This is a genomic window from Vulcanisaeta sp. JCM 14467 (genome assembly GCF_001316245.1).
Classification (GTDB): Archaea; Thermoproteota; Thermoprotei; order Thermoproteales; family Thermocladiaceae; genus Vulcanisaeta.
Genome location: NZ_BBDM01000003.1, coordinates 110,368 through 165,987, shown reverse-complemented (window position 1 = coordinate 165,987; position 55,620 = coordinate 110,368). Strand labels below are relative to the sequence as shown.

The following is a 55,620-nucleotide window of genomic DNA, read 5'->3' as shown; positions in this document are numbered from 1 at the left end:
ATTGAGTATGCCATTAAAAATTCACGAGCTAGGCCGACCTATAGATTGCTCAAGGCATTTGAATCCTCCGTGGAGGAGCCTCCCCTACAATTGGCTGATTATGTTGCGTATGTGGTGAGGAGGGTGTTTAAGGGGCAGCTTCGGCATGGTGCGTTTAACTTCGGGAGGGCGTTCCAATTGTTTGAGGGTAGGGTTAGGAGGTGTCCGGGTAAGGATACGTACCATGGTTGTGGGCTTAAGGTGTGGGAGTTAAGGTGAGCATTATTTATTACGCATCTTCCCCGTTAATTCGCTCCTAGGGTTTACATACGCCGTGGGTTGTTTAGTTTTTATTCCCTGTTTATTTCTTAGTTTAATGCTTGTTGAGGCTTCTGGTGAGGATGTTCCCTACGCCTTTAGGAGGTTTGTTGGTGAGGCTTCTAGGTTGCTTGCTGAGTTTGAGGGTTTGGTTGGTATGCCCGTGTTGCCTATCATCATGTCCCCGTATAGGTTTATTGATCGTGGGGTTGTCGATGCGGTTTACTCGGCCGTTAGGGGCTTAAGTTTTAAGGACCTCGCCGTGGTCCTTAACTCAGCTGATGGCGACGTTGATGAGGCCTACCTACTGGCTAGGTATTTGCAGGGCGTCGTTAGTGGTAGGCTCATAATCTACGTGCTTAGGCTTGCGAAGAGTGCGGCTTCGCTCGTGGCCCTCTCGGGTGATGAGCTTGTCATGACGCCAATAGCCGAACTCGGCCCCAATAGACCCAGCGATTTACTATGCTAGGGCTAGGAGGTTTGTGCCGATACAGTCGATCATCGAGTCCTTTAATAAGGTTCTTGAGATGTTGAGGAGAGGTGAGTTGCCTGATAGGGTTATTTCTGAGTTGTTGGATAGGCTCCCCATTGTTGAGATTGGTGATTATGCTAGGGCTCTTGAGCATAATGTTGATTTGTTGGTTAGGGTTTTGACGGCTAGGATGTTTAGGGGTGATGTTGATAGGGCTAGGGAGGTTGCGAGGAGGTTTACTGGGTTTAAGCAGCATAGTGCTGCGATAACGGTTAATGACCTAACGGAGATGGGAGTCAAGGTCAGGGTTGCTGGGGGTCGTGAGGAGGAGGTTTTGTGGAGGCTTTATGAGTTGTTTGTGGTGGATGTTGTTAGGACTGAGGAGTTGTTGTCTCCGCCGGATGCTGGCTAGGAGATAAACATTAGGCTTGGTAGGGGAGTATTAATAGCCAGGGTACCAATACCAAAGGAAACCGAGGAAGGTGAGTGATTTTAATAATGACCGTGAACCAGCACCTAAATCCCTAGTGAGCCCCTGATTATATTCAGTAGCTCGTTGATCCTTGCCTCATTCCCAAGCATTAATTCGTCAATTACCGTGGCCCCAGCCTTCATTAAATCGTCCTTAACGTCGTCATTGACGCTATCGTGGGTAACCACGGTGATCCTCGGTCTATCCCTGAGTAGGCACTTATACATGCATACCTGCTTGATTGCCACGCTCAACGTCTCGTACTCGCTCAGTACACCCCTGCCGCGGGTCTTCGAGATTCTGAGCTTCGTCTCTATTATGAGTGGTATTTTTTCGAAGTACTGCCAGGTAAGGGGCATCCTAAATGGCGCGTAACATTCAAGCTCGACCTTTTCACCGCAATTAGTCATCATTAGCATGATGTCGGGTGCCGTATGAACCCTACTCCAACTAACACCGCATTTACTCAGGCACTCGGGGATCCACTTTGGTATGCATGGGTTTTTCTCAATATCGACTATCTTAGCTACGTGCGTGACTATATCCGCCTGGTAAAGAATGTGCACGCACTTATTGCCGAAGCTAAATGTTATGACCGGTAGGTAGAGCCATCGTTCATAAATACTAGCCTTATCATTAAGCGGTTTACCACCGGCATCGCATAAGGCCCTAATCACTTTCGATAATACCCAAAGCTCGTAGGACTTAGTGATTCTTTGGTGAAATGCGTTGAGTCTGGAGTTCTCGAATGGGAATATCATTGCGTGCAGGTACTCGAGGGCGGGATTCTCAACTATTGAGCCTGCGACATCACCTTTAATAGACCACTTGAGACCACATTGGTTTAGGTTGTTTCTGAATTCATCAATGAGCTTGAGCACCATGTCGAGGTAGAGTTTGTCGTAGGCGCCCTCATTACCGAAGTACCTGAACTTAAGCTTCCCATCCCAAACATATTTTACGAGATCATTCTCGTTTATGTTGACAGGCTCTATTACCTTATTAAGCTCATTACTCTCGGTAATTCCCTCACGGACCTTAAATAACGTTATTATTGGTTCGCTATGTCTCCTTGTAAATGATACTTCGAAGCCGATCTTGCCGGCTATGACGTTGGCGGGTACTTCCCAGCAAACCTCATTATCATGTGCCTTAACAACCCTTGAGCCTGGTAGTTGTGATACGTGGAGCACTTCGTCATTAATTATGAAGTAAACGAATCTTGAAGACCTGCCTAAAGTACAGCCCCTCCCACGGACGCCCTTAACGCGGCTGTCTTCAACGATTACCTCGCATCTCCCTGTACCATAGGTCTCGCAGACGGTAATGACGGGTAAGGACATTAAAGTAGGATTATTTTGGGCTTTTAAATTTTATATATGATATGTGGGTTTCAAAATGAATTAAACTTGATTATATCTGTTTCTTTCATTTCTTATTTTTATTTAGTTCCGCATTAATCGTGAATTAAATTAAAGGTCGTAAATTTAGGCGTAGGTTAATCATGGTATGCTAAATATAATGGCTGAATCGTGCTTATTGGTTTTTAAGGGCTTTTGCCCCTTATTGTTGTTCTATGTCTGTCGTGGTTGACTTTGTTCAGGAGTGTAGGCGCGCGGTGGTTAGTGGTGGTTCCCTAAGTGTTAGGGAGTTGTTGGGTGAGGTTAGGGCTGGTGATGCTACTCACGTGTTTGTTAATGGCATGTTGGTTAGGGATTTTGGCGTGAATTTGCGTGCTGGTGATAGGGTGGTTGTTGTTAGGGAGTCAATACCTGGCAGGTGTAGTGTTTGTGGTAAGAGTGCCTTTGTCAGGATTCCGTATGCCAGGCTGACGCTTTGTAGGGAGCACTTCCTTGAGTTTGTTAGGAGGAGGGTTGGTAAGGTCGTTGAGGAGTACAGTCTCATTAGGAGTGGCGATACGGTCATGGCGTCGGTGTCGGGTGGTAAGGATAGTACCGCGATGCTCCACATACTGTCGGAGCTCAGGAAGAGTCTTAAATTCGACTTGGTGGCGCTGCATATTGATCAGGGATTGCCGGGCTATTCTGAGCTGGCTAGGCTTGCAGTTGAGGAGTTGTCGAAGATGAGTGGGGTTCCCCTGGTCATGATTACGTATAGGGAGTTATTCAACATGAACTTCCCAGACCTGGTTCGCCGTAATAGGTTCGGTAGGCCTCCGTGCTCGATATGCGGCTTAACACGTAGGTACATCTACAATGCAGCTGCGGTTGAGCTTAGGGCTTCCTCAGTGGCCACTGGTCATCATGCGGATGACCTAGCGGCGTATGCATTGAAGGCCTTGCTTATTCATGATTATGGCTCGTTAGTTAAGCTTGTGCCGAGGACGGAGACCATGGAGAGTGGTGTGGCCCATATAAGGCCTTTGTACGAGACCTACGAGAGGGAGACACTGCTATACTCAATAGCCGCGGAGTTGCCCTTCGTTGCCCAGCCCTGCCCTTACAAGCCGAGGAATGTGCTGGAGGATAGATTGAAGGACATGCTTAATGAGCTTGAGAGGAAGCACCCAGGTATTAAGTTGGGCTTCCTGAAGGGCATTGTTAAGAATATTGACTCCTTCAGGACTATGGCTAGGGCAAGTGGTTCAGGGATTGGCGAGGTTCATTTATGTAAGGTATGTGGGTTGCCAGCGAGTGGAGATGTTTGTGCCTTTGATAGGTTCACGCAACGTGTCCTTGGGTCGGCATTGGGCCCGCATACCAGGGAGGTCGTTAGGGTGAGGATAAGAGGCCTGGGCACAGGCTTTTAATAGTAATGCGCATAGCGTCACTGCGTGAGGATACTCGACATTACGCGCGATGATGTGCCTAAGGACCCATTGATACTCGTGCCCATCGGGTCAATCGAGCAACACGGACCCCACCTACCCTGGGTACGGACTCCATAATCGCCAATTACATTGCCAGTGAGGTTGAACGTAGAATGCCGGACAGGGTCCTGCTTTACCCATTAATTGCCGTTGGGGCTTCAATGGAGCACGTGGGCTTCATAGGCACGACGTGGGTTCGCTTTGAGAGCCTAGTTCATTACCTCCTTGACTTCGTCGAGAGTGTATCTGCGTGGAATCCAGTTGGCGTTGTGTTTGTTAATGGTCATGGCGGTAACGTGGATGCCCTGAACATGGTTGTTAAGGAGTGGAATTACTCAAGGACTAGGCCCAGGGTTTATCATTACTACGTATATAATAGGAGGGTTGTTAATTACATAACGAGTTACTTCCCATCCTTTGGGCATGCCGATGCTGTTGAGACCTCGTTGATCGCTGCAATAAGTAGGGACCTCGTTAGATGGGATAGGATTATCGACGTGGATGTTAGGGGCGATATTAATGTCTTTAGGACTATGGAGGTCAGTGGAACTGGTATTGTTGGTTCGTTACGTAGGGACTTGGTAAAGCCTGAGGTTGGTTCTGAAATACTCAAGTTCATCATTAATGACTTGCTTAAGCAGGTTCGTGATGTTTATGGAATTGAAATTGGCAGTGAAGGTAGTAATGCGTGAATGTGGTGTAATCATTATACCCAGCAATACATTTCTAACATCCACATATTAAATATGGCTTAATCAGCGGAGTAATTGATGACGGGGTTAATCGAGAAGTTCCTGAAGATATTCGCTAGGAGGGGTAGGTCAATAATACTGGCTTATGACCACGGCATTGAGCATGGACCAACGGACTTCCTGGACAACCCAGACTCGGCTGATCCAGGGTACATACTTAAGCTTGCACGTGAGGCTGGATTTGATGGTGTGGTCTTCCAGAGGGGTATTGCGGAGAAGTACTATGATGGTAGTGTGCCGCTTATTGTTAAGTTGAATGGTAAGACGAACCTATACAATGGCGAGCCGATATCGGTGGCTAACTGCACTGTTGAGGAGGCCGTTAGCCTAGGCGCCTCTGCCGTGGGCTACACAATATACCCGGGCAGTGGCTATGAGTGGAAGATGTTTGAGGAGCTCGCAAGGATTAAGAGGGATGCTGTTAGGTTTGATATACCGTTGATTGTTTGGTCGTACCCGAGGGGTGGTAAGGTGACGAATGAGACCGCGCCAGAAATAGTGGCTTACGCCGCCAGGGTTGCCCTCGAGCTTGGTGCCGACGCCATGAAGATCAAGTATACTGGCGACCCAAAAACCTTCGCCTGGGCCGTAAAGGTGGCCGGCAAGGTCCCTGTACTAATGTCTGGTGGTCCTAAGACTAAGACTGAGGAGGAGTTCCTGAGGCAGGTGGAGGGTGTCCTCGAGGCCGGGGCCATTGGTATTGCAGTTGGTAGGAATGTGTGGCAGAGGAGGGATGCCCTAAAGTTCGCTAGGGTGCTTGCGGAGATGGTTTATGAGGGTAAGAAGGTGACGGAGGTCCTGGGTGAGGTTAGATGAGGATTGGGATTCTCACAGGTGGCGGCGACGCGCCTGGGCTTAACATAGCCGTGTATACACTGACCAAGCTGCTGGAGAGGAGGCATGAGGTTTATGCGATATTTCATGGTTGGAGGGGTATCCTGGATAGGGAGGTTAGGAGGGTTACGTCTAAGGACTTAATAGACCTCGCATTCACGGGTGGTACATTCATTAGGACCTCGAGGACTAACCCATTTAAGGATGAGGCCAGGGCCGAGGCCTTCGCCAGGAATCTCAGGGAGCTTGGCCTAGACGTTATCGTGGCTATCGGCGGTGATGATACTCTGAGCGCGGCTGCCCAGACGCAGGCTAGGGGCTTGGCTAATGTGTTGGTGTTCCGAAGACAATAGATAATGATGTGTATGGCACGGACTATACCATCGGCTTTGACACGGCTGTGAATGAGGCAATTAGGGTTACCGAGTCCTTTAAGACTACATTGATCTCCCACGAGAGAGTTGGGGTTGTGGAGGTCATGGGTAGGGAGGCTGGTTGGATCGCCCTATTCACCGGGTTAGCCACCATGGCGGATTTCGTGTTAATACCGGAGAAGCCCGTTGATTGGAACGTAGTCGCTAACAGGGTTAGGGAGATTTACAGGGATAGGAGGTGGGCCTTGGTCATCGTCTCCGAGGGTATTAAGGAGTATGGTGGTCCTAAGGATGAGTTCGGCCACTCGAGACTTGGTGGTGTTGGTAATGAGCTTGCCCAGTACATAGAGAAGGTCACGGGATTCGAGACTAGGGCCGTAATACCAGGCCACATAATCAGGGGTGCATCGCCGACTGCTTTTGATAGGGTTCTCGCAGTTAGGTTCGCCACGGAGGCCTTCAACGCGATTGAGGAGGGTGACTTTGGTAAGATGACGGCGTATAGGGTGGTGACATAATTAGGGTTCCAATAACTGAGGTCTTGGGCAAGAATAGGCTTGTTAATGGTTATTGGATGAGGCTTTACGAGACATACTGGGGTTAAGACTACATTACCATTAAATTTTTCAATTACTTTAACTTAGGCACACTGCCTCTTTCTCATTATGTACGTCCTTAGGTACTCCGCGTGGCTCCAAACCAGTGGTGTTACTGACGTGGGTAATCCCCTGAATGGGTCAACCTGCTCGGGCAGTAGATTCGTGGGTGTCTTAACCCTATTAACCCATGACATGAGCTCCCTGGCCCTTTGGCAATCACCCTTAGCCATGTAGTACTGGGCGACCCAGAGCGTGGTTATTATCCACGGGTTGCCGGGTATCCCGCTGTAATCCCCTGGAACCCTCTGGTAGTAGTCATTCTCATAGCGGGCGATACCACCTATCGTCCTCACCCAGAGCTTGCTCATGATGACTTTGACGCTGCTCTCGAGCATTGGTTCGTAAACGTCAAACACGTTGAAGAGGAATACGCCCATTATGCTTGAGTCCACGGTCTTATCCGTATTCACCACCTTACCGTCATCGATGCTGACCGACCTATAGAACACGCCCCTCTCCCTATCGAATAGGTAGTTCCTAATTGCCTCACGAACCTCCACAGCGGCCTCCTCCCACCTACTGGCGTTTTCATACTCACCAAGCATCTTAGCCAGGTTACTTGCGGCGATTAGCCTGCGTACACTGAGGCAGCCGTGTACGTGTGGACGCCGAGTCTCTCCTCCATAGGTCGTAGGACTCAAGGGGTAGTTTCAACTTCTCATCCCGGAAGTTCACCATGAAGTTTGCGGCCCTCGTTATCACATCATAAACCTCCCTAAGTAAATCGTAATCCCTAATCCTCTGAAAGTAATGCCAGAAGGCATAGATCACCGTGCCGTCTCATCCTCCTGAATATTCAGCGACTTCCTACTCCTCGCCGTCCACGGGTGCCAGGTGGAGCCCCAGGTACCACTTGGGTTATACTTCTGGAACAGGAAACCCTCACCACCAAAGAGCTTGAACACTAGGGAGTAGAAGCGCTTGGTGAAGGTGTAGTAACCAGCCATGTCCAGGGCCATGGCCGCGAAGGCAGCATCCCTCGGCCATAGGTAGCCGTATGTGTCCAGGTTGAACTTAATGATTGACGTGTCCAGGGAGGCTGGTATTGAACCGTTAACACCAACGTGGCCGAGCAATACAACGATGCTTTGGGCAGCTAGCTCATCATCGCCGTACTCGGAGGCCACGTTGCTCCAGTAATTCACTGACCTGCGGAAGTAGGTCTCCACGTTATTCTTATCCCTAAGCTCTATTATCAACCTCATAACCCTCTCATAACTATCGCCAGCCACTATGAAGTAGTAGAACTCGGGGCTTGCTATGGAGACTGCAGAAGCCACGGAGCCCTGGGCAATCGGGTTCTTACTAAGTACGCCGTCCTCACAGTCAGGGAGAACCACGTTGAGGTCCCTCCTACCCGTGGTATACTCATATATTGGGTTTGTGGATGCTATCCCGAACCACGTGGTCCCCTTGTAATGAAACACCGCGTCTAGTGATGGGTCGTAGAATGCCGTATCGCCTGCCTCGTAATCATTCAGTTTAAAGTCGTGATAGAAGATAACCCTGACGAAGCCAGGCCCCTTAATCGACACGTGCCTAACAAGTATGGGCTGCGGTATTAGCACGGTGTCCTCCATGCGTATGTCAAGTCCATCCCACTGGGCGTGGAGCTCGGCTTTCGAACCACTTAATTTAATCTCCTTATTGCCGATGCTCTCCAGCCACGTGAACCTACCATCATGCCAGATACCAATCTTGAACTTACCGCCGAAGGAGTGATGGTGATGCTGACCAAGTAATGGGTAGTAAATGTCCCTTATGTAGTAATTCTCGTCATATAACACCGCAAATGAGCCGTTGCTGAGGAATACTGTCCTCATATACATGCAGAAATAGGTTGGGGAAATAATAAGTATTATCCACGGGCCTGATTTAATTAAAAATTAGTTAAGCCTGAACATAAGTCTAAATACTTATTTAAGGCATTATTAGACCTGGAAATTAGTGGTGGTGCATGGACCACGTTAGGGTGCCTGTGAGGCTCATTAATGGCGATAGGGTGGTTACTGTTGACGCGTTAGTGGATACTGGTTCCACCATAATGGTTATTACGAGGTATGTTGCTAATGCACTGGGCTTAAACCTTGGTAAGGTGAGTGTGGAGTTGGTTGATGGTAGTGGTCGAGTCGTTGATTATATAGCTGTCGAGGTGGAGTTGATGGGCAGGAGGCGCCGGTGATTGCGGCGATTGTTGAGGGCGGGAGGTCCTCATAGGTGTTGAGGTACTTGAGAGACTTGGTCTCGCCATTGACCTGGTCAGTGGTAGGCTTTATGAGACGAGGAGGTTTGTAACGAGGATTTAGTGTTGAGAACCGTGTTAATAATTGGTTGTCAATTCTTGGATTTGGAGAGTCGCCGCAGGTATAGAATCACGGCGACTCTGCCTGCCCAAAATAATTTTACTGCATTAGTTTGTCCCTGTCGATGTACCAATACGTCTTATTACCGACATCACTAACCACAACGCCTAGTTTACTGAGTTCATTCCTGATTTCGTCGGCGACATCAAACATTTTCTTAGCCCTTAATTGGGACCTTACCTTAATTAACGTACTTATTAGCGAGACCAGTGTTGGTGGTAGTCTTGTCCTGTTTAGGATGCCGAGTATGTTGGCTAGGTCGCTGAATGCGGTTAGTGCATTGGTTAGGGCGTTTCTTGAGTAGTGTTGTGTGTTGTAGATTACTGTGGATGTTATGTACCTGGCGAAGTCCATTAGTGTTGCTACGGCACCACTAGTGTTGATGTCATTATTTAGTGAGTTCTCGAAGGAACTTACAAACTCATTAACCCTACTTAATAACTCGGCGTCCTTATCACCCGTGTCAGAGGCTTCGTTTATGGCTTCCGTCAGCATGTCATGTGCTGCGTATATACTCATTAGTGAGTTCCTGACCTGGTCTAGGGCGTCTGGGTCGAAGTCCATGGGCTTCCTGTACTGGGTCATGGAGTAGTAAAGCCTAAGTACCTCACCGTCGTATTTCCTGAGTACGTCCATTATCGGTATTATGTTGCCGAGGGACTTACTCATCTTCTGCCCCTTGATTGTGACCAGGCCCACGTGTATCCAGTACCTAGCGAAGTAGTCAATGCCGAAGTAGACCCTGGCAATGGCAATCTCATTCTCGTGATGCGGGAATATTAAGTCCTGCCCACCACCATGTATGTCGAAGGGTACGCCGAGGTACTTACTAGACATTACGACACACTCCAGGTGCCAGCCGGGCCTGCCAGGGCTCCATGGGCTATTCCACCAGGGTTCACCCTCACTCCAGGACTTCCATAGGGCGAAGTCCAGTGGGTTCCTCTTACCTGGCTCTGGTTCTACCCTGGCACCTGCTATTAAATCCTCAATCTTCTGTCCCGAAAACTCGCCGTACCTAGCACTTTGGTTATGTCGAAGTACACGGAGCCATCTGGGCTTACGTAGGCAGGTTCTTACTTACCAATTCCTGGATCCACTTCAGCATGTCGTTTATGTTCTCAGTGACCCTGGGGTAAGCGTAGGCCTTCTTAATATATAGCTTATCCATTGCGTCGAAGAACTCCTTAATGTATCTGCTGGGTACCTCATACCACTTATTGATAAGGTCACTACCAAACTCCTGCCGGGCCCTGTTAATTATCTTATCATCAATGTCTGTGAAGTTAGTCACAAACCTAACCTCGACACCCAGGTACTCGAGGTACCTTCTGAATATGTCGTAGAACACGAAGGTCCTGGCATGCCCGACATGCATTGAATCGTACGGCGTTAAACCACACACGTATATCCTGCCAGGCCGGGCCGAAGTAATGTTATTCTCTCAAGACTCTTTGTGGCGGTGTTGTAGGCTATTATTGGTAATTCCTTCGAATTTGCGTACATGCCCTTGCTGGGCAAATGATGATCACCAGGCACAGTTATTACAAGGATTAATAAACATAACTTGGTAAGGAAAAATTATTTTTACCTAAATAAAGTAATGACTAATGCAAATGAGCGCTGAGGAGTTAACAGTGCTACTAATGCTTAAGAGGTACGGAAGAATGTAGGTACTCACTAAGCGCCGTTTCTGGCATGGGGGAGGGTGTCGTGAGGCGTGTACTCAATGAGCTTAGGAGTCAGGGGGCTATCAGGGTCATGAAGGGTGGAGCCGAGTTAACGAGCAGGGGTGAGGAGCTGCTTAACAATTTACTGCGCGGATTGGGTATTGATGAGATAAGGGAGGTTACGAAATTCTCCCAGGTATTTAAGTGCGAATGTAAGAGGTGCTACGTATCGGTGATAAGCCGCAGTATTAATGAGGATTCCATTGTAAGGCTTAGGGATATTGCCATAAAGAATGGCTCTGATGCAGTGTTATTCCTCAAATTCGTGTGCCCACAAAATAGGTTCCTAATACTTAAGCTCAATAGTTACCTTGATGAGTTATCACAGGAGGCTGCCGAGGAATTGAGTAAACTAGGTAGTATTTCATGTAATAAGTATACGATTATCCTATGCGGAGGTGAGAATTATCAATTGATAAGGTCGTTAATAAACGTAGTAATTAGCATTTAAGGCTTTCAAGCTATGTAGTGACCGTTATCCTCTGAGGCTCGTACTGCTTAATAAGGTTCTCAATGGCATTTATCAACTCCTGCTCATAATCAATGAACTTCTTATACTCCTCATTCCTAACCTCCATCCTAAGCCTAGCCAACCTCTTAACAATGTCCAACTCCCTAAGCGCCGAGGCAGGTACTCCGTGGTTAATAGCCTCAAGACCCTTCCTGTAGAATGTTATGATAAGCCTAAGCAACCAGTACTGCTTGAGTGGTAGAGACCTAACATCGACTGGGTGATACGCATCCTGCTTCAGGAAGCCCTCCCTAATCAGGAATGCCGCGTTTAGTAGGTGCTTCTCCTGCTCACTAAGTGCCTCTGTGCCGAGTATCCTCACGACCTCCTGAAGCTCAGCCTCCCTGGTCAATATCCTGACTGCCTCATCCCTAAGATCCCTCCAGTCAGGGGCCACATTCTTCTGATACCACTCAGCCACAGTGTCAACATACCTACTGAAGCCCATCAACCAATTAATGGCTGGGTAATGCCTCGAGTAAGCAAGCTTTGCATCCAACGGCCAGAAGGCGCCTATGAACCTCAGGGTGTGGCTTGTTACGGGCTCCGTGAAGTCACCACCAGGTGGCGATACCGATGCCGCAATGGTGACCGAGCCAAGCCTATTGCCCTTACCCAGTGTCACAACCCTACCAGCTCTCGTAAAACTCAGCCAACCTAGTCGGTAGGTACGCTGGGAATCCCTCCTCACTGGGCATCTCACCAATACGCAATGCAACCTCCCTCATGGCCTCAGCCACCTGCTCGTTGAGTCTGCCATTAGGAATGAGTCATATCCCTGGTCCCTGAAGTACTCGGCTATTGTGACGCCCATGTAGATGCTGGCCTCCCTGGCGGCTACGGGCATGTTTGAGGTATTGACTATGATCGTGGTCCTCTCCATCAAGGGCCTACCGGTGTTTGGATCAACGAGCTTAAGCAATCCCTGCAGGGCATCTGCAGCCTCATTACCACGCTCACCACAGAGCACTGGGAATACCAACCTAGCCTCGCTGTACATCGCTAATGTCCTTATAGTGACTGTCTTACCACTGCCGAATGGTCCAGGTATTGCGGCAGCGCCTCCAATGGCTATTGGGAATAATGTATCAATTGTCCTAATGCCAGTTATTAATGGCTCAACTGGAGGCAGCTTCTCCCTGAATGGCCTCGGTCTCCTCACGGGCCATTTATGCCACATCTTAACCTTCACAGTGCCCTCCTTAGTCTCCACCTCGGCGATAACATCATCAATCGTGTACTCACCCTCAGGGGCTATGTACTTAACGACGCCGCCAGTCCTATAAATCGGTGGGTAGAGTATCCTATGCTCAACAAGCGGCGTCTCCGGCACAACGCCCAGTATATCGCCAACCTCAACCTCATCACCAACCTTAACCTTGGGTATCCACTTCCACTTCCTCTTGAAGTCCAGCGGTGGTGCCTTCTCATAATTAATGCCCCTTGCAACGAAGGGCCTCTTCGTTAGATCAAATATTAGTGGTAATGGCCTCTGAACACCATCATAAACCCTATTGAGTATACCAGGACCTAACCACGCACTTAACGGTTCACCAGTCCTAATAACGGGCTCTCCAGCCTTAAGCCGGTGGTCTCCTCATAAACCTGAATAAACGCCATGTCACCCTGAATCCTGACAACCTCACCAAATAGGCCGAGCTCACCAACGAAGACCAACTCATAAAGTAGTGCACCAGGTAGTTCGGCTTTAACCACTGGTCCACTTATGTAGACAATCCTACCCTTGCCTGATGACACGGCATGCGCTAGATTCTACATATTTAAAATTAATTCTACATTACCAATGGTTTCAACCGGATGATGCCAAATTAGCCAGCAAAGTCTTTATTTGATGCTCCATGAGCCTGAGCCTGGAATCAAGTGTTGCATCAACCCTAATCGACCCATCGGCCGAGGCAACTATCGCACCTAGTATGTCCTCATCCATGGTATTTATGGTTGCATTGAGCCCAAGTTCCGTTGATATCTCCCTGGCTAAATCCTCATCGACCTTACTCACGGTTATTACTAATTCCCGTGAGCCTATTATCGACATTGCCCATACTATTGAATTCTTGAGGAACTTCTTATAATCGTCTGTGCCCCTCATGGAGCTAATTCTCTCCTTAATCCTCCTAACAACCTCGGCATATGCATCCTCGAGTATTTTCAACCTCTCCCTCTTCCCCTTCATCATCTCATCATAAAGCCTGTACTCCCTCTCCATATTCAACTCCTTATCAACATTCTCAAGGGTGCTCGAGTACTTATCGATGACTGCCTTAACACCGTCAAGGAGCTCGGCCTCAGCCTAAGCCTAACGTTGTTACTCCACTCATTAATCTCATTCTGAAGCCGTGTAATGATGCCATTAATTAGTCGTTCGGTAAGTTCCTGCTCAGACACGTGTCAGGGTTATTTTACGAATTTAAAAATTTTCCTTTCCCTCCCTTAAGAATTAGTTTACGCCCGTTAACCAGGTATGTGCAGTTATTAATGTTTACATAGAACCAGCAATCCTCCTTAATAATAACCTTAATGGACCCCGTTAAGGTTAAAACCTTAACGGTCTTAGCAGTCTCCTCAATGACTATGCCACTGACGCCGCTTAAGGACTTATTCCTGCAATTAACGGTTTCTATAAACTTGAATAACAATGGCTTACTCATTCACTTGCCTTAATGGTCTTCCTCGCCTCCTCATTCATTATGGTTAATATCCTGGCAATAGCCTTCTAATGGCCCTAACCCTGCCAGGGTTGTCCAGGGTACCACGCTCCCTCTGGGTCTGCAACTTAAGTAGCTCGCTCCTCAGGTCATTGAATAGCTTCGCCCTATCCTCAGGCTTCATATTCCTAATGGTCTTCGCATTAAGTCTCTGTCTGCTCGCCACCTTCACCACCCTCTACCTGCTGTGTCTGGGCCTCGGCAGTGACCTCCCTGCTTGGTGGCTTTATCTGGAACTGATCACTAAACCTAATTGGTGGTGTTATCCTAACCTCAATACCGTATATGCCAGGCTTAAGCAGTACCTGTCCCACAAACCTCTGAACTTTAGTCTTTGCATCAAATCCATTCTTATAAATGACACCGTACACGTACTTCTCAAACCTAGCCCTCTCACTGGTTAGCTTGCCACTAATCGTGATCTCAGCGCCCTTTGCACCTCCATCCATTATCTGCCTAATGGCTATCATACCAGCCTCCTGAACTTAACACCCTTTGTCATTGCCCACGCAATCCTATTCGCAATGATCTTTGGATTAAGCTCTGGGTTCTGTATTGGGGTCACGTCAATTATTGGGTTCTCAACCTCAAGCTTCTTGCTGAGTAGCTCCGTTAATTCCTTAACGATTACACCCTTCCTACCAATTATCCTATTTGGTCTCTCGGCATAGATTATTATCCTAGTACCGAGCGGTGTCTTGAGCACGTCAGAATCAACATAGCCCTGCTTAGCCAGTTTGTAGTTTAGGAATTCCTTAATCATCCACTCCTTAATCTTGTCCTGCAGTATCTTCTTATATACGGGAATCCTACGCTGCGCTTGGCTCATTCAGATAAACCAACAACCCTATGCCTATTTAAGATTTTTGTCACCCATTCATGTCTATACAGGCTCAAACCCAACAATATCCGTTATGGACCCCCTCCTCTCACTCTCCGGCTTGAACACGGGCCTTACCTTAAGCCCAACCCTGACGTTACCTGGCTCAACATTGATTATGTAATGCACGAGACCACCAGTGACGCCGGGAAACTCTATGAAGCCTATGATCACCGGCTTTGGTAATTTATTGCCGTATGAATCCTCATAAACCACGGTATAAGTCCTGAGAATACCCACGGGCGCTATCTCCACCAACTCCTTAATCTCCGCGAAGTCATACTGGCAGAAGGCTTGGGAGGCATTAATAACCTGCCACACACAGGCACTTACCGGCGAGTAGTTTACCGGCCTGAGTCCCTCGAGGAACTTTGTGCCTATTGGACCTGCGGTGTACCTATAGCCCTGCTCAATTGTGTGAAGCCAGTGCCTAATGTCCCTATTCACGTTTATCTTCTCGAAGGACATGCTCATCACCTCACCGGCTCAAAGCACTCAATATCAAGTACTGACCCAGTCCTTTGATTAGCTGGCTTCCACCGGGCCTTAACTCTCATACCAAATACTTTCATTGACTTGACATCCTCAGGATCAACGCATAGGTAATGCATTATCCCAGGGAACCTATGCTCACTGAATTCTTTACCTGGCACGTCAAGCTTAATCACACCAACAACCTTAGGCTCTTTGAGGGGTTCCCTCGTACCACTTATGTAGCTAATCACGGCCGTGATTACCGTACCCTCATCCTTAACCTCAACCCAGCCATCAACTGGTTTGAAGCAGTATGGGCAGTACATCTTTGGTGGGACAAAGACCTGCCCACACCTACTGCAGTATGTGCCGTAAATCTTACCATTTCTTAAACCCTCAAGGAACTTTGAATAAGCCGTGCCGGCGGTTACGTTGTACTGAAACGGCCTTGTCCACTCCTCATGTGGGTAGTTCTTAATATCGCTCTCTTTAATTGGTGTACCTCCTACCATAGCCTAAGTAATTAATAGGCTGTATTTAAGAATCACCCTACTACAAAGTCCTTATAAACAACTATGATGTTAGTAATACGGTGATGATGAGGCATTTGTCTGATCAGTGATTGACGCCGGAAATGCTGATCAATGACCTAGGAGGATCCTTCTTACATAATTAATGGCGTCATTTCGAACATTAACAACCCTAATGGGCAACTCGCTAACTCCAACCTTCTTAATCATCACGATAGTCGCCATAACGCCAGCAATCATGCTGGCATTACCGCCAATCCCAGCCTTAACCCTAGGTACTAGCGTTGATAATTCCTGATCAAGTTCCACAGTATCTGTATCATTAAGAAAATCATTGCTTCTTAAGTAGTTAATGAACCATGAGTACACATTATCAAGTATTAACTCCCTCTTAATGCCATACTTAGTGCCTAAGTCATTGGCAATACCGTAAGGATCCAGCAGGAACACAATACTATTTATTGGTAATCCCCTCTTAATTACGTTGATTATGCATGAGACCTTACTACTCATTTCCCTAGTCATGTCCACGGTAGTTGGGTAACAACGCAGGAATAACTCGGAGTATGCATTATCAATTTCACTTGACGAGCCGGCCACATAACCCACGGTGCCTAGGTCCCACCTAGCATTGCAAGGCCTATGACCCTAGCCACCACATTGGTTAGGTGTTAGAACTTAAAAAGTGAGAGGGTTAGAGTTTCACGACTATGAGCGCTGTGGCTAAGGCATTGACTAAGGTGGTTGTCTGCCCACTATGCGATTACATGGGTGGGGACGTTAATAAGGTAGTTGATGCAATAGCCAAGGCCATACCAAGGCCCAAGTTAAAATGCCCAAAGTGTGGAGCTGAGGTTGATGCTAATTCCTTCGTTACACACATGCGTAAGCACGGCAGGGTTGGTGGTAAAACAATAACATGCGATATATGTGGCGCGAAGCTGAATGGCGAGGGCGCATTCCTTAGGCACATTAAGGAGCACTTAATAGTTTCGGTTAGGCGTAATGGGATGGACGTTTATTACTGCCTAGTGTGTGGTCAGGAATTCATCACGAAGAATTCGGCAATCACACATCTGCTTAAGAAGCATAGTTTTGAGTGATTGTGCGTGAGCTTACTTTGGGATTTTATAATCACGTTATTAATTATTTGGCCCCCATACGTTGCCAACGCAACGCCTGTTGTGGCTGGTAAATTGTTTAGGCGTAGGACGCCTATAGATTTTGGTAGGAATTTCATTGATGGGAGGAGGATCTTTGGTGATGGTAAGACGTACGAGGGCTTCATTACGGGGTTACTTGCCGGTTTTGTGATTGGTGAGTTGACGTACATTATCGTGACTAAAACCGTGAACATAGCCCTGGAATTACCAGCGCCATTAACCGTGTTCATAATGTGTCTCGCAGCGTTATTAGGCGACCTAACCGGGGCATTCATCAAGAGGAGACTTGGGCTACCCCGCGGTGCGCCGGCGCCGTTACTTGACCAGCTTGACTTCCTACTTGCTGCATTACTGGCCCTGTGGCTGGTTCAACCAGGTGTTTTAAGGGTTATTTACGTGATCATTGCTGTATTGATTACACCACCGATACACCTGGCAACGAACACCGTGGCTTATTTGCTTGGGCTTAAGAGGGAGCCGTGGTGATTATGTAATTAACTTTATAAATTCATTATAGTGCCTAGTGACGTGCGTGCAGTAGTCCTTGGTGATGAGCACACGGTATACACCTTTAGGTTGCTTGGATTTGAGGGCAGGGTGGTTGGTGAGAGCGAGAATGTATTATCGATAATTAAGGAGCTTAGTATTGAGGAGGGCGTCGGCGTGATATTAATAACGAGCAACCTAGTGGACAGTGTTAGGGAGGACTTCGAAAAGATGAGGATGAAGATGAGGAAGCCACTGCTCATTGAAATACCGTCACTCAAGGAAATAAAGCTTAAGGAGGTGAATTACCTGGCAATTTTAAGGAGCGTCCTTGGAATTTAATAAATCGACTTGAGCAGTGCAAATAGTAAATACGCAACTATCGTGATTGCCATAGCCACAAGGACAATGACCTAAACCTCCCCATGTAATTGGCATTCCTTAGGAGCCTTACGCAAATATATGTGAGTAACCCATCAGTCATGGCGACACCCATTGAAAGGGCTAATCCATAGACTTCCCTAATTGCAAGAATTATTATTAGTGGTGATATGAGGACTGCGGCCAGCGTAAATACTACCGCAGTTATTAATGCGGTCTTAACACCATAAACATTAGCCACAGTCCTAACGCCAGCCCTTACATCGCCAGCAACGTCAATAGCACCCTTAACCAGCTCCCTACCCATCGTGGCGAGGAAGGACACGGTAAAGAGGAGGTAAGGTAAGTTGAGTGTTGGTGGTGTTGAGGAGGTGGCGTACAATCCATATAGGAATGTTAGTGATGACGTTATGGCCACAAACACATTATTCACTATTACGACTCTCTTCAACCCATAGTTATATGAGAAGCCGAGTACTATCGCCGTAATCAGTATTAAAATGCTCCAAACCATTAGGTAGTGAAGCACCACACCAAGTATGTTGAGCGCCACGGCGATAATTACGGATATCAATGATAACGCCCAAGCCTCACTAATCGACGCCTCACCACGCACCAGGGGCGCATCCGGCCTGTTTATCCTATCCTCCTCAATGTTATAGATATCATTAGTTGCGAAGAGGAAGATCTCGGTGAGTAGCGATGAGAGGAAGAGGAGTACCATGGCTATTGCATTCCTGCCGCCAGCGGTCACGTATGATGCAATGACTATTAGGCTTGTTAATACTCCATGCTCAATCCTAGAAAGCCTGATAAATGCCCTCAGGTCCACGGGACGCGCTAGTGAGACCCATTATTAAGTTAGACCGTATTTAGGTTTTAAAATGAGGGTGAGTAAACATAGGGTATTCCAAACATTTCTGCAACGTCCTTATCGAGTGCTGCGACATCCTCAGTACTGACCTCCTTAATATCGTACTTACCCAATGCCGACACTAACATCTGCATCTCCTCCTTAACAGCCTCTATGTAATTCGCCACACCCTTCTCGCCCTTAACCATGGCCGCTATTAGGAATGGCCTAGCCATATATGCACCACTGGCTCCAAGGGCCATGGCCTTAACCACGTGGGAACCATTGTAGAGCCTGCCAGCGAGTAGTAATGACGTGTCCGTTATGCCCAGCTTCCTAGCGTCGTGAATCTTCTTAAGGGCAACCAATGTTGGGTATCCCAGGTCCTTCATGGCCACTGACGGCGCCATGCCCGTGCCACCCTCCTTACCATCAATAACCACTGCATGAGCGCCCTCCTCATGAGCTATGCTAATGACCCTATCAACGTCCCTGTAGGACCTAGCTTAATCCAAATCCTCGCCCTTGGGTATGCGGTCTTCATGAACCTAATCATGCCCCTTAGTATGTCCTCCGTGTACGTGCCTGGCACTGAATACCTCGTTATGAACTTATCCTTAACCTTCTCAGGGTCGATCTCGAAGTGGTACTTAGCCTTCAGCCTAATGGCTTCCTCCCTCGGTATCTTAATCACGCCACCAAGCCCAGGCTTAGCCCCCTGGCCCATCTTAATCTCGAAGCCAATAAGCCCCTCCTCGATGTACGGCTCCACATCCTTATCACTATACACCTTATTCCAGAGCTCGTCATACGCATCCTCCACGTTCTGCTGTATGATGACCCCACCATACTTATCAACATTGGTCAGGTAGGCCATGAGTCTCTCCTTAAAGCTTGGGTGACCCCTCGTGTACCTCCTTGAGTAACCCCTAACCGTGGCCGCATTCTCGCCTATGCCCATGATTATACCGGCTTTAGCGGCTGCCCTGGCTATTTCAAGGCTAAACTTGCTGGCTATTGCCGTGGAGCCCATTGAACCAACGATGATGGGCATCGAAACCTTAAAACCACCAAGCTGGCCCTCCAGGTTCACGTCCATGAACGTGGGTTCCGAAGAAGCTCAGCCATCTTCTCAAGCCTCCTTGGCGTGAAGGCTGGCGGCAGTAGTATCACTGAGTTATCAAGGTCTTGAAGCGTGGGAAGCCCCTCCTATCGTATATTCCCGAGCCAAGTACTGCAGAGCCGTAGGTCGCCACCTCACCAAATGGGTAAACCGCATCACGACCCCTGAGAGCCTTAAGCGCTATTTCATCAAATGGGTAATCATCAATGAACTCCCTGAGACCCCTAACCAAAGCCCAATACGCCCTAAACCTAACGAGTAATTTCGCGAAATCAAGAATCATCGACCACACAGTGAATATGTGCTTAAATACTTGTCCGTCAATATAACAAGCACATCCATGCACATATAGTTAAAGCAACATTACATCCTTCTGCGGAATACGGTATTCAATGACATTGTATATACGCATATTATTGGCAAAATTAATTGGATTAAAATGATTAAATCCTTTAAAGTAACTAAGCATTCAGTGTTATGGCATTAACTATTGAGGAGATTAAGCAGCAGGGTGCTAAATTAAGGAAGGTTCTTGGTTTAATGACGTGGCCCGTAGGTATTAGGTTCTGTGTTAAGGGCGAGGATTGCCGCGTCGCGGATTTCAAGAGGCCGTATAGGGACCTTGGGATTAGGGTTGCCTTCTGCCAGGCCATTAACATAGCCAGGACCTATGGTTGGAAGTTGGCAATTGGAATTGAGGATTCATACTGCATGATCGGCGCAGAGGCCCTCGGATTGACGGGGGAAGACCCTGGACTACATAGATAGGGATATTCCACAATGGCACACGTCAGATAAGGAAGCAATGAATAGGATAGTGGAGGTACTTCACTCAAGGTTTCTCGAACCAGGCTCGGTAAACCTCGTACTGATATCGCCACTGGATAGAATTGATTTCGAACCTCACGTGGTAGTAATCTACGGCTTACCAGCCCAAATAGCAACTATAGCCAAAGCCTTTATTTGGCATGGCGTTATGCCCAGCGAGATTACTTACATAGGCCTGGCCTCATGTACCTTAATACCATACTCACATAAGACTGGCAAGGTTCAGGTAAATATTCCCGGAACTGGGGAGCTCATACTTGGGAGGACGGAGAGCCATGAAATAAGTATTATAATCCCGGCCAAATACCTCGACCTAATTATTCCAGGTATAAATGCCGTGAGAAGGATTCACCCATATCCATTGGCCAAGTTCTCCCTTTACGAGCCAAGGGTTCCCAAGTGGTATGAGGAGTTGACATTTGACTATTATAAAAATACTATTGGTTAGGTATTTCATAATTAATAATTATAAATGCTTCAATAAATCTTATGTTAATGTTTATTGCGGTAATGCTTAAAAAGTAATTTTGTAAGTATTTATTTATGGCGGTGAATCAAAAGTTCTATTCCTTAGATAGAATAAGGCGAATGGCTATTGAGCTTCTGAGAATCCAGCCAGGTTCTGGGCTGACAAGGCTGAGTACCTGACCTGGTTCGAGAAGCCGAAGTCCATATTTGAGGGTAGGGCTCCCGACGTTTATTGGTTTAGGGGTGGCTACCTAAACATTAGTTATAATGCGGTTGATAGGCACATACCGGTAGGGCGAATAGGGTTGCGTTTTACTACGAGAGTGAGAGAGGTGATAGTAGGGTCGTTAGTTATTGGGACCTTTACAGGGAAGTGAATAGGACTGCTTACGTACTCAAGGAGCTAGGCGTCAAGAAGGGTGATACGGTCTCAATGATGATGCCCAACATACCCGAGGCTGTTTACTTCGGTCTTGCAGTGCATAGCTGGGCGCCACCCTGGTTATTCATTATGCTGGATTGAGTGAGGAAACCCTCGCCTATAGGCTTCAGGATTGCGGTTCAAAGGTGTTCATAGTAGCCTCCAAGGGGTTCAGGGCTGGTGATGAGGTTAGGATGAAGGACTTGGTGGATAGGACACTTGAGAAATATCAGACGCCCGTGGAGAAGGTCCTGGTTGTTTCAAGGGGCTTTTCAGACCTCAACCTAAAGCAGGGTAGGGACCTCGTGTATGAGGATATTGCACCAAAGGGTAAGGTCTATGTCGAGCCAGTCCCTGTCGAGGCCAATGAGCCGGCGACCATATACTATACGTCGGGCACCACGGGTAGGCCTAAGGGCCTATGGCAGAGTAATGGTGGTTACCCAGTAGGCCTTAACTGGACCTTTAGGGCTATTTTCAACCCACAGGATACTGATGTTTGGTGGACTATAAGCGAGTTGGGGTGGCCCGTGTGGCCCATGGCCAACCTATACACAATACCCGTGATGGGGTTGACCGGGCTATTGTTTGAGGGCTTCGTGGGTTATAAGAGAGATTTATTCGCAAGGATAATCGAGAAGTACAGGGTCTCCCTGATCTGGAGTAGTACGACCACGCTATACACAATAAGGAGTATTGGTGAGGATGCGTTGAAGGGTGATTTATCGAGCCTCAGGATGATACTGAACACCGGTGAAACACTGAATCCGGGGGTTGCCGAGTGGTACATACAGCAGTTGCCAAACACGGTGATTGCCGATGCCTATTGGATGACTGAGCACCTAATACCGATTGCCGCCACGCCCTATGGCCTTGGTGAGATACCGTTTAAGCCTGGTTCGGCCGGTATTCAATTCCCAGGCAGTAAGTGCTCGTGGTTGATGATGATGGTAACCCACTACCGCCAGGGCAAAGGGGCTACATAGTCATTGCCATTCCAAACCCCGCAATGGCTAAGATGTGGAATGACCCGAATTATGAGAGACTCGTGAAGACTTACTGGAGTAGGTTCCCAGGCTACTTCTATACTGGTGATTATGGGTTCTACGACTCAGACGGTTACTTATACGTACTGGGCAGGGCTGACGACATACTGAGCATTGCTGGTGAGAGATTCGGGACCATGGATATAGAGGGTGTCCTAGCCAGGCATAAGGCAGTTGCTGAGGCGGCGGTGGTTGGTGCACCAGCACCTGGCGGTGGTGAAAGGGTTTTAGCATTTGTAGTGCTGAAGTCTGGAGAGACACCCTCTGAGGTGTTGATTAATGATATTAAGGAATTTGCCAGGGCATCAGGTACTAGGTTGATGATGTGATCATAGTGAGGAGGTTACCAAAGACTAAGTCGGGCAAGATAATGAGGAGGTTACTAAGGGCGTTGGTAAGGAATGAGCCTTATGGCGACATATCCACGCTTGACGACGTCAGGACACTTGATGACATAAAGGCTGCCCTAATCGAACGTGGCTACATAAAGCAGTGATGGGCATGGTTTCAGAATTGAATTATCCGTATCAAAACCCCATAGACGCATTACTTGATTATTCACGGAGCCGCCCAAACGATGTATTCCTCATCGATGAGCAGGGCATCTCGTTAACATATGGCGACTTATACGACAAGGCTACTAGGCTTGCAGGTTCACTTAGCAGACTTGGTGTTGGTCATGGGGATAGGGTTGCCATAGTCATGAGCAATAGCGTGGAGGCTGTGATATCGTTATTTGCCGTCTGGATGCTTGGCGCCGCCACAGTCATCATAGATCCACTGACGATATCCGAGGATCTTGATTATCAATTAGGTGATTCATCGCCTAAGGTAGTTATTGCGGATAGATCCGTAATTGAGAGAGAATCCGCAGTTTTATCAAAGTATAGGGTCATTGGCGTTAATGCAGTTGGGCAGGGAATAATGAGCTTCCAAGACCTACTAAGCAGTGGTCCTTAACGGGCTTTAAACCAACCGAAGCTAGGAGTGATGATGTTGGCTTGATTTATTATTACGCAGGTATTGCAGGTAGAACGATGCAGGTCTGGCACACATATTTCAGTCTCTACTCCGGGCCATACGCATTTGGCGAGGCTATTGGCTTAACCCAAGCGATTCAGTGCTTGTGGCCGCCCAGCTGGCCCACATACTTGGTCTCACCGAGCTCATGTCAGGATTTGTGAGGGGTGCTAAAGCAGTCATTACTAGGCACTTTGATGCGATGGGTACGCCGGAATTGATACGTAAGTATGGTATAACCGTGTTCGCGGGTGTACCGCTAATGTTCGACCAAATACTCAATAATAAGGATCTCGACCCTAGCACATTGTCATCACTTAGGTTGGCCCTTTCGGCGGCAGCGCCACTACCGCCATCAACACAACTCGGGTTTTATCAAAGGTTCGGTATACCACTTGTTCAGTTCTACGGATTAACCGAGGCATACGTGCTAACGGTACAGCCGGTTAAGTACAGGGACGTAACGGGCACGGTGGGCTCAGCAATACCCGGCGCGGAATTGAAAATCGTGGACCCGAATGACCCATCTAAGGAACTCGGCGTGGGTATGTCGGTGAATTGGCGGCAAGGGCTCCCTGGACCATGAAGGGCTACTCAGACCCAGAGGACACGAGGAGGGCCTATTACAATGGCTGGTTATTGACTGGTGACTTAATGGTGATGGACGAAAGGGGCCTACTGTACTTCAGGGGTGTTAAGAAGAGGATGATTAAGTATAAGGGTTATCCAATATTCCCAAGGGATTTGGAAATAATTTTAATGAGACATCCAGCCGTTAAGGAGGCCTACGTAACTGGTGAGCAGGCTGAGGACCCAAGCATTGGTCAATTACCCGTTGCCTATGTAGTGTTGCATGATGAGTATAGGGGTAAGGCGTCTGATAGGGAATTAATGGATTTCGTCAATTCCCGGGTGGCGTTTTATAAGAAGCTTAGGAAGGTGTATTTCGTGGATACATTACCTATTAAGTAGTTCTGCGTTAAATTGCTATTTAAAATAGAAAAATTATTGGCTTCCAGATAATCGTACCTATATCATCGGGAACCCTATAACCAGGCAATTTACTGAGGGCATTCTTGAATTCATCGCTCCTCAGCATGTTTAGAAATGCCTTAACGCTGTCCTTCTCAAGTCTATCAATTGGTACTGCAAAGTCGTAACTCTCCCAACCAAGTGGTATGAAGTCGAGCCCGTACATTGCAGCCGCAGCCCTAATACCAACACCAGTATCTGCCTTACCCTGGGCCACCGCGGCAGCTACAGCCGTGTGTGTCTTGACCTCGTAGTAGTAGCCATTAACCTTCCTTACTAACTCCTCGAACTTAACGCCCATTTTAGCCGCTATCTCCTTCAGCTTTAGGTCCAATAGGAACCTGGTCCCTGCACCCTTATTCCTATTGACAATCCTTACGTCACTCCTGAGCAGGTCCTCAATACTCCTAATGTTCTTTGGGTTTCCCCTGGGCACTATGAGGCCCTGCTCCCTGAAGTAGCCCCTAATGAGGACTGCGTTGTTGACACTGTACTTAATCATGTACGGAATGTTGTACTGTCCAGTCTCCTCATCAACCAGGTGCAGACCAGCCACATCAGCCTCGCCACGCTTAACAGCGTAGAGCCCACCCATTGAGCCGACATTAATCACCCTAGCCCTGACGAAACCGGGGAGCATTGGTATTAGTACGTCAAGCCCCAGGTCATGACTACCAATTATGTATAGGTTAGCTGGCATGTACTGATGTGTGAATAGTGCTACCTCAACCTCATCACCACTATCCAGGTACTCCACGGTCTCTGGAATCGCTATGTAACCATCAGCGAAGGCAAGCGTACTTATGGCACCGGACTCAGCAGGTAATGGGTAGGCCACTACTCCGTGGCCCGTGTCAACCAGGCTCACTGTATAACGCCCTCCTACCCTTAGCCCCATCAGCCCTAATGGCAAGTCTCGCTTGATCTTAACCTCATCAACACCTGTGCACAGCATTTTCGCCAGTATTGGCTTGACTATTATGTTGAATATCATCAATGCCGAACTTGGGTAGCCCGGCAGCCCAATGACGAGCTTACCATCCCTTGAAACAGCCACAACGGTGGGCTTTCCCGGCTTCACCTTAAGGCCATGAATTATTATGCCCGGAGGACCAATTTCGTCGAGAACCCTGTACGTCAGGTCCGCAAGCCCCGCCGAGGTCCCACCTGATAGTAGTACCAGGTCGCCCATGCTTAATGCCCTATTCACGGCACTTCTCATTTCATTAATATCATCCCTGACGATACCCATGATGATGGGCTCGGCACCCATTGACCTAGCGGCGTGGGCTATCGTGTATGTGTTTATGTCGTAAATCTTGCCACGACCCAATTCCCTACCTGGACTTACCAATTCATTACCCGTGGATATAATCGCAACCCTAGGTCTCCTAAACACCTCGACCTTATCAATACCCACAGCCGCGAGCAAACCAACCTCTCTCTCCCTAATCACCGTGCACCTCCTGAGTATTAACTCGCCCATCATTACGTCAGAGCCTACGGACATTACGTTCTCGCCAGGCGTGACTGAGCGATATATCACTAATTCATCACCACTGCGTTTCGTGTATTCGACCATGACCACGGCATTGGCGCCAGGCGGCATTGGGGCTCCAGTTGCTATCTCAACGGCCTCGCCAGAATTAACCTGCGGCAATTCCTCGGCCCCAGTCTCCACATTACCAATGACCTTTAATCTAATTGGGTTTAACTCATCAGCGCCGAATGTATCCTCAGCCCTCACGGCGAAGCATCCATTGTAGCTCTATCAAATGGTGGTACATCAATCCTCGAGTATATGTCCCTAGCTAATACCCTGCCATAACTATCCTCGATACTTACCGTTTCCGTACCCAATGGCTCAACCTTAACCGTGCTGAATATCTTATTCAACGCCTCCTCGGGCGTTAGCAATTCATGAAATATGACCCTTTTACCCGCCTCGGACATCGTACGTAATTAGACGCAGTACCTTAAATAAATTAATAGGTCGTTAAAGCCAATTTACTATGCAGTAATTGCATTGTGAGATTAGTATTTAAGTCCAGTTTTTACCTACCGTAATGATGAGGAGGTTGGTGAAGACATGGTTAGTGCTCATGCTGGCATTCTCGGCAGTGGGTTTGTTTGCATCATCAGTGGTAATATACACGTATTACTACCTACATGAATTACCGCCATTCTGTACGTCATTTAAATCACCGTTTCCGGGGGTGACCATTGATTGTGAAAGGGTACTCTCGAGTAGGTACTCAGACATAGGTGGCGTACCGCTGGACCTACTGGCCGCGATTTGGTTTATTGCTAACATAATCCTCGTCTTAATATACGACCTAGGCCCTCAAAGACCGGCCTCGCTGGCACTTAATACGTTATTTTATTGGAGGTTCATAGGCATTGCCGTGGTCCCGTACTTAATATTTGTTGAGACGTACCTACTCCATGCGTTGTGTATGTATTGTACGATAATGCATGTAATGATAGTAATAGACTTCGTGGTAATAACGGTATTCTTCATTAAAGTAAGGAAGTTATCCGGCACGACTATTCATTAGTATGCTAGGCAGGGCTGTTAATAATTCCTTAATGCTTTTGAAGGAGTATGTGGGCCTTATATTCGATAGGTCAATACCCCACACATCCAATACGTAACTCAATCTCTTCTCCCAATCACCAATAAACACGGTCATCAACAAACTTCGCCGGGTAGTAAACATCGAAGAGTGGATTATCACCAATCATTACCTGGGCGCCATCAAAGAACTCGCGGCAATTCTTGGGGCAGCCGATGATGTCTGGCGTCCTGATACTATCGATGAACTTCGAGAAGCCCAACTCCTCAATGACCACTGACTGATACTTATACAACCCATTTGTGGCTATGACGACCCTATGCCCCAAATCCCTAATCACCCTAAGTAGCTCGAAGGCCCCATCGAAGGGTTTAAAACCACGTACGTATTTAACCAAGGTCTCATTCACGTCTATGTTCATGGGCACGCCAAACCTATGAGCAACCTCAGTGAATATGTAGTCCCAGTCGAAGGCCCTCACGGTGAAACCCTTCAGTAACTCCCTGTTCAGGTTCTTGGCTGCCCTATATATGGTGACCCAGTCAACGTTTACCTTACTGGCTATTTGCATGCTAATATCCTGGAATACCGGGTCCCACGCCTCGAGGGGTAGTAGTGTGCCGTCCAGGTCAATTAAAATAAGCATGGATCCTTGGTAGTTACCAGTCTTTAAGAATCATATCCCTTGGTTTCATACTGTTTCACAGTAATTGAACGTATTTTTCAGGAGGATTCCTTATTAGGTAAAATAGTTTATAGAATAACAATGTATACGAGGAATAAGGAAGTAATAGACATGAGGGTAATAACCCTGGTTGTAACGTTAATACTAGTACTGGTGTTGACCGTGACAATGACCGCAAACCCACTGCTGGCTCAAACAACTAACTCCACAACTAGCGTTAATGCGACGACCTCAGTCAATGCAACGACTACAACAGCCAGCAATGTAACAATGACTAATGCAACCACATGCCCACCTGGACTACTAACGGCAGTACAGGCCAACCTGTACATAGACGACATGTGGTTAATGAGAATCGGCACAAACATGAGTGGGGTCAACGCCACGTCGCTCATAGCCATTAATGCCACGGGCCTTAATGAGACGGAAATAAATGGCACATTCACGGGATTCAACATAACAGGCTTTAACCTGACGCCTACAACTCTCCAGAACATTACCAATTACCTCGTAAGTAAGGGTGAGTGCTTGCTAGCCCTTCAGTTCCTGGTACACCTTAGGCACCAGTTAGTCCATGCTTATATACTTGAGAAACACGCTGAGATCTGGAATAAAACACTAACCTTCAGACTAATGCTGCTCAACGAAACAATAACAAGACTCGAACAACAGGGATTACTAAACAGCACACAGGCAAGCGAAATATACAGTCTACTGAGACAGCTAAAGCAGGCATTAGTCAGTGGTAACTACTCCGAGGCAGAGACACTACTTAGTGAATATAAGTCATTATTAAGTAATATAACTAGTCAGTACTATGAGGAGCAGAAGATTGGCTTTGCGAATAGGGTTGATCATGAGCTTGAGCACTACGTAAAGCAGATAATAAAGGGCTCAACAACACTCAATGAAACCCTAACGCAACTGGCAATGCTCGACCACGAATTAGGCATGCTCACGAACATCACGGGGCTCAACATAACGAGTGTTAAGGAGTTGCACGAAATGTTTAAGGAATTGATGGCAATATACCCATTAATACAGGGTAATGAGACTGCACAGGAGCAGTTATTGGCGATGCTTAAGCATGGTAAGGGATTCAGTGATTGGCTTAATGAAACGCAACAGTTTGGTCAGGAGGCGAAGGGCTGGCAAGTACACGGAAAGGGTCAGGGCAAGGGACAGGGAGGACAACAGCATGGGAAGGGGCAGCATAATCAGGGAAATGGAGGACAACAGGGCTCGCAGGGAGGGCGGGGCAAGGGTGCAGGTTAATGAGGACGTCTTGATCATGGCTTCTGTTAAATTTTTAATTAATTTCGTTAATATTTCTGTTTTCATTCTATCTCTCTTTTTAATTAATACGCGAATCAATAAATTTTTTAAATCAATAAGCACTAATTGAAATTAATGGTGTTAACAGCAATAATCACCATATTAATATACCTATTGGGTAATGGCTCATTGGTAAGTATAAACGTAACCACTATGCAAAGCACGGCTTTATTAAACATTACATTACCCGTAAAGCCCCTGGAGCCGACAGGACCAATAGTTGTGCAAAATTCGAGTGGTTCGGCAATACCTGCAATACTCATAGGGAATCACTTAATAATACCTGTCTTTGGTAATGGCTCATTCATAATCAAGTACATACCCTACGTAGCTCAAACACCCAGTGGCTACCTGGTCATTAATGTCTCATCGCCATACACCGTAAACCTCTTCGTAGGCAATAACGTGCTAATAACGGAATTACCAATAAGTTCAATAGTGAACTTCACTAAGGTAAGTAATGGCATAATACTACAAATTGCGCCTGGCAATTACTCAATAGGTTTCATGCCGGAACTATCAGTGACCACCGTAACGAATAAAACCACAACCATGCCAACAAGCGTGAGCAACACCAGCACCACAACCGCAATCACAAATACATCAACTACCTCAGAAATAACGAAGACCTCACCCAACCTGGGATTAACGCCTTACTACGTGGTTTTCATCGTTATTGCAGCCGTAGCCGCAATACTCGCTTACTCATTTGTGACTAGGCATAGAGGTGCTGAGGCTAGCCCGGTAATTGTTGAGGGGTTGAACCCAACCGATAGGGAGGTCCTTAAGGCATTGATTGATATGGGTGGTGAGGCTTATCAGGCAGATCTCCAGAGGAGACTGAACATACCCAAGGCAACGCTTTGGAGGGCGATCAGGAGGTTGGAGAATTCTGGTTATGTCCAGGTCATTAAGGAGGGTAGGGTTAACAAGATTAAACTAGTCAAGAAGCCCAAGCTTGATTAATCCTCCCTGAGAATCAGCACTCCATGATCATTCCTAGACCTGAGGCTGTCCAACGCCTCGGTTGCGAGCTTCATGGCGGTTCTGCCACTATGTGCAATACCAACACCTATCCTCGCATTTATCAGGTTGGCCAATGGCCTGAGGTCTGCCTCATTAATCGTGGGCTTTACTATCGACACTATATTATCACCACCCAAATAAAGCGTGATGCCACCGTACGGCGCTAGGTAAAGCCTTACCTGGTTAACCACGCCCCAAACATACTCATACAATTGATAACTGGATGTCCACTCAGTACTGGTTGTCGAGTCGATAAGGTCTATGTGGGCAATAGCCGCATAACCATCATCACCACCCCCAATCAATGACTCGCCAGGGGAAGCCTTCATCACGAGCCTGAAGGCCTCCCTCTCGGCAATCCTTGGGTTGATATCCGCGTATGTACCGCCAGATAGGGGTACCGGGCTGTATTCACTCAGTTTCTTAATTATTCTCGTTAATTCATAATTATTCAAGCCATTGGTTATTGCGAATAGGTAATCATACCTAAGCGGGTGAGCCCAGGCATTAAGTCTTGAAAACACATTAATCAATTCACCATGTAATTGGGCTTGAACGCGTTGGATTATGTGCTCCCTATCTGGACCGAGCGTCTCAGTCCATTCTCTATAACCAATTAGCCTAATTATTGTTACCTGAACCAAAGGTTTAACACCGAGTGCGGGCTTAAACCTTTAGTTTAAAAACATAACCCCTTAAATGAGCGGGAATGCTTAAAATAATGTGATTGAATAGTGAATTAATGAGCCTTAAAGTCATTACATTCGACGTCTACAACACGCTGATCAACTACGGTAAGGAGTTAATAGAGGAGATAGCCATGAACATAACCAAGTACCTCAAGTCACGGGATATTGAGGTTCATTTTGACCATGTTTACGAGATCTACACAGGCCTTGATAGGGAGATCAGGCTTAGGAGAGTTGTTGAGATGGCCTATGTACCACCCATGGATAACGTGAGGACATTCCTGGAGAGACTAACCCGTAAGTATGGGATTGAGCTTAATGAGAGAATGGTAATGGACGTGGCTAACATAATAGCGAATACACTACTCGAGTCGAACAACGTGAGACCCAGTGAGGACGCCCAGTACGTGTTAATGGAGATGAAGAGTGATGGATTCATGATTGGGGTTATTTCAAACGTAATATTCTGGAGCAGCACAGTTTCCAGGAGATTACTTGATAAGTTCGGCTTGAGTAAGTTCATTGATGTCCAGGTTTACGCCGACGAGGTTGGTAGGGCCAAGCCTCACCCAGCCATTTTCGAGCGAGCATACTCACTGCTAACCCACGGTGCCGAGCCCGACATCGCCATACACGTTGGTGATGGATTCAAGGAGGACCTACTCGGCGCAATACTCGATGATATAATCGGCGTCTACATAGATAGGGCGGGGACACTAATCAGTGGTGGGAGCCCAGCAGAGCTAATTAGGTGTAGGGCGTATGCAGTTAAGAGGCTCAAGGAGGTATTGTTGGTGCCCCACCTGGTGTCTGGTTGTTCATAATACCTGATGAAGAAAATAATTTAATTAGTGAAGTCAGGGTGAGAGGGCGTGGTAATACCGTTTAAGTGTATGCCGAACTGTGGCTACTGTTGCACAATATCGCCAGTTACCGTGTTCCCACACGAGGTGATAATCCTCACCAGACTAGCCGAGGAACTGGATGTTAGGGACCTAACGTTTAAGCCAGGCTACGTAATAACCGACGTAAAGAACGGCGTCAGGGTCGCCCTATCATACCTAATGCAACTAAACAGCGAGGGCATATGCCCATTCCTGAACAAGGACGACAAAACCTGCAAAGTACACTCACTCTACAAGCCACTAACCTGCAGGTCATTCCCATACCTACCCAGGGTGATCAGGTACGTGATAGACCCAGAGCTAAAACTCGTCGACTTCACGGTGGAATTCGTGGTATCAACCCTATGCCCAGTCATTAGGAACAACTACACGCAGGACGAGCTGGAGGCAATGATAAACAACGTAAACATAGCCATCAAGGTAATGCCCAAGGAAGTGGCGGCTGCCGAGGAGGCAATAAGGGCCAGGAAACTATACGCCAACACACTAACCGCACTATGGAGGGCAGGGTACATAGAGCTAAGGAGTAGCGAGGGAAACAACACAAACTGGCCAATAATAAACGCCTTCGAATACATAAGGCAATTCATACCCCACATAACCCTAGACCAATTCACACCAAACATAACACAGGTACTAAGGAAGACAAACCCATAACCAACACCCACCATTGAAACCCCAACACATAGCGAATATTAGACAATAAGCACCCACAGCCATACCACTTTCAACAATCCATTGAAAATCCTCCAGCCAATGCAACCCATCGAGTTCACGGCAGTCTTCGAGGAAATCCTTTCAATATTCTATTGAAATCCTCTCCACTACTGTGGCATAACAGGTGGTGTAAGACGAAACTGACTTTCAATATTCTATTGAAATCCTCGAGCAAGGCGTGATACTCGGCTTCAGTAATGCCCAGTACTCCTTTCAATATTCTATTGAAATCCTCGGACGGCAGAGCGCGAGGTGGGTTCGTCCATCGTTGTTTATAGGCTTTCAATATTCTATTGAAATCCTCATAGGATAAAGGTACCACGTGAGGTCAGGGATTACGTTAAGGCCCTTTCAATATTCTATTGAAATCCTCACATAGACAGGTGTAATCTACAGGGCAACTGGGTGCAGTGACTTTCAATATTCTATTGAAATCCTCTTTGGCACGATATCACACTTGGTAACGCACCAAAACCAAAACTTTCAATATTCTATTGAAATCCTCGTAGGTACTGGAATGCGGTACAGAGGCTTAATACAGGCCTTTCAATATTCTATTGAAATCCTCCCATTTAAAAGAAAGCTTGGTGTGGCTCCTGTATGACCACTAACTTTCAATATTCTATTGAAATCCTCATTTCGCTCGCACCAACTCACTCAGTAGTAGTGTTGATTTGGTCTTTCAATATTCTATTGAAATCCTCATTTGAAGAGGGTTTTTCAATACCAATCATGATTTGTGAAACTTTCAATATTCTATTGAAATCCTCCGTCAATATTGTTGATTACATTAATTACGTGGTTCATGTTCTTTCAATATTCTATTGAAATCCTCGCTAAGAATGTGTGGGCATTGAACCCTGCCCCACTAACCAGGTACTTTCAATATTCTATTGAAATCCTCTGTTTCGCTACTTTATCTAGGGTTTTATAAATTTTTCTCTTTCGTATTTAGGCGCCATTGGAACATCTTTCTACTCCTAATCTTTACGAGCCGTGTTTGTTCTTACGATCTGCATTAGAAATTGAATTCTTGTTCCAACGGTATTTCAACCTCTCAAAACCGTGCCTGTTCTAATGATGCTTTATCCATTGTAAAATGGAGAGAGCACGATACCGTGCACACTAAATATCCTTCAATGCATGGTTTCGATCATGCTTAATTCGTTGTTCATGCATGTGCTTAATCCCTTAATTAGGTGCGTGGGAGTGGGCATTGGTGGGGAAGTAATCGTTTAGGTTGTGAGGCACTTATTGCCATTGATTGGTCGTGTTCGTGGTTGAGTGGGTTCTTGGTGTGTTTGTGCTGTATGTGTTGGGTGGCTGCTGTGGTTGTTATTCGATATCGGTTTAGAGAAAGATTTATATTTGGGGCGTGAACCACTGAGTTGATCGTTATGGAAACGGCTATTAAGGCCATAAACCTGACGAAGCGTTATGGGAACTTCACGGCCGTTGACCACATAAACTTCGAGGTCTATTACGGGGAGGTCTTCGCATTCCTTGGTCCAAACGGTGCGGGTAAGACCACAACAATCAAGATGCTAACCACAGTGACGAGACCAACAGAGGGTACGGCGATAGTTGGTGGTTACGATGTGATTAAGCAACCGGCTAAGGTTAGGGAGATAATCGGCGTTACTCCTCAGGAATATACTAGTGATGAGGATTTGACGGGTTGGGAGAATCTAATGCTTGTTGCTGCTTTATATGGAATACCGAAGAAGGAGGCCAAGGAGAGAGCTGCTGAGTTGCTTGATCTGGTGGAGTTGTCATACGCTGCCGATAGGAAGGTTGAGACATACTCTGGCGGTATGAGGAGGAGGTTGGAGATCGCAATGGGCCTAATAAATAGGCCTATCATCCTCTTCCTTGACGAGCCAACTCTCGGCCTTGATGCTCAGACAAGGGCGGCCATTTGGGATTACGTGTATAGGCTTAGGAAGCAGTATGGCACGACAATATTCATGACAACGCATTACCTGGAAGAGGCGGATAGGTATGCGGAGAGGATTGCCATTATTGACCACGGTAAAATACTCGCCATTGGTACGCCTAAGGAACTTAAGGAGAAGGTTGGTGGTGATGTAATAACTATTGAGGTTAGTGGCGATGTTAACCTGGCTAGGAAGGTGATTGAGGGTATTGAGGGTGTTACTGGGGTTTCTGTGGATGGTAATACAATAACCTTTAAGGTGAGGAATGGTAATACGGCAGCACCAATAATCCTTGAGGCCCTTAATAAGCTTAGTATTAGGGCTACGAGTATAACAATTAAGGAACCAACGATGGATGAAGTTTTCCTGGAGTTCACGGGTAGGAGGCTTAGGGATGAGGAGGGTAGTTCCGAGGATTTCATGAGGTTTATGAGGACGATTGCGAGGGCCAGGAGGTGATGGGAATGAGCACCAGACTACACCCACTTCATGGGCTTTGGTCCTTAACGAATAGGGAGTTGGCCAAGTGGTATAAGGTGCCCGTCATACTCATAATCTCGCTAATACAGCCGATCGTTTGGCTTGCCTTCTTTGGGAAGTCCATGAACTTCGCAACCATGTTTACGAATGGACTTAACATTCCTGGGTTGAACATACCTAAGCAGGTCATTGATGAGGTAGCGGCTGAGGTCCTCAAGGCGAACTTCGGCACTACTGACTACTTCTCATTCCTAGCTGTGGGGATGCTCTCCTTCATAACCCTGTTCACGTCATTGCAGAGTGGTATGAGTATTGTGTGGGATAGGAGACTCGGTGTCCTGAGCAAGTTACTAACTACGCCTGTGCCCAGGGGCAACATTATAATGGCCAAGGTGCTGAACTCCATGATTAGGTCCCTGGTTCAGTCAACCATAGTGTTGATAATAGCGATAATGCTTGGTATGAAGCTGAACCCAAGCCTAAACCCACTGGACGTACTAGGCGCCTACGCCGCACTTGCCCTGATGTCCATGGGCTTCGCATCCCTATTCGTAACCCTGGCCCTAAGGTCAACATCATGGGAGAGCCAAATGGCGATAATGAACCTACTAAACATGCCACTAATGTTCGCAAGTAACTCCTTCTACCCAGTCAAGTCAATGCCCTGGTGGTTAAAGCCTATCGCGCTCATTAACCCATTAACATACGTTAACGATATTAATAGGCAATTATTACTTGGCATAACGGGGCAGAGCCTAGTGCTTGATTATGCATATTTAATAGCCTTCGCGGTTATATTCTCAGCCATAGGAGTAGTACTTTCGTGGAGGTACTTGTCCGAGGCATGATTTAAACAGGGAACGCAAAACTCACAACACGCCCATTCCTTTTGAGGTCACTTCGTTATTAATCCCAATCTGGCTTACTATCAATGAAATAATATGTAATCTTTACCTCGAGTACGTCCCCATGTACTCGGCGGTCCCGATTATACTATTCTTGATTATCCTCAGTACTTCGTCCTTCGACGCCCTCTGTTTAATGTTGGGTACCGCATTCAATGCGTATAATCTAAAGAAGTACCTATGAGGCTTGTGCCCCCTTGGTGGGCATGGTCCGCCATAGCCAACCCTACCGAAGTCGTTTATACCCTGAACCCCGATGCCCTCAACGACGGGCGTCTTTGGCACGTTCTCGGGGAGTTCGGTCCTATCTGGCGGAATGTTGTATAGTACCCAGTGTGTGAATACGCCTATTGGTGCGTCTGGATCCTCCATTATTAGGACTAGGGACTTTGTGCCAGCCGGCGTGTTTGACCATTGGAGCGGTGGGCTTATGTCGACATCATCGCACGTGTACTTCCTGGGTATTCTCTCACCGTACTTAAAGGCGGGGCTTGTGAGTGTGAATGACATACTGAGTATTAACCTATACCAAAGTTATTAAGTGTTATGTTAGTCCTCATTTAATGCGTTAAATAGCGCATTAATTTAATAGGGCTTAATTATATAGTTTATTGATGGTTAAGGTAAATCTACGTAGTCAGGAGAGGTACGGCGGTGTCTTAAATGCCCCGCATAGGGCTTTCCTCAGGTCCATAGGCTTCTCTGACGAGGACATTGGTAAGCCCTTGGTAGCCGTGGTCGCTGCGTGGAGTGAGGCTGGCCCGTGCAATATACACACGCTTCAGTTGGCGGTCCACGTTAAGGAGGGTGTGCGTAGGCTGGCGGTTCACCACTAACTGTGCCCACGATAGTCGTTAATGATAATATTGGCATGGGTACTGAGGGCATGAGGTATAGCCTAGTGAGTAGGGAGGTCATTGCGGACACTATAGAGGCGCAGATTAATGCCCACGCATTCGACGGCTTTGTTGGTATTGGTGGTTGTGATAAGACGACGCCGGGAATACTAATGGCAATGGCAAGGCTAAACATACCCGCCGTGTACCTGTACGGCGGAACTGCGGAGCCTGGCTTTTACGGTAATCTAAAGCTCACTATCGAGGATGTTCATGAGGCAGTGGGCGCGTACCTGGCGGGTAAGATCACCGAGGATGAGCTCTACGAAATAGAGAGGAGGGCCCACCCAACCTATGGAACATGCGCCGGCATGTTTACGGCGAATACCATGGCGGCCATGGCAGAGGCGTTGGGTATGGCCCTGCCAGGGAGCGCCTCGCCACCAGCCACGTCGGCCAGGAGGGTCATGTATGCCGTGGAGAGCGGCGTCGCATTAATGAATGCCATGGAGCTCGGTATAAAGCCTAGGGATGTCATGACATACGAGGCCTTCGAGAACGCAATAACGGTACTAATGGCGATGGGCGGCTCAACAAACGCCATACTACACCTACTGGCCATTGCATATGAGGCTGGCGTTAAGTTGATGCTGGATGACTTTGATAGGATATCGAGGAGGACACCGTACATTGCGAGTTTAAGGCCTGGTGGTGACTACGTGATGGCTGACCTTGACGTAGTTGGTGGGGTTCCACTGGTCATGCTTAAGCTCCTGAAGGCTGGGTTGCTTAATGGTAAGGTACTCACAATAACAGGTAAGACGCTGGAGGAGAACCTGAGAGATTATAAGTTCCCCAATGTACCGCATGAACACATCGTTAGGGATGTTAGTAATCCAATAAAGCCCTGGGGTGGTATCAGGATACTCAGGGGTTCATTAGCCCCTGAGGGTGCGGTCATTAAGGTTGCGGCTACGGAATTAATGAGGCTTGAGGGTAGGGCAAGGCCATTCAATAGTGAGGAGGAGGCGTTCCAGGCGATTAGGAGGGGTGAGATTAAGCCGGGTGATGTTGCGGTGATTAGGTACGAGGGTCCCAAGGGTGGTCCAGGAATGCCAGAGATGCTTAGGGTAACTGCGGCAATAGTTGGGGCTGGGCTGGGTAAGGATGTTGCGTTGGTAACGGATGGTAGGTTCAGCGGTGCGACGCGAGGGTTCATGGTTGGTCATGTAGCCCCTGAGGCAGCCGTAGGCGGGCCAATAGCGGTTGTTGAGGATGGGGATAGGATACTAATCGATGTAGAGAATGGACGACTTGACCTACTCGTGCCTGAGGAGGAGATTAAGAGGAGGTTGAAGAATTGGCAGCCACCGCCACCGAGGTACACGAGAGGCTTACTGGCTAAGTACGCGTCGTTAGTCACGTCTGCATCCATGGGCGCCGTGACACTACCAAGGCCTTAATGCCGCATTAATTGCTTGATCACATTCTCAATACCCTCATTCTTAATCACCCAGTGATTGAACCTTATTATTACCTTAATCACGTCATCACCATCATCAAGTCTGGCAATGCCGTTGTAGGCAAGTTGCTTATTGAACCTTAGGTATAGCTTACCGTCCTCAAACCTACTATTGATGGTAACAAGCACTATCTCCCTATCAAGTTGATCTATGATGCCGAATATGTACTTAGCGATCTCCAGGGCCTCATCACCCTTAAATTGCACCTTCACGGTGCTAATATCATTGCCAAAGTGTCCCTGACCCTCACTCTTCATTATATTAGCGCCGTCCCTATACTGCGGAGGTATTAAATTGAGTAGTGCCCTCACGACCTTGAGCTCGCTCTCGGTTGCGTGAATGTGCGTGACTATTTCGACATGGCTTACCAGGTTCATTGCACGGTTATTGCGGCTTACCCCTTAATATTCCTTAGTTAGGACTATCTTGGGCACCTTGCAGTGAACTGAATTCCTTAATTCCTTTAGCTCATCACTGCTTATGCCGTCTGTCCAGGCCTCCGTGACCATGTACATATCCTCATCCTTAACACCCCTAATCATCGCACACATGTGTAGTGCGCAGACCCTAACGTAAACATACTTAGCGTGGAGAACCTCCTTAAGCTCATTGGCAAGCCTAACAGTGAACCTCTCCTGAAGCATGGGCCTTGCGGCAAGCCACTTAACGTACCTAGCCACCTTGCTCAACCCAGGCACCTCACTATTCAATGGTTCGTAGACTACGGTGACCGTACCCATAACAGGCAATAGGTGATGCTCACACAGCGACACAAACTCAATGTCATTGATCGATATACGCCCAACGTACTTATTACCCTCCATTGGGAAGAACTTAATCGAGGGTGGAGACTCCCTTAAGCCGTATGTCAACTCAAGTAGTGCGTTTAGGAACCTACGAGGCGTCTCCCTTAATCCTGGCCTACCTGGGTCATCGCCGAGAAACTCTATGATCTTGCTTATGTACCTCTCCATCTCGCCTAATTCATCGTGAGTACTACGCACATAGCAAGGCGAATATACCTCTATTTAAGGAAAACACCCATGCTTATTGAAATTAGAAATAATCTCCCTAGTGAAACCTCCTTACTAATATAAATATCAACGCTATCAATACGGCAATGCTAATAATTAATGGGTAATAAATGCCATAATTCGTAATTACAACACCAACCACCCTGTGGCTCGCTGATTCATTACCCTGGATCGACGTCGTGTTTATTAACTGTAATAGGTATTGGGTGTTCACGATCGATGGCATGTTGATCACGAATGTCTCCTCCACAGTCACGTCAATACTAACATTAGTACTATTGATACTTAGGTAGTTTAGGTATTGCCTGGCTAAGGCCGTTAACACGGCCTTCTTAACCTCATCACTCATGATTGTACTCTCAATCTCGCCTTCATACCCACTTACCTGGGTCATGAAGGATAACGCCTTTGTTTGGTATGATGATAGGTTTATGTACGTAATTAGTAATTGATTGGTTAGACTGAGTAGTTCATTGTGAAGGATGTAGAGGTTCCTCGATATATTGATTATTAATGTCTCACTCTCGTTAGCAGCAGCTATTGCATAGTTAAGGCCTTGGGTAGCTTGATTAACCTGGTTCTGCGTTGTCGTAAGTTCGTTCTGGACTGTGCCGAGACCATTATATATTTGGGAAAGCGTTGTTAATGCATTCTCGATTTGATTTATTAACGTTATTGCATTATTTATTTCATTAATTAACGTGGTATTAGTAGTTGAATGCTCTATTTGGGTTAGGTCTTGCTTCAACGCGTTCAGGGAGTTAAGGTACTCCTGCTCATTACTCACTATTGGGCTAAGTAAACTCCTTAGTTGAGATACCACATTGGCCTCAGTACCAAGTACCTGACCACCCGCCGTGAGTGCTATCTTAAGCTCGATTAATTGCGCCTGGAGTAAGCTCTCGACCATTAGTGTTGAATTTATTATGTATGCTGATGCACCGAGTACCTGGGCAGTCTCATTGAGCAGGTTTATCAATTGTAGGAACTGCGCCGTGTAATTATTTGTGGTTCCGGAAGCACTCATTAGGGAGCCTGTGAAGTTCCTTAATTGATTGAGGGTATTGTTAAGGCTGTTAATGGCTTCATTTAGGGAATTAATTGATTCATTCAAGTCAATGCTCGCTTGGACAGTTATTGGATTAATCCTGACACTCTGCCATGGGCCATATTCTCAACAATCATGCCCAGCGATAATGAGGAAGAGTTTTCCGTATTGAATATCCAGTAATCAATTTCATAACCCAGTATGCTCTGGCTCAGTGTTGGTGTAATGTTATATTCATAGGATAGGCCGGACTGCCTTGTTAGTGCTATTGTTGTCATTATTGGGAATGGTAGGGAATTCGTGACATTCACTGAAAAATCCACCTTAGTACCGATGCCGCCATTAATTATCGTCGAATTTATGCCTGAACCATTAACGAGTATTTCGTAATTCACGGATGCCATTGGCAGTAGTGTGTAGACTGGCTGGAACCTCAGGGTGAGGACCTCTTGGGAGTATGGCTGTAGCGTGATTATCCAGGTTACCGTATTACCACTTATTAAGGCCGTTGATGGTGATACGAATACTATGTTTGAGTATGGCGGTACGGTCATTGATATATTGAGCGGGACTGGGTATGGTTCATTATTGTAGAGCGTTAATGCATATTCAACGTAGTAATTGGTGACTTGGTTATTTGGGCTTAGTTGGGTGACGTAATTGACCGTGAAGTACGCACTCACTGATTCACTGGCGTATGCTGTGGTCCCCATTAACGATAATGCCACGACCGTCAATATCGCCAGTGCCGCATACTTAATGTTCATCATAATGCGGATAGTTCACTTACTAATTAAACCTAATTCACTATGTAGACCCAATAAAACTATTTATTAGATCCCTCTTCCTCTCTACCTCACTTAAGTCCTGACCAAGCCTCCTCAACCTCCTCTCCTCAAGATCCAGTATCCTGAGGTAGGACTTAATGACAGCCGTCTTATCAACCCTCAACTTACTAAACTCCTCCTTAATCCTAACGAGGTCACTCTCACTCATTACCCTACCACCCCTGAGGTATATTATCCTACTACCGATTGACGCCACCTCCATATTGTGCGTCGCAATCACGAAGGTAACACCCATAGCACTATTCAACAACTTAATTAAGTCGAGTATTAGGTATGAGCTGGCTAGGTCTATGGAGCCCGTGGCTCATCCATTATTATGAATGACGGGTCATTAGCCAATGCCCTAGCAATGGCAACCCTCTGCTGCTGGCCACCGCTTAACTGACTCGGCCTATTATTGGCAAACTCACCAATGCCAACCAGCTCCAGGAGGAGTCTCGCCTTTTCCCTAGCCTCATCCTTCGTATACCTACCTGTCAAGAGCATTGGGAGCATCACATTCTCGAGCGCCGTTAATTGGGAGATCAGGTTATACTGCTGAAACACGAAGCCAAGCCTCTCAAGCCTAAACCTGGTTAGGTATTTCTCATCTGCGTCGGTAACGTCGACACCATCAATAATGACCCTACCACTGGTTGGCTTATCAAGCGTGCCCATTATATTCATTAACGTGGTCTTACCACTGCCGCTAGGTCCCATGACAATTGCAATCTCCCCCCTCCTTATCGATAGGTTCACGTTGATTAGCGCATCAACATAAACACTGCTGCTTAGGTAATACCTCTTGCTAATGTTAACAAGCTTAACAACCTCCTCATTACCCTTCACGTAGAATGGTATTTAATATGGGTTAAAATCCCTTATTGCGGATGATATCGAGGAAGGCACTGTCGATTGTGATAATCACGATTTGGTTAATTGCAATGATATACCTAGCCCAGCACTCATTAAATATATTTAACGTGCTGACGTACGACGAGTCACAGCTAATGCCGAGCAATATAGAACCCATTGTTGTTGATAACCTTGTCAATAAGTATATAGGAACCTCCAATGAGACCACGTTAGTAGTTGTAATTAAGTTAAGTGGTAATGAAACGATAAACATTAAGGATAGGCTAAACTATGTAAATAATATCGTCAAGAACATGGACTCACCCAATATAACAATCACCGACCTCCTGACAACCTATAACACTGTTTATACTATTTATAATGAAACCATAAGCAACATCACAGCAGAAATAATTAATAATGAGACAGGCACCGTATGGAACCTTTATTGGTCATTGAATAACGAGTGCTCATCAATAATACAACTAAACAAGGAGTATTACTCCATGGTCTATAATGTAAGTGACGAGGTTAGTGGCGAATTCAATGCAACTGTGGATTATGCCCAATTACTTTATTACGAAATCGAAAATTACTACTTAAGGAATTACCCAAACGCATCATTAAATACACTATTTAGCTTAACGACGAGGGATTACGAAATCAAATACGGTCAATATGACCAATTCATCAATGAATTAGCTAATGAAACCCTTACCCAATTAATAAGTAAGTTGGTAACAATCCATCACCAATAACTCTGGCGTCAATTAATATGACGGGGATTTTATTAACGAATTATGAAGAGTTAATACAGCAGGAGTACCCGGGAATGAGCATAAGCAACATAAGTGGTTATGTGTATAACCTGTTAATCAATAATGGCGTTAACGAAACCAATCTGAGGATCGCGGTTTTACTCGGACCAAACACAAACATAAAAATCCTAAAATTCCTACTAGTGCAGGAATACTTAAACAGTACACCGCAAATATTAGCGCCATACATTTACCAAATGGCATGTAATGGCAATTCATCCGTCGTAAACACCGTACTAAGTAACTTAAGAAGTAGCGTCACAAACGTATTAATTCAGGAACACCCACCACCAAGCATTCTCGACTTACCCGACAACCTAACCCAGGAGTTCCTAAATGGCACGTACACAGTGGCCTTCATATCATTACCAAGCAATTACGAGGATGAGGTTTACGACCTATTAATACGCAAGGATTGGGTATACCCAGTGAGCACGGATGTTATCCTGTACGAACTCGATAAAATAGTCACAAGCGACGTGAACATAATCGATAAGACCACCGCCGTGCTCGTGTTCGTGACAATGATAGCCATGTTGGGGACCTTGGTGGGCCCTATCATGTCATTGACAATACTCGGCCTAACATACGCATCATCACTTGGGCTCCTCTATGTCTGGGCAATACACTTCAAGCTTTACTACCTCACCGTGTACATGGTTGCCCCAATAATCTTTGGCATAGGCGTTGACTATAGCATGCTAATGCTCAGTAGGTATCTCGAGGAGAGGATTAAGGGGCATGACAGGGATGAGACATTAAGCATTGTTTTATCGCGCGTTAGACCAACAATCCTAGCGAGCGCGTCAGTTGTTGGGCTTGGGCTTGGTAGTTTTGCAGTCTCTAGGTATGGCTATATCCAGGACATTGGAATAGGTTTTATAATCGCCGTATCCCTTACCATACTCGCAACTGCGGTGGTACTGCCTGAAATAATGAGGATACTTGGCGATGGCGTGTTATGGCCCATGGGCTTGAGGGCTAAGTCTGTTGAGTTAAGGACAGCCTTCCTCTCGAGAATGGCTAGGTTTGCGGTTAATAGGCCGAAAACCATCATTGCCATATTCCTAGCAATAACGGCACTAGCCCTCGCATACCTACTACTGAATATAAGCATAACCACGGATCCAGTCCAGGTAATGCCAAACACACCTGCTAAGGTTGGGCTTACGTTGTTAATTAATTATTTCAGGAATTACGACTACTCAACGGCATACCTGGTGGTTTACGGCAATGAGACGGCCGCGATAGCGTTGCTCAACGCTGTTAAGGGCCAGGACTACGTAATCAACGCAGCCCTCGCATATAATGGCTCAGGTCTATACATAATAAAGGCTCTTGTGAACCAACAATCACTATCGGATAAGTTGATACCGATTTACATAAGTCTCAGGGAGATAGCCAATGAGATAGCTAGGGAGTACGGTGTTAAGGTACTCATTGGTGGTTCACCATCGTATAAGTACTACTTCGTGCTTGGTTTTGAGCGTGAGTACTACGGCTTCATACTATACTTAATGATAGCAATAAACATTGTCATACTCTCGGTATACATGAGGTCGGTGATGATACCACTGAGGCTCGTGGCAACCGTCCTCATGAGCATTACCTGGTCTCTAGCATTAACAATATTCGTGTTCCAGGGATTGATGGGGATAAAGACCTATTGGTTAATGCCCGTGATCCTGATATCACTATTATTAAGCGTGGGTACGGACTACGACCTATTTATAGTTAGTAGGTTTAGGGAGGAGGTCATTAATGGGTTTAGTGATAAGGAGGCCATTGTCAGGGCTGTGGAGTTCACGGGACCCGTAGTCACTGGCGCAGCGCTGGTGCTCGCCATGGCCTTCGCATCGCTGGCCCTATCGAGCATTTACATACTAAAGCAGGTGGCGCTTGCCGTGGCATCCTCAGTCATTATAGACTCATTCATCGTTAGACCCCTGCTTGTGCCAGCAATAATAGTGCTCCTCGGCAAATGGAATTGGTGGCCATTTAGCAATAGAGTAATTAAGCGCCCAGTCGCTGATTAATTGCATGGGTGGGGTTTACAGGGTTTATCTGCTGGTACGTAAGATTCAATGACGGGAGTAGATATAGGATACCGCTCAACATGATAATGAATGGCCTCGGAGGAATATATTCGTAATTAGGGTGCCGCAGGATGAGGTTGATTACGCAGCCGAGGAACTCATTAGGAAAGGGTTTAAGCCAACTATACTTGCCGTGAATAAGGGCGAGAGGTATAGCCTCGCCATGAGGGTTGAGCCACCCTGGGAAATACATACCAGGATATTTCCCGATGGCACAATAGAGTCGGAGGTCGAGGTTAGTAGGGATTACCTGCAGCACCTCATTGGGCCTAGGTTCAACGTGATTTATGAAGTTTATGATTTATTAAGGGGTCTTTCTAATGGTAGGAGGGTTTGCGTGAAACCATTGAATCGCTGCATTAGTGATGTAATTGAGAACATAGGGATTGAATTGAGAGCGCCTAAAGTCTTAATTCCCTGGAAGCCTATTGCGGTTATAATTTCACCAATGGTATTGATGCCAATTATAGGTAGATTTTCTGTTTCTCACTTTTTACCCCTGAATAATCATTAATTTTCACAATTAAGTTATGAAGTACTTTATTTAGAATTAATGCACAAATAACATCTTATCAATTAATTAAATATTTATATACTTCAATTTAATAAATATTATAATGGATAATCAAACGCCAAACCTAATAGTTGGCGCACCAGGTGCTGCAGATGTTAAGGAGATTGTTAGGTACATAGCCCGAATAATAACGACTGCTCTAGACGTAAAGCCAAGCGATTGCCTACTGAAGAATTATGGAACAATAACCCTAAACGCCTTACAGCAAACACTTAAGTTATTCCCCGAATTATCAGCTGAGATAAATGCATTGGCGAGCAAATTTACTCAAATACAGGAGGCCAGTAGGAACTCGTTGGGGTAAAGGACCCGGGACAGTACGCAGATGCTGTACTGACGATATTCACCACGTATAATGTTGACCCAGGAATATACGGAATTTTTGCAGCACTTCAGGCAATGGAAGCCGTGAAAATGTGCGGTGAATCTGATGCGAAATTCTTCCTGGTGAGGACACTATTGGCTAGTTCACTTCCGAATAATCTATATAGATTACTACTTGATTACCTCAGCCTAGATCATAACTTCCCAATAAACCTACTAAAGGCTTTACTAGAGACAACGCATTGATAAGGATCTAAATAAGTCAGTCAATGATCACGTTAAAAGCCATGGTTCATGATCACGTACCATCTAATAGACTTGATCGTACTCCTTTCTACTACTAAATGCTTTAATACCCCCTTTAGCACCATCGCCCTAATGAGCAACACTGGAGCCAGTACTGACGTTAAGGAGGAAGTGAAGAAGACAGCCCAATTAATCATAGTGAGCTTTAACATAAAACCAAGTGATTGCATGTTAAGGAATTATGACACAATAACGAAGAACGCAGTAACATGCTAATCAAGTTATTCCCTGAATTATCAAACGACATAAACGCATTAGTGAATAAATTCGCCGAGATCCAGGAAAATGTTAAAAAGCTCATAGGCTTGACGGACGTTAGCCAATACGCAGATAGCATATTGACGATATTCGCAGTATACCACGTTAATCCTGGTCTTTACGCAGTCTTCACCGCATTGCAGGCTATGGAGGCTATGAAGGTATGTGGTGAAGATGATGCAAAGTTTTTCCTAGCGAGAACAATACTGGCTGGTGCATTACCATTTGATTTATATATGATGCTCCTTGATTATTTAAATATGGATCGTAAATTCCCAGTAAATTTATTCAAGGCTTTACTTGAATCAACTAAATAATTTTCAAAGACTAAATTTAAATTTACTTATCATTTTTGATTAATTGAAATAGGTAAGACGGTGTTACCGGCGTCCTGCTAAGCCTGACCTTAACACCCGTCTTAACCCTTATCGCCTTCTCAAGAGCTAAAAAGGTGCTTGCCAAGGCACCTGTCGTTCCTGCCTCACCAACACCACGTAAACCACCGGGCAATATAGATGGGGTATTTAATCCGTTAGTTAGTACCTTATATACTACGTCAGGAGGACTTGGTAAGCCGTAATCAGCAAGTGTTGTATGTAGTGGTGTTCCATCATCACTGTAAATCGCGCCCTCCCACAGCACCTGGGCAATCCCCTGAAGCACACCACCATGTAACTGAGCCTCCACCTCCTCCTCAAGCAATGGCTTACCCACATTATACACTGCGTAGTAATCAATCACGTTGGCCATCAAAGTCTCCGGGTCAAAATCAACCACAGCAACATGAGCACCCGGTGCAAGTATTGCCATGCTTGGTTTATAATCAACCTCCTCCTCAACAACCACGCCCTTAGACCTCACGGCATCAATCAACGATAAGCCCATTGACGATAACCTCGAGGCAACCCTCTCGGCAAGCTCAGTAATGGCAGCCGCGACCACGGTCGCACTCCTACTACCGAATGTTCCAACACCATAATTAAGCGTTTCCGTATCACCAGGCACAACCTCGATGAGCTCCTCAGGCGTTCCAAAGACCTCAGAGGCGTACTTCCTAAATGCCGATTCATGAGCATGGCCCTGGGGTCTGGAGCCAATGATTAACCTTAACTTACCATTACCAATAACGGCCTTAACACCCTCACCACCAGGCGTACTTACGTATAAGGCGAATACCACGACTGATATGCCCTTACCCAGGTACTTGCTCCTAAACTCATAGTACCGCTTCGCGGCATCCTCAAGGACTGATTGGTAATTGGCAGGGTCGATAACGAGACCCAATGGCGTCCTATAGGTCTCACCGTCCTTAATTATATTCCTCCTCCTGACCTCTACAGGATCCATGCCAAGTTCATCAGCCAAATCATCCATCAAGGTTTCATGGATCAACGCAGCCTCGGGCCTACCAGCACCGCGGTATGGACCGGAGGGTGGCAGGTTCGTGAACACGCCGACAGCTCTAACCTTGGCAGCCATCATCCTGTATGGCCCAGTGGAGAGGTTGGCTATGAATATTGGTGATGATGCGTTTATCGTGAAGTTATAAGCACCTAGGTTAACGATGACTTCACCCTCAATACCCAGCACTGTGCCGTCTCTCTTGGCGTAGAGTCTCATCCTCGACTTAACGCCTCTACCCTGTGTGGCATTGTTTAGGTGCTCTGTCCTAGTCTCAACCCACTTAACGGGTCTCCTCAACTTCATAGAGGCTATCGCAGCAAGCACGTACTCCGGATAGGCAGGGGTCTTATTGCCGAAGGCGCCACCAACATTCTTTGGCGCCTTAACAACAATCTTATCAATTGGGAACCCAAGAACCTCGGCCAGGTCTGCCCTAACCCTAAATGTTGATTGTGTCGATGCGTAAACGAGGAGTTTGTCATCATTATAATAGGCAATGCATCCCTTGGGCTCCATTGGGTTAGCCACTAACCTGGCCTGCTCAATTTCCCTCTCAATAACCACATTGGCATCCTTAAACACGCTGGTGTCACCACCCTCAAGCGTAACGTCTAGGGATATGTTTGTACCAATCTCTGGGTGTATCACCTCCTCATTCTTCAATGCATCATCAATCGTAATCACAGGCCTTAATGGCTCATACTCAATCGAAACCTCATCGGATATATCCTCAAGTGAGTACCTGGATTCCGTGACAACAGCCGCTACGGGCTGCCCAACGAAGTTCACGGTATTGCTTGGTAGCACCGGCATCCTAACTATCCTGGCATTGGGTGTGGCGACCGCGGGCATTAGCAAATTGCCTATTGACTTAGCCGTGAGGAGGAGCAGCGCCTTATTACCCGGCTCTTCGATTCTCAATATCCTGGCCCTTGCGTATGGTGATCTAATCACGTACAGGTGAACCATGTTTTCAAGTTTTATATCGTCTAGGTACACCGAATTACCAAGCACTATGTCTAGGTGTTCCTTAATTGGCACGCACAGGCTTTGTGGTTCTTATTTTTAAGGTTTCAATCTCTTCAATTTTATAATAAATAGAAAGGTTTTTAAAGAAAGAAAGAGCAGTTTCGATTAATGGAGTCCAGTGTAGGTAAGGAGGTTGTGGATGCCTTGGAGGAGTTCATGGGCAGAGTATTTCCAGACATAGTAGGTGCCCTCGTGGTTAGGCGTGATGGTTTACCAGTAGCCTTCAGGGTAAGTGGTGAGTTTAATGCCAAGGTTGTGAGCGCCATGGTTGCCATAGCCAGAAGCACCATGGATAGGCTTGGTGCTGAACTAGGCCTGGGTGAACCTGTAATAAATATTGCGCAGTACTCAAAGAATACATTATTAATTGCACCGATAAGTAAGGATTTGATACTGACGGCAATAGCAAAGCAAGATCCAAACCTCGGATTGATACTACTTGAGATAGATAAGTTGAAGGATAAGCTAACGAAGATACTTATTGAATAAAAGCGATGAATATATTGAAGGCATATCATGTAATAATTATTTTTATTTTTATTTCTATATTTTTATTTTCATACCTGTAGCTATGATCATGATAATATACACACCTCGTCGTAGGTGACTGCCGTAGTGTAATAACCAAGTAGGGCTTGCCCAGTATAGGGCTGAGACTAGGAAGAATAGTTACGGCGTTGTTAGACCGAGACCCTTAGTTATGTATGGCGTGTACATGTTTGAGCGTAAAAGGCTATGTCGACCACGAGCCACCAAACCCATAGGAATATGGTGGTTGTCCACATCTTGTCGGTGAATAAGTCCTTAATTGACGGCTTCTTCGCAATGCCTGCATCGAATGTTGTCTCTCTGCCACTGGTCATCTTCCTAGTCACATCAGTAGTCCTCTCCTTAACCCTCCTGCCAAGTTGCTCCTGGAGCACAGCCCACCTTGGTGATTCAAGAATACCCATCCTAAGCAAAATAACCACCAAGCCCAGATGGCCTCACTACCTAGCATGAATCTCCATGCGAAGTCTGGATTTGTGTTTCCCTAGGTAACGGCTATTCCATACGCAATTAGGAACCCAACGACTGACCCAACGCCCCAGAAGCTATTCATTGAGGCAAGTGCAAAGCCCCTGCGCCTTGCTGGTGCGTACTCAGCAACCATGGTTGGTGATAGTGAGTAGTCACCGCCAACACCTATACCGAGTAAGAGTCAAACAATGAGTAATTCCCAGAAGTTTGTTATGAAGCAGATAAGGCGCCAAAGACCACGAAGAAGATCAAGTCATATATGTAAAAGCAGTCGCCTACCCACCCTATTGGCAATCGGCCCAAATATAACGGCGCCAAGGGCAACACCTATGAAGGCTGATGCGGCTAATAACCCGGTCTCGACGGGCGTCAACTTCCATTGTGGTACTAGATAGAGTAGGGCTGCACCTATGATTAACGTGTCGTAGGCGTCCACGAATTGCTCACATGGATGCCGTGAACCACGCAAGCCAGAAATACCTCCCAGGCTTCCTCAAAGGCATATCATCGAAGTTAACGCTATTCCCTTCAATTCCACTACTCATTATTACTCCAATATTAACATCCATTAATATGCATTACCTACGCACACCCAAGTAATTGCAAAAGCTCAGGCAGTGAATGAAACACAAAGTCAGGGCTTGAAACACCCTGTCCATAAATCCCGAAACTCACGGCACCACTTCTATCAATAATCCCCACATACATGCCTGCAGCCTTTGCACCAGGTACGTCAGTACTAACCCTATCACCAATATAGACAACCTCGTCCCCACTCATATCGAGGATTTGTAAAGCCCTAATGAATGGTTCAGGATGCGGCTTAACATGTGTTGTGTCATCACCCGCAACCACTATTAAATCAAATAAACCCTCAACACCATCCCTACGTATTCTATCCCTCTTAAGCCCTGGTTCACCATCCGTATTCGTCACTATACCAAGCCTAAACCCACACCTTCTCAACCTACTTAAAGTAGACATTACGTCAGGAAATAACCTACTCTTTAAGCGCCAGGAACTCCAATAAACCCTAACAAGTTCGTTGATGTAATCGTTATCTAGGTTAGTACCCAATATATTAGCCACTTTCATAAACCAAACCCTCCTATCAAATTGACCAATGGACTCCATCCTGGTCTCAACATCCTTAATTACCCTGAGTATGTGCTCTTGGTCAAGGTTAGTAGTTAGTGATAATTCACGGGCGATAACCTGCTTGGCGTAACTTCTTGCCTCGCTAACGTCCATTATTGTATCATCATAATCAAACAGTACCGCCTTAACATTAATCTCCTCATTAGGCACCATACGTGCTAACTAGTGTTAGTAGCATATAGGCTATATCCTTTATTGAGTCGAGCACGTCGTCAATCCCGAATATTAGGCTCATCACGCTCATGAACTCCACGTAGGTTAACTCCTTGGCGCTTGCGTATAATTTATCCAGGGCTGAGTCCTTTATATCATCGACCTCCTCCTCAAGCTTCTGTATCCCCATAACCATAACCCTAATGTCAGCAAAGCTCCTCTTATCGAGACTATTCAGTATGTCAAGGAGCACCTTCAGCGCCTCCTTACCAATCCTAAGCATCTCCAGGAATTCCTCGCTGAGGAATTTCCTAACAGGCTCGGTATTACATAGGTAGTACGTACGCCTCAGTTCCCTCGATAGTACGTGGATCCCGTCTAATATATCGTCTGATTTATTGAGTATTGCGTCCATTATCGATGCCGTGGTTATTGGGACCGCACCCTTAAGTACTGAGTCATTTACCTGCCTAACAATTTCATCACCCTCACGCTCAAGCGCCGCTATCTCCCTCATACCCTCAGAAACCTTGGTCTTACTGATGCTGTTATTCTCGACGGCGCTTAGCACCATTTCCTCAAGTATTGATAACGCCCTCTGACTAAGTTCGACGTGAGTAGCTAGCCTACCTAGGAATTCCTTCTCCCCAACGTATAGCGGCGATAGTATCCTACTCCAGAAATCCTTTATAAATCGAGACATTTCCCCGAGACATAAATGCGACTAAAGAGTTATATATAAACCAATTCCTTAGTGATTTATACGTGATGATAATGAACCCAGCAGAACCGTGATGCCGGCGCGCCGCTGCTGATCACATCCTCGCAATAACTAGGTAGAACTTACCAATTTGCTTACATATCGCGGGTACCTGCCCAATCCTTAATGCGGCTATGCATGGTTCGCCACCACCAATCTTGGTGCCTATGTCAAGTAGGTACTTATCATCAACCTTAGCCTTACTAATACCGCTACCATCCACGGGGTATACTGCTAGGAAGTCATGTCCCATGTACTTGAATTGCATCTCCATGCCATAAACCTCGTAATAATGCGTACCACCAGGTAGCTCTACCTCCCTAATCCTTAACCTGGTGATCACGGGGTTGCCCTGAGTATCTGTGGTTTTATAAACAACGTACGCGCCATCCCTCTCAAACATTGCCCAATCCCTACCTGCCAGGTAGACAATTGCATGTACATTGATGGGCACGGTGACAACTCGGGTCACGGTATATATTGCCTGGACAACATCGTTAAGACTAAGCATGGTTATCCCCTTACCGGCTTTATCCTATTGCCTTTTTAACCTTAACTTCTCCCAGTGTAGAAGGTCTCAACGCAGGAAGTAATTCTCATACTCCTTAACGTACTGAACACTCTCCCTAACGCTTAGGAATAATCTCTTAACATACTCAATATCCTCCTTAGTAATCTCCTTACGCCCAATCTCCTGAGCCCTCAACTGGGCGGGTGCCAACAATTGTATTGCGTACCTAAGGCTCTCCTCAGTACCTATCTTAGTCAACTCCTCAAGCGCGTCATTAGCCAACGAGACCTTCTCCTCCCTAGCCCTAATCTTTATTATCTCCCTAACCTCATCGGCCGTGTATGGCTTCGTCCTAATTATAATGAGCCTATCAAGCATGTCGAGCGGTACGCCGTGTGGTGACTCTATGTCCGTGCCCCTAATCTTCGTTATACCCTATTAGTTGCCAATATGATTATTGGGCTTAACTCACTCTCCATGGCCCTGCTTAGGTATGCCCAAGTCTCTATATCAAGCATGTGGGCATCATCTATGAACAGCACACCAGGCACGAGCTCGCCCTTCCCATCATTTATTAACTTCATCACGAACTCATCAACCGCCTTCCTAACCTCATTGGGTATCTCACGCTCCTCGGTTGCGAAGCCGAATATCATGGCGCTGAGCAGGCCCTGCTGCCTAGCCTGGTATATGTCCAGGTCATTGAGCGTGAAGAACCTGGTTATCTCCTTCTCCTTATACACGGGCCCCTTGGGGACCTCTATCTTCTTCTTCACGTAAATATCGTAGGTCTCACCACCCTCGCCCTTACCCTGCACAAACACCCTGCCAGTCTCCTCATCAATCCAAATAACATCGCCCTCCTCAACACCAAGCTCAATCAATTGCTCGGCAATCTCCGCCGGGACTCTGAGTCTCTTCTCCTCATCCTTAGTGGCCAGTGTTATTGTGGCACTCCTTGGTATTTGGGCATATGGGTTGTATGGGTGCCTACCGTACTGAATATCGAGACTCTTAACCACGCCCTCATAAACCCTACGCCACTCCCTAATCCTAACACCGATGGCACTCCTAAGAGCCCTCGTGAGGAATTCTGTCTTCTTAACCTCCACACTATAGACCTCAGCAGCACTTATTTGAACAAACGGCGTGTCCGGTCCAAGCTCCCTGGCAATACCTATCGCTAATGCTGTTTTACCAGTGCCCGGTGGCCCAACGATTAGGACACCCTTACCACCGAACTTACCCGCCCTAATCATCTTAACCACGTAGTAAGCGGCCTCCCTAGCCTCGACCTGCCCCACGAAGCCATCCGCCGAGAACTGGACCTTACCATCCCTAACGCCCAATCCCTTAATATGGCTATGCATCCCAACCCTCTCGAAGGTTGGCTTCACCTCCTCAATCTTTATCTGAGACATCGTAATTAGCGGAGATGATACCACCCTTTAAACCTTATCAACGCAGAGTTAACAAGGCAGGTAAATAATACTGCGTGGGTTACCTTCCCACGTGGATTAGCATTGTCTCGTCATTGACTGGTACATGGACGTTTTCAATTCCGTACTTAACCTTCAACCTCTCGAGGAATTGAAGAGCCTTTATGGCCTCGGTGTGGACAAGCAATATCCTAGTGTCTGGACTGAAGTGATTAATGAATGTCTCAAGCTCAGCCCGGCCGGCGTGGGAGCTGAAGTCAAACCAGTAGAGCTTGGCCTCGAGCACGACCTCGCTCTTGTCAATGAATGCCCTGCCCCTCGTCAACAACTCAAAGCCTGGCGTGTCAGGTGCTTGGTAGCTGGGTAGTATTACGGCGTTCCTCCTATCTCTAGCAAGCTTCTTTAGGTAATAAACCGATGCGCCACCCTTAAGCATGCCAGCCGGTGAGACTATGATCACGGGCTCCTTCATCAAGGACTTCCTCTGGTAATCCGTGGTCACCTCGAGACTATTCTCCACAGCCTTAAGGTAAAGCTCTGGGTTAGCCAGGTAATGTGGGTACTTAGCCACTATCTGATTCGCTACCCTGGCGAGCCCATCAATTATTATTGAGTAATCAATCCCATTCTTATAAAGCGTTATCAAAATCTCCTGAGCTACCAATGGTTAACACGGGAATTAAAACGGAACCGCCGTTCTCAACCGTCTCCTTAACGACCCTAATGAACTCCCTCTCAACCTCCTCCCTGGGTGGGTGCGTGTTGGCTACGTATGTGCCTCCATAATGACGACATCCACATCCCTAGGCACATTATTAATGTCGGCACCACGCAGTAGGTTTGATGGAGCTAGGTTGAAGTCTCCCGTGAATAACACCCTCGCACCATTAATCTCGAGAAGCGTCAACATACTGCCCGGCACGTGACCCGCATTTATTATTGATGCCCTAACGTCCCTCGTTACGTCGACGTCCTCGCCGTACGTCACGGGTATTGCATGCTCAAGCACGGCCTTGATCTCCTCATCCTCATAGGGCAAGTAGTAACCGCTTAGCTTAATGGCATCCTTAAACATTATGTCAGCAAGCTCGAGGGTCAGCGGCGTGGCGTATACTGGTGGCGGGGAGCTCACGTATAGGCTTGGCAATGCGCCGCAGTGGTCCAGGTGTGCGTGGCTTAGGAACACAGCTGCAATGTCCCTAGGCCTCACGTGACCAGGCATTACGGGCCTATCATTCTCGTCAAAGTTAACTCCGTAATCAAAGAGGAAACCCCTATCAGAATTGGCGTCCTTAACGAAAATAGCCATCCTACCAACCTCGCCTCCACCGCCCAAGACCCTAATCATTAAATCAGTCATTTACCCACATAACCATTGAATAACTGGTTTATGTACTTTATTGGCAAAACTACAATTATTACCTATTCACGCCTCCACCATTATTATTAATGCCTAGGGACTCCTCAAACTCCCTCATCACCCTGGCTTGCCAGGCTTCAACTCAACCTCGCCAAGTCTCCATAGGCGTAGTAGTGAGTTCATGGTGCATATTGGGTCCATGGACCAAACATCACCATTAAGCACCTCAGCCCTAACCCTACAGCCACCGCAGTACCTAAGGTATGGGCACCTCATGCATGGTGAGTCCCCATAATTCCTCTCCCTA

68 protein-coding genes, 8 pseudogenes and 1 CRISPR repeat array (2 of these 77 cut by a window edge) are annotated in these 55,620 nt (G+C 46.7%); of the genes and pseudogenes, 34 read left to right on the top strand and 42 right to left on the bottom strand.

What is annotated here, in order from left to right; translation table 11 throughout:
- The 3 genes from JCM14467_RS04615 to JCM14467_RS04605 form a co-directional block, all read left to right on the top strand.
- Positions 1-258, top strand: partial view of a DUF3800 domain-containing protein gene (locus JCM14467_RS04615; protein WP_054849315.1) — the 3' portion only. It extends 180 nt beyond the left edge of the window; 258 of the gene's 438 nt are visible here — the last part of the coding sequence; the start codon falls outside the window, past its left edge; its stop codon occupies positions 256-258.
- A gap of 97 nt (positions 259-355) precedes the next feature.
- Positions 356-766 carry a hypothetical protein gene (locus tag JCM14467_RS04610; protein WP_054849314.1) on the top strand — a complete coding sequence of 137 codons (411 nt, stop codon included), beginning with the start codon at positions 356-358 and terminating at the stop codon, positions 764-766.
- 13 nt (positions 767-779) lie between these two features.
- A complete protein-coding gene (locus JCM14467_RS04605; protein ID WP_252900718.1) occupies positions 780-1,181 on the top strand; it encodes a hypothetical protein in 402 nt (133 codons plus the stop codon).
- 104 nt (positions 1,182-1,285) lie between these two features.
- Here the strand turns inward: JCM14467_RS04605 and JCM14467_RS04600 are convergent, their stop codons facing one another.
- Positions 1,286-2,584, bottom strand: a complete 1,299-nt coding sequence (locus JCM14467_RS04600) for a hypothetical protein (RefSeq protein WP_054849312.1) — start codon at positions 2,582-2,584, stop codon at positions 1,286-1,288.
- Positions 2,585-2,817: 233 nt separating this feature from the next.
- Here JCM14467_RS04600 and JCM14467_RS04595 point away from each other — a divergent pair, with 233 nt between their 5' ends.
- From JCM14467_RS04595 to JCM14467_RS15870, 5 genes and pseudogenes are all read left to right on the top strand, one after another.
- A complete protein-coding gene (locus JCM14467_RS04595) occupies positions 2,818-4,011 on the top strand; it encodes a tRNA lysidine(34) synthetase (protein WP_054849311.1) in 1,194 nt (397 codons plus the stop codon).
- Between the two features lie 24 nt (positions 4,012-4,035).
- Positions 4,036-4,763: pseudogene (locus JCM14467_RS04590) on the top strand (creatininase family protein).
- A 78-nt stretch (positions 4,764-4,841) separates the two neighbouring features.
- The gene (locus JCM14467_RS04585; protein ID WP_054849310.1) at positions 4,842-5,639 is read left to right on the top strand and encodes a class I fructose-bisphosphate aldolase; all 798 of its coding nucleotides are present in this window, start codon (positions 4,842-4,844) and stop codon (positions 5,637-5,639) included.
- Positions 5,636-6,010: a 6-phosphofructokinase gene (locus JCM14467_RS15875; RefSeq protein WP_252900715.1), complete on the top strand. Its 375-nt coding sequence runs from the start codon at positions 5,636-5,638 to the stop codon at positions 6,008-6,010. Before JCM14467_RS04585 ends, JCM14467_RS15875 begins: the two co-directional genes overlap by 4 nt.
- Before the next feature lie 8 nt (positions 6,011-6,018).
- Entirely contained in the window at positions 6,019-6,549 is a 531-nt protein-coding gene (locus tag JCM14467_RS15870) for a 6-phosphofructokinase (protein WP_252900714.1), read from the top strand.
- A gap of 122 nt (positions 6,550-6,671) precedes the next feature.
- Here JCM14467_RS15870 and JCM14467_RS15865 read toward each other — a convergent pair whose 3' ends face one another.
- Genes JCM14467_RS15865 through JCM14467_RS15855 form a run of 3 tightly spaced genes read right to left on the bottom strand, consistent with a single transcriptional unit; the run spans position 6,672 to position 8,513 of the window.
- A complete protein-coding gene (locus tag JCM14467_RS15865) occupies positions 6,672-7,235 on the bottom strand; it encodes a hypothetical protein (RefSeq protein WP_252900713.1) in 564 nt (187 codons plus the stop codon).
- 10 nt (positions 7,236-7,245) lie between these two features.
- Positions 7,246-7,461: a hypothetical protein gene (locus tag JCM14467_RS15860; protein ID WP_252900712.1), complete on the bottom strand. Its 216-nt coding sequence runs from the start codon at positions 7,459-7,461 to the stop codon at positions 7,246-7,248.
- Entirely contained in the window at positions 7,458-8,513 is a 1,056-nt protein-coding gene (locus tag JCM14467_RS15855) for a hypothetical protein (RefSeq protein ID WP_252900711.1), read from the bottom strand. Before JCM14467_RS15855 ends, JCM14467_RS15860 begins: the two co-directional genes overlap by 4 nt.
- 134 nt (positions 8,514-8,647) lie before the next feature.
- Here JCM14467_RS15855 and JCM14467_RS04570 point away from each other — a divergent pair, with 134 nt between their 5' ends.
- The gene (locus JCM14467_RS04570; protein ID WP_054849309.1) at positions 8,648-8,872 is read left to right on the top strand and encodes an aspartyl protease family protein; all 225 of its coding nucleotides are present in this window, start codon (positions 8,648-8,650) and stop codon (positions 8,870-8,872) included.
- A gap of 220 nt (positions 8,873-9,092) precedes the next feature.
- Here JCM14467_RS04570 and JCM14467_RS19365 read toward each other — a convergent pair whose 3' ends face one another.
- From JCM14467_RS19365 to JCM14467_RS19350, 4 genes and pseudogenes are all read right to left on the bottom strand, one after another.
- Positions 9,093-9,548, bottom strand: coding sequence for a CysS/YqeB C-terminal domain-containing protein (locus JCM14467_RS19365; RefSeq protein ID WP_256359208.1), 456 nt, complete (start codon positions 9,546-9,548; stop codon positions 9,093-9,095).
- Between the two features lie 45 nt (positions 9,549-9,593).
- Positions 9,594-10,076: pseudogene (locus JCM14467_RS19360) on the bottom strand (class I tRNA ligase family protein); the annotation flags it as partial.
- Between the two features lie 37 nt (positions 10,077-10,113).
- The gene (locus tag JCM14467_RS19355; RefSeq protein WP_256359204.1) at positions 10,114-10,458 is read right to left on the bottom strand and encodes a class I tRNA ligase family protein; all 345 of its coding nucleotides are present in this window, start codon (positions 10,456-10,458) and stop codon (positions 10,114-10,116) included.
- A complete protein-coding gene (locus JCM14467_RS19350; RefSeq protein WP_256359203.1) occupies positions 10,446-10,574 on the bottom strand; it encodes a hypothetical protein in 129 nt (42 codons plus the stop codon). The genes JCM14467_RS19355 and JCM14467_RS19350 overlap by 13 nt, the downstream gene beginning before the upstream one ends.
- A 177-nt stretch (positions 10,575-10,751) precedes the next feature.
- Between JCM14467_RS19350 and JCM14467_RS04560 the strand changes: the two genes are divergently transcribed.
- On the top strand, positions 10,752-11,234 hold the full coding sequence (locus JCM14467_RS04560) for a hypothetical protein (RefSeq protein WP_252900710.1): 483 nt from the start codon (positions 10,752-10,754) through the stop codon (positions 11,232-11,234).
- Between the two features lie 10 nt (positions 11,235-11,244).
- On the opposite strand, the pseudogene JCM14467_RS04555 reads toward JCM14467_RS04560, so the two are convergent.
- The 9 genes and pseudogenes from JCM14467_RS04555 to JCM14467_RS04520 form a co-directional block, all read right to left on the bottom strand.
- A pseudogene (locus JCM14467_RS04555) lies at positions 11,245-13,052 on the bottom strand (V-type ATP synthase subunit A).
- 52 nt (positions 13,053-13,104) lie between these two features.
- Complete coding sequence (locus JCM14467_RS04550) at positions 13,105-13,569, bottom strand: V-type ATP synthase subunit E (RefSeq protein ID WP_304956486.1); 465 nt, start codon at positions 13,567-13,569, stop codon at positions 13,105-13,107.
- The gene (locus JCM14467_RS15845; RefSeq protein WP_252900707.1) at positions 13,524-13,700 is read right to left on the bottom strand and encodes a hypothetical protein; all 177 of its coding nucleotides are present in this window, start codon (positions 13,698-13,700) and stop codon (positions 13,524-13,526) included. The genes JCM14467_RS04550 and JCM14467_RS15845 overlap by 46 nt, the downstream gene beginning before the upstream one ends.
- A gap of 14 nt (positions 13,701-13,714) precedes the next feature.
- Entirely contained in the window at positions 13,715-13,963 is a 249-nt protein-coding gene (locus tag JCM14467_RS04545) for a ribonuclease P protein subunit (RefSeq protein ID WP_054849308.1), read from the bottom strand.
- A 43-nt stretch (positions 13,964-14,006) separates the two neighbouring features.
- Positions 14,007-14,186 (bottom strand): 50S ribosomal protein L29, encoded by a 180-nt coding sequence (gene rpmC, locus JCM14467_RS04540; RefSeq protein WP_342765461.1) that lies wholly within the window; start codon positions 14,184-14,186, stop codon positions 14,007-14,009.
- Positions 14,164-14,849, bottom strand: a pseudogene (locus JCM14467_RS04535) (30S ribosomal protein S3). The gene rpmC and the pseudogene JCM14467_RS04535 overlap by 23 nt, the downstream one beginning before the upstream one ends.
- Positions 14,850-14,903: 54 nt before the next feature.
- A complete protein-coding gene (locus JCM14467_RS04530) occupies positions 14,904-15,374 on the bottom strand; it encodes a Zn-ribbon domain-containing OB-fold protein (protein WP_252900706.1) in 471 nt (156 codons plus the stop codon).
- Positions 15,374-15,886, bottom strand: coding sequence for a Zn-ribbon domain-containing OB-fold protein (locus JCM14467_RS04525; RefSeq protein WP_054849306.1), 513 nt, complete (start codon positions 15,884-15,886; stop codon positions 15,374-15,376). The genes JCM14467_RS04530 and JCM14467_RS04525 overlap by 1 nt, the downstream gene beginning before the upstream one ends.
- Before the next feature lie 129 nt (positions 15,887-16,015).
- The gene (locus JCM14467_RS04520; RefSeq protein WP_252900705.1) at positions 16,016-16,513 is read right to left on the bottom strand and encodes a hypothetical protein; all 498 of its coding nucleotides are present in this window, start codon (positions 16,511-16,513) and stop codon (positions 16,016-16,018) included.
- Positions 16,514-16,614: 101 nt separating this feature from the next.
- Here JCM14467_RS04520 and JCM14467_RS04515 point away from each other — a divergent pair, with 101 nt between their 5' ends.
- The 3 genes from JCM14467_RS04515 to JCM14467_RS04505 are packed head-to-tail and all read left to right on the top strand — an operon-like array spanning position 16,615 to position 17,895.
- Positions 16,615-17,007: a hypothetical protein gene (locus JCM14467_RS04515; protein ID WP_054849305.1), complete on the top strand. Its 393-nt coding sequence runs from the start codon at positions 16,615-16,617 to the stop codon at positions 17,005-17,007.
- 6 nt (positions 17,008-17,013) lie between these two features.
- Entirely contained in the window at positions 17,014-17,553 is a 540-nt protein-coding gene (locus JCM14467_RS04510; RefSeq protein WP_054849304.1) for a CDP-2,3-bis-(O-geranylgeranyl)-sn-glycerol synthase, read from the top strand.
- Between the two features lie 30 nt (positions 17,554-17,583).
- Positions 17,584-17,895, top strand: coding sequence for a V-type ATP synthase subunit F (locus tag JCM14467_RS04505; protein WP_054849303.1), 312 nt, complete (start codon positions 17,584-17,586; stop codon positions 17,893-17,895).
- Positions 17,896-17,932: 37 nt separating this feature from the next.
- Here JCM14467_RS04505 and JCM14467_RS04500 read toward each other — a convergent pair whose 3' ends face one another.
- Together JCM14467_RS04500 and JCM14467_RS04495 are read right to left on the bottom strand one after the other, a co-directional pair.
- Positions 17,933-18,766 (bottom strand): geranylgeranylglycerol-phosphate geranylgeranyltransferase, encoded by an 834-nt coding sequence (locus JCM14467_RS04500; protein WP_252900704.1) that lies wholly within the window; start codon positions 18,764-18,766, stop codon positions 17,933-17,935.
- Between the two features lie 47 nt (positions 18,767-18,813).
- Positions 18,814-20,193, bottom strand: a pseudogene (locus JCM14467_RS04495) (glutamate synthase-related protein).
- 194 nt (positions 20,194-20,387) lie between these two features.
- On the opposite strand from JCM14467_RS04495, the gene JCM14467_RS15840 reads away from it, so the two are divergent.
- From JCM14467_RS15840 to JCM14467_RS04470, 6 genes and pseudogenes are all read left to right on the top strand, one after another.
- The gene (locus JCM14467_RS15840) at positions 20,388-20,678 is read left to right on the top strand and encodes a DUF169 domain-containing protein (protein WP_252900703.1); all 291 of its coding nucleotides are present in this window, start codon (positions 20,388-20,390) and stop codon (positions 20,676-20,678) included.
- Between the two features lie 37 nt (positions 20,679-20,715).
- Positions 20,716-21,186 (top strand): DUF169 domain-containing protein, encoded by a 471-nt coding sequence (locus JCM14467_RS15835; protein ID WP_252900702.1) that lies wholly within the window; start codon positions 20,716-20,718, stop codon positions 21,184-21,186.
- A 101-nt stretch (positions 21,187-21,287) separates the two neighbouring features.
- A pseudogene (locus tag JCM14467_RS19830) lies at positions 21,288-23,169 on the top strand (AMP-binding protein).
- Positions 23,169-23,633 carry an AMP-binding protein gene (locus tag JCM14467_RS04480; protein ID WP_054849302.1) on the top strand — a complete coding sequence of 155 codons (465 nt, stop codon included), beginning with the start codon at positions 23,169-23,171 and terminating at the stop codon, positions 23,631-23,633. Before JCM14467_RS19830 ends, JCM14467_RS04480 begins: the two are co-directional and overlap by 1 nt.
- A 160-nt stretch (positions 23,634-23,793) precedes the next feature.
- Entirely contained in the window at positions 23,794-24,279 is a 486-nt protein-coding gene (locus tag JCM14467_RS04475) for an AMP-binding protein (RefSeq protein WP_054849301.1), read from the top strand.
- The gene (locus tag JCM14467_RS04470) at positions 24,252-24,665 is read left to right on the top strand and encodes an AMP-binding enzyme (protein ID WP_252900698.1); all 414 of its coding nucleotides are present in this window, start codon (positions 24,252-24,254) and stop codon (positions 24,663-24,665) included. The genes JCM14467_RS04475 and JCM14467_RS04470 overlap by 28 nt, the downstream gene beginning before the upstream one ends.
- A gap of 19 nt (positions 24,666-24,684) precedes the next feature.
- Here JCM14467_RS04470 and JCM14467_RS04465 read toward each other — a convergent pair whose 3' ends face one another.
- Entirely contained in the window at positions 24,685-26,472 is a 1,788-nt protein-coding gene (locus JCM14467_RS04465; RefSeq protein WP_252900697.1) for a molybdopterin biosynthesis protein, read from the bottom strand.
- Positions 26,469-26,678: a hypothetical protein gene (locus JCM14467_RS15805; RefSeq protein WP_252900696.1), complete on the bottom strand. Its 210-nt coding sequence runs from the start codon at positions 26,676-26,678 to the stop codon at positions 26,469-26,471. Before JCM14467_RS15805 ends, JCM14467_RS04465 begins: the two co-directional genes overlap by 4 nt.
- A gap of 113 nt (positions 26,679-26,791) precedes the next feature.
- Between JCM14467_RS15805 and JCM14467_RS04460 the strand changes: the two genes are divergently transcribed.
- Positions 26,792-27,283: a vitamin K epoxide reductase family protein gene (locus JCM14467_RS04460; RefSeq protein WP_342765460.1), complete on the top strand. Its 492-nt coding sequence runs from the start codon at positions 26,792-26,794 to the stop codon at positions 27,281-27,283.
- On the opposite strand, the gene JCM14467_RS15800 is transcribed toward JCM14467_RS04460, so the two are convergent.
- Positions 27,260-27,412, bottom strand: coding sequence for a hypothetical protein (locus tag JCM14467_RS15800; protein ID WP_252900695.1), 153 nt, complete (start codon positions 27,410-27,412; stop codon positions 27,260-27,262). The genes JCM14467_RS04460 and JCM14467_RS15800 overlap by 24 nt on opposite strands.
- Positions 27,399-27,947: an HAD family hydrolase gene (locus tag JCM14467_RS04455; RefSeq protein ID WP_252900694.1), complete on the bottom strand. Its 549-nt coding sequence runs from the start codon at positions 27,945-27,947 to the stop codon at positions 27,399-27,401. Before JCM14467_RS04455 ends, JCM14467_RS15800 begins: the two co-directional genes overlap by 14 nt.
- Before the next feature lie 120 nt (positions 27,948-28,067).
- Between JCM14467_RS04455 and JCM14467_RS04450 the strand changes: the two genes are divergently transcribed.
- Positions 28,068-29,261 (top strand): hypothetical protein, encoded by a 1,194-nt coding sequence (locus tag JCM14467_RS04450; RefSeq protein ID WP_054849298.1) that lies wholly within the window; start codon positions 28,068-28,070, stop codon positions 29,259-29,261.
- A gap of 135 nt (positions 29,262-29,396) precedes the next feature.
- Positions 29,397-30,287: a helix-turn-helix transcriptional regulator gene (locus JCM14467_RS04445; RefSeq protein WP_054849297.1), complete on the top strand. Its 891-nt coding sequence runs from the start codon at positions 29,397-29,399 to the stop codon at positions 30,285-30,287.
- Here JCM14467_RS04445 and JCM14467_RS04440 read toward each other — a convergent pair.
- A complete protein-coding gene (locus tag JCM14467_RS04440) occupies positions 30,284-30,991 on the bottom strand; it encodes a GTP cyclohydrolase IIa (RefSeq protein ID WP_054849296.1) in 708 nt (235 codons plus the stop codon). The two genes, JCM14467_RS04445 and JCM14467_RS04440, sit on opposite strands and share 4 nt — an antisense overlap.
- A 98-nt stretch (positions 30,992-31,089) precedes the next feature.
- Here JCM14467_RS04440 and JCM14467_RS04435 point away from each other — a divergent pair, with 98 nt between their 5' ends.
- The 4 genes from JCM14467_RS04435 (at position 31,090) to JCM14467_RS04420 (ending at position 35,923) form a co-directional block, all read left to right on the top strand.
- Positions 31,090-31,860 (top strand): HAD family hydrolase, encoded by a 771-nt coding sequence (locus tag JCM14467_RS04435; RefSeq protein ID WP_054849295.1) that lies wholly within the window; start codon positions 31,090-31,092, stop codon positions 31,858-31,860.
- Between the two features lie 48 nt (positions 31,861-31,908).
- Complete coding sequence (locus tag JCM14467_RS04430; protein WP_252900693.1) at positions 31,909-32,598, top strand: YkgJ family cysteine cluster protein; 690 nt, start codon at positions 31,909-31,911, stop codon at positions 32,596-32,598.
- Between the two features lie 138 nt (positions 32,599-32,736).
- Positions 32,737-33,562: direct repeats of the CRISPR family, unit length 25 nt; unit sequence CTTTCAATATTCTATTGAAATCCTC.
- A 493-nt stretch (positions 33,563-34,055) separates the two neighbouring features.
- Positions 34,056-35,054 carry an ATP-binding cassette domain-containing protein gene (locus tag JCM14467_RS04425; protein ID WP_054849294.1) on the top strand — a complete coding sequence of 333 codons (999 nt, stop codon included), beginning with the start codon at positions 34,056-34,058 and terminating at the stop codon, positions 35,052-35,054.
- Positions 35,054-35,923: an ABC transporter permease gene (locus tag JCM14467_RS04420; protein WP_054849293.1), complete on the top strand. Its 870-nt coding sequence runs from the start codon at positions 35,054-35,056 to the stop codon at positions 35,921-35,923. Before JCM14467_RS04425 ends, JCM14467_RS04420 begins: the two co-directional genes overlap by 1 nt.
- A 102-nt stretch (positions 35,924-36,025) precedes the next feature.
- Here the strand turns inward: JCM14467_RS04420 and JCM14467_RS04415 are convergent, their stop codons facing one another.
- A complete protein-coding gene (locus JCM14467_RS04415; RefSeq protein WP_054849292.1) occupies positions 36,026-36,490 on the bottom strand; it encodes a YbhB/YbcL family Raf kinase inhibitor-like protein in 465 nt (154 codons plus the stop codon).
- Positions 36,491-36,594: 104 nt separating this feature from the next.
- Between JCM14467_RS04415 and ilvD the strand changes: the two are divergent.
- Positions 36,595-38,279: pseudogene (gene ilvD, locus JCM14467_RS04410) on the top strand (dihydroxy-acid dehydratase).
- Here ilvD and JCM14467_RS04405 read toward each other — a convergent pair.
- The 6 genes from JCM14467_RS04405 to JCM14467_RS15780 all read right to left on the bottom strand — a co-directional run bounded on the left by JCM14467_RS04405 (position 38,276) and on the right by JCM14467_RS15780 (position 42,097).
- Positions 38,276-38,716 carry an RNA-binding domain-containing protein gene (locus JCM14467_RS04405; RefSeq protein ID WP_054849291.1) on the bottom strand — a complete coding sequence of 147 codons (441 nt, stop codon included), beginning with the start codon at positions 38,714-38,716 and terminating at the stop codon, positions 38,276-38,278. The pseudogene ilvD and the gene JCM14467_RS04405 sit on opposite strands and share 4 nt — an antisense overlap.
- A 24-nt stretch (positions 38,717-38,740) precedes the next feature.
- Complete coding sequence (gene folE, locus JCM14467_RS04400; RefSeq protein WP_054849363.1) at positions 38,741-39,313, bottom strand: GTP cyclohydrolase I; 573 nt, start codon at positions 39,311-39,313, stop codon at positions 38,741-38,743.
- Positions 39,314-39,410: 97 nt separating this feature from the next.
- A complete protein-coding gene (locus tag JCM14467_RS15795; protein WP_252900692.1) occupies positions 39,411-40,487 on the bottom strand; it encodes a hypothetical protein in 1,077 nt (358 codons plus the stop codon).
- Positions 40,488-40,507: 20 nt separating this feature from the next.
- Positions 40,508-41,188 carry a hypothetical protein gene (locus tag JCM14467_RS15790; RefSeq protein WP_252900691.1) on the bottom strand — a complete coding sequence of 227 codons (681 nt, stop codon included), beginning with the start codon at positions 41,186-41,188 and terminating at the stop codon, positions 40,508-40,510.
- Positions 41,189-41,228: 40 nt separating this feature from the next.
- Complete coding sequence (locus tag JCM14467_RS15785; RefSeq protein ID WP_252900690.1) at positions 41,229-41,516, bottom strand: hypothetical protein; 288 nt, start codon at positions 41,514-41,516, stop codon at positions 41,229-41,231.
- 41 nt (positions 41,517-41,557) lie between these two features.
- Positions 41,558-42,097 carry an ABC transporter ATP-binding protein gene (locus tag JCM14467_RS15780; protein ID WP_252900689.1) on the bottom strand — a complete coding sequence of 180 codons (540 nt, stop codon included), beginning with the start codon at positions 42,095-42,097 and terminating at the stop codon, positions 41,558-41,560.
- A 41-nt stretch (positions 42,098-42,138) separates the two neighbouring features.
- Between JCM14467_RS15780 and JCM14467_RS15775 the strand changes: the two genes are divergently transcribed.
- From JCM14467_RS15775 to JCM14467_RS04370, 6 genes are all read left to right on the top strand, one after another.
- Positions 42,139-42,861 carry a hypothetical protein gene (locus JCM14467_RS15775; protein ID WP_252900688.1) on the top strand — a complete coding sequence of 241 codons (723 nt, stop codon included), beginning with the start codon at positions 42,139-42,141 and terminating at the stop codon, positions 42,859-42,861.
- Between the two features lie 17 nt (positions 42,862-42,878).
- Positions 42,879-44,957: an MMPL family transporter gene (locus JCM14467_RS04385; protein WP_252900687.1), complete on the top strand. Its 2,079-nt coding sequence runs from the start codon at positions 42,879-42,881 to the stop codon at positions 44,955-44,957.
- Between the two features lie 121 nt (positions 44,958-45,078).
- Positions 45,079-45,531, top strand: coding sequence for a hypothetical protein (locus JCM14467_RS04380; RefSeq protein ID WP_252900686.1), 453 nt, complete (start codon positions 45,079-45,081; stop codon positions 45,529-45,531).
- 103 nt (positions 45,532-45,634) lie between these two features.
- The gene (locus tag JCM14467_RS15770; protein WP_252900685.1) at positions 45,635-45,895 is read left to right on the top strand and encodes a hypothetical protein; all 261 of its coding nucleotides are present in this window, start codon (positions 45,635-45,637) and stop codon (positions 45,893-45,895) included.
- A gap of 398 nt (positions 45,896-46,293) precedes the next feature.
- Positions 46,294-46,437 (top strand): hypothetical protein, encoded by a 144-nt coding sequence (locus JCM14467_RS15765; RefSeq protein ID WP_252900684.1) that lies wholly within the window; start codon positions 46,294-46,296, stop codon positions 46,435-46,437.
- Positions 46,431-46,796, top strand: coding sequence for a hypothetical protein (locus tag JCM14467_RS04370; protein WP_054849290.1), 366 nt, complete (start codon positions 46,431-46,433; stop codon positions 46,794-46,796). Before JCM14467_RS15765 ends, JCM14467_RS04370 begins: the two co-directional genes overlap by 7 nt.
- Before the next feature lie 22 nt (positions 46,797-46,818).
- Here JCM14467_RS04370 and JCM14467_RS04365 read toward each other — a convergent pair whose 3' ends face one another.
- On the bottom strand, positions 46,819-48,924 hold the full coding sequence (locus tag JCM14467_RS04365; protein ID WP_054849289.1) for a xanthine dehydrogenase family protein molybdopterin-binding subunit: 2,106 nt from the start codon (positions 48,922-48,924) through the stop codon (positions 46,819-46,821).
- A gap of 96 nt (positions 48,925-49,020) precedes the next feature.
- Here JCM14467_RS04365 and JCM14467_RS04360 point away from each other — a divergent pair, with 96 nt between their 5' ends.
- On the top strand, positions 49,021-49,401 hold the full coding sequence (locus tag JCM14467_RS04360; protein WP_054849288.1) for a roadblock/LC7 domain-containing protein: 381 nt from the start codon (positions 49,021-49,023) through the stop codon (positions 49,399-49,401).
- 209 nt (positions 49,402-49,610) lie between these two features.
- On the opposite strand, the gene JCM14467_RS04355 is transcribed toward JCM14467_RS04360, so the two are convergent.
- From JCM14467_RS04355 to JCM14467_RS04320, 10 genes and pseudogenes are all read right to left on the bottom strand, one after another.
- Complete coding sequence (locus JCM14467_RS04355) at positions 49,611-49,883, bottom strand: hypothetical protein (protein WP_252900683.1); 273 nt, start codon at positions 49,881-49,883, stop codon at positions 49,611-49,613.
- A gap of 62 nt (positions 49,884-49,945) precedes the next feature.
- Complete coding sequence (locus JCM14467_RS15760) at positions 49,946-50,065, bottom strand: hypothetical protein (RefSeq protein ID WP_252900682.1); 120 nt, start codon at positions 50,063-50,065, stop codon at positions 49,946-49,948.
- Between the two features lie 120 nt (positions 50,066-50,185).
- On the bottom strand, positions 50,186-50,368 hold the full coding sequence (locus tag JCM14467_RS04350; protein ID WP_054849286.1) for a hypothetical protein: 183 nt from the start codon (positions 50,366-50,368) through the stop codon (positions 50,186-50,188).
- Between the two features lie 146 nt (positions 50,369-50,514).
- Positions 50,515-51,243, bottom strand: coding sequence for an HAD family hydrolase (locus tag JCM14467_RS04345; protein WP_054849285.1), 729 nt, complete (start codon positions 51,241-51,243; stop codon positions 50,515-50,517).
- On the bottom strand, positions 51,233-51,946 hold the full coding sequence (locus tag JCM14467_RS04340; RefSeq protein WP_054849284.1) for a DUF47 domain-containing protein: 714 nt from the start codon (positions 51,944-51,946) through the stop codon (positions 51,233-51,235). Before JCM14467_RS04340 ends, JCM14467_RS04345 begins: the two co-directional genes overlap by 11 nt.
- Positions 51,947-52,058: 112 nt before the next feature.
- Entirely contained in the window at positions 52,059-52,514 is a 456-nt protein-coding gene (locus tag JCM14467_RS04335) for a hypothetical protein (protein ID WP_054849283.1), read from the bottom strand.
- Positions 52,515-52,580: 66 nt separating this feature from the next.
- Positions 52,581-53,935, bottom strand: a pseudogene (locus JCM14467_RS04330) (RuvB-like helicase).
- 79 nt (positions 53,936-54,014) lie between these two features.
- A complete protein-coding gene (locus JCM14467_RS20385; protein WP_444823180.1) occupies positions 54,015-54,617 on the bottom strand; it encodes an MBL fold metallo-hydrolase RNA specificity domain-containing protein in 603 nt (200 codons plus the stop codon).
- Positions 54,618-54,719: 102 nt separating this feature from the next.
- Positions 54,720-55,301: an MBL fold metallo-hydrolase gene (locus JCM14467_RS20380; RefSeq protein WP_444823179.1), complete on the bottom strand. Its 582-nt coding sequence runs from the start codon at positions 55,299-55,301 to the stop codon at positions 54,720-54,722.
- A gap of 129 nt (positions 55,302-55,430) precedes the next feature.
- Positions 55,431-55,620 carry the final stretch of a radical SAM/SPASM domain-containing protein gene (locus JCM14467_RS04320; RefSeq protein ID WP_252900681.1) on the bottom strand. It continues 1,007 nt past the right edge of the window, so only the last 190 of its 1,197 coding nucleotides appear in the window; its start codon lies beyond the right edge, outside the window — the gene reads right to left on this strand; its stop codon occupies positions 55,431-55,433.

What these genes read in the sequence shown, in the direction of transcription:
- JCM14467_RS04610 (WP_054849314.1), top strand. Translation starts at nt 356, where the DNA reads ATGCTTGTTGAGGCTTCTGGTGAGGATGTTCCCTACGCCTTTAGGAGG.
- JCM14467_RS04600 (WP_054849312.1), bottom strand. Translation starts at nt 2,584, where the DNA reads ATGTCCTTACCCGTCATTACCGTCTGCGAGACCTATGGTACAGGGAGA.
- JCM14467_RS04595 (WP_054849311.1), top strand. Translation starts at nt 2,818, where the DNA reads ATGTCTGTCGTGGTTGACTTTGTTCAGGAGTGTAGGCGCGCGGTGGTT.
- JCM14467_RS04585 (WP_054849310.1), top strand. Translation starts at nt 4,842, where the DNA reads ATGACGGGGTTAATCGAGAAGTTCCTGAAGATATTCGCTAGGAGGGGT.
- JCM14467_RS15875 (WP_252900715.1), top strand. Translation starts at nt 5,636, where the DNA reads ATGAGGATTGGGATTCTCACAGGTGGCGGCGACGCGCCTGGGCTTAAC.
- JCM14467_RS15865 (WP_252900713.1), bottom strand. Translation starts at nt 7,235, where the DNA reads ATGCTTGGTGAGTATGAAAACGCCAGTAGGTGGGAGGAGGCCGCTGTG.
- JCM14467_RS15855 (WP_252900711.1), bottom strand. Translation starts at nt 8,513, where the DNA reads ATGAGGACAGTATTCCTCAGCAACGGCTCATTTGCGGTGTTATATGAC.
- JCM14467_RS04570 (WP_054849309.1), top strand. Translation starts at nt 8,648, where the DNA reads ATGGACCACGTTAGGGTGCCTGTGAGGCTCATTAATGGCGATAGGGTG.
- JCM14467_RS19365 (WP_256359208.1), bottom strand. Translation starts at nt 9,548, where the DNA reads ATGCTGACGGAAGCCATAAACGAAGCCTCTGACACGGGTGATAAGGAC.
- JCM14467_RS04560 (WP_252900710.1), top strand. Translation starts at nt 10,752, where the DNA reads ATGGGGGAGGGTGTCGTGAGGCGTGTACTCAATGAGCTTAGGAGTCAG.
- JCM14467_RS04545 (WP_054849308.1), bottom strand. Translation starts at nt 13,963, where the DNA reads ATGAGTAAGCCATTGTTATTCAAGTTTATAGAAACCGTTAATTGCAGG.
- JCM14467_RS04530 (WP_252900706.1), bottom strand. Translation starts at nt 15,374, where the DNA reads ATGAGCATGTCCTTCGAGAAGATAAACGTGAATAGGGACATTAGGCAC.
- JCM14467_RS04525 (WP_054849306.1), bottom strand. Translation starts at nt 15,886, where the DNA reads ATGGTAGGAGGTACACCAATTAAAGAGAGCGATATTAAGAACTACCCA.
- JCM14467_RS04515 (WP_054849305.1), top strand. Translation starts at nt 16,615, where the DNA reads ATGAGCGCTGTGGCTAAGGCATTGACTAAGGTGGTTGTCTGCCCACTA.
- JCM14467_RS15840 (WP_252900703.1), top strand. Translation starts at nt 20,388, where the DNA reads ATGGCATTAACTATTGAGGAGATTAAGCAGCAGGGTGCTAAATTAAGG.
- JCM14467_RS15835 (WP_252900702.1), top strand. Translation starts at nt 20,716, where the DNA reads ATGAATAGGATAGTGGAGGTACTTCACTCAAGGTTTCTCGAACCAGGC.
- JCM14467_RS04480 (WP_054849302.1), top strand. Translation starts at nt 23,169, where the DNA reads ATGGGCATGGTTTCAGAATTGAATTATCCGTATCAAAACCCCATAGAC.
- JCM14467_RS15805 (WP_252900696.1), bottom strand. Translation starts at nt 26,678, where the DNA reads ATGTCCGAGGCGGGTAAAAGGGTCATATTTCATGAATTGCTAACGCCC.
- JCM14467_RS04460 (WP_342765460.1), top strand. Translation starts at nt 26,792, where the DNA reads ATGATGAGGAGGTTGGTGAAGACATGGTTAGTGCTCATGCTGGCATTC.
- JCM14467_RS04455 (WP_252900694.1), bottom strand. Translation starts at nt 27,947, where the DNA reads ATGCTTATTTTAATTGACCTGGACGGCACACTACTACCCCTCGAGGCG.
- JCM14467_RS04450 (WP_054849298.1), top strand. Translation starts at nt 28,068, where the DNA reads ATGTATACGAGGAATAAGGAAGTAATAGACATGAGGGTAATAACCCTG.
- JCM14467_RS04445 (WP_054849297.1), top strand. Translation starts at nt 29,397, where the DNA reads ATGGTGTTAACAGCAATAATCACCATATTAATATACCTATTGGGTAAT.
- JCM14467_RS04435 (WP_054849295.1), top strand. Translation starts at nt 31,090, where the DNA reads ATGAGCCTTAAAGTCATTACATTCGACGTCTACAACACGCTGATCAAC.
- JCM14467_RS04425 (WP_054849294.1), top strand. Translation starts at nt 34,056, where the DNA reads ATGGAAACGGCTATTAAGGCCATAAACCTGACGAAGCGTTATGGGAAC.
- JCM14467_RS04420 (WP_054849293.1), top strand. Translation starts at nt 35,054, where the DNA reads ATGGGAATGAGCACCAGACTACACCCACTTCATGGGCTTTGGTCCTTA.
- JCM14467_RS04415 (WP_054849292.1), bottom strand. Translation starts at nt 36,490, where the DNA reads ATGTCATTCACACTCACAAGCCCCGCCTTTAAGTACGGTGAGAGAATA.
- JCM14467_RS04405 (WP_054849291.1), bottom strand. Translation starts at nt 38,716, where the DNA reads ATGAACCTGGTAAGCCATGTCGAAATAGTCACGCACATTCACGCAACC.
- folE (WP_054849363.1), bottom strand. Translation starts at nt 39,313, where the DNA reads ATGGAGAGGTACATAAGCAAGATCATAGAGTTTCTCGGCGATGACCCA.
- JCM14467_RS15790 (WP_252900691.1), bottom strand. Translation starts at nt 41,188, where the DNA reads ATGAACATTAAGTATGCGGCACTGGCGATATTGACGGTCGTGGCATTA.
- JCM14467_RS15775 (WP_252900688.1), top strand. Translation starts at nt 42,139, where the DNA reads ATGATATCGAGGAAGGCACTGTCGATTGTGATAATCACGATTTGGTTA.
- JCM14467_RS04385 (WP_252900687.1), top strand. Translation starts at nt 42,879, where the DNA reads ATGACGGGGATTTTATTAACGAATTATGAAGAGTTAATACAGCAGGAG.
- JCM14467_RS15770 (WP_252900685.1), top strand. Translation starts at nt 45,635, where the DNA reads ATGGATAATCAAACGCCAAACCTAATAGTTGGCGCACCAGGTGCTGCA.
- JCM14467_RS15765 (WP_252900684.1), top strand. Translation starts at nt 46,294, where the DNA reads ATGAGCAACACTGGAGCCAGTACTGACGTTAAGGAGGAAGTGAAGAAG.
- JCM14467_RS04370 (WP_054849290.1), top strand. Translation starts at nt 46,431, where the DNA reads ATGCTAATCAAGTTATTCCCTGAATTATCAAACGACATAAACGCATTA.
- JCM14467_RS04360 (WP_054849288.1), top strand. Translation starts at nt 49,021, where the DNA reads ATGGAGTCCAGTGTAGGTAAGGAGGTTGTGGATGCCTTGGAGGAGTTC.
- JCM14467_RS15760 (WP_252900682.1), bottom strand. Translation starts at nt 50,065, where the DNA reads ATGGTTGCTGAGTACGCACCAGCAAGGCGCAGGGGCTTTGCACTTGCC.
- JCM14467_RS04345 (WP_054849285.1), bottom strand. Translation starts at nt 51,243, where the DNA reads ATGGTGCCTAATGAGGAGATTAATGTTAAGGCGGTACTGTTTGATTAT.
- JCM14467_RS04340 (WP_054849284.1), bottom strand. Translation starts at nt 51,946, where the DNA reads ATGTCTCGATTTATAAAGGATTTCTGGAGTAGGATACTATCGCCGCTA.
- JCM14467_RS04335 (WP_054849283.1), bottom strand. Translation starts at nt 52,514, where the DNA reads ATGCTTAGTCTTAACGATGTTGTCCAGGCAATATATACCGTGACCCGA.
- JCM14467_RS20380 (WP_444823179.1), bottom strand. Translation starts at nt 55,301, where the DNA reads ATGATTAGGGTCTTGGGCGGTGGAGGCGAGGTTGGTAGGATGGCTATT.